At 45.3% G+C, this 57,671-nt stretch carries 48 protein-coding genes and 4 tRNA genes (2 of these 52 running past the window's edge); 24 read left to right on the top strand and 28 right to left on the bottom strand.

Features of this window, described 5'->3' with window-relative positions:
• Positions 1–379, bottom strand: partial view of a GNAT family N-acetyltransferase gene (locus Q5H80_RS13580; protein ID WP_304565642.1) — the 5' portion only. It extends 53 nt beyond the left edge of the window; the window shows 379 of its 432 coding nt (coding positions 1–379); it begins with the start codon at positions 377–379; its stop codon lies beyond the left edge, outside the window.
• Positions 380–445: 66 nt separating this feature from the next.
• Between Q5H80_RS13580 and murB the strand changes: the two genes are divergently transcribed.
• Both murB and birA read left to right on the top strand, forming a co-directional pair.
• Entirely contained in the window at positions 446–1,492 is a 1,047-nt protein-coding gene (murB, locus tag Q5H80_RS13575) for a UDP-N-acetylmuramate dehydrogenase (RefSeq protein ID WP_304565641.1), read from the top strand.
• Complete coding sequence (gene birA / locus Q5H80_RS13570) at positions 1,489–2,454, top strand: bifunctional biotin--[acetyl-CoA-carboxylase] ligase/biotin operon repressor BirA (RefSeq protein ID WP_304565639.1); 966 nt, start codon at positions 1,489–1,491, stop codon at positions 2,452–2,454. Before murB ends, birA begins: the two co-directional genes overlap by 4 nt.
• 7 nt (positions 2,455–2,461) lie before the next feature.
• Here birA and coaA read toward each other — a convergent pair whose 3' ends face one another.
• Positions 2,462–3,385, bottom strand: a complete 924-nt coding sequence (gene coaA / locus Q5H80_RS13565) for a type I pantothenate kinase (RefSeq protein ID WP_009844725.1) — start codon at positions 3,383–3,385, stop codon at positions 2,462–2,464.
• Positions 3,386–3,594: 209 nt separating this feature from the next.
• Here coaA and Q5H80_RS13560 point away from each other — a divergent pair.
• The 13 genes from Q5H80_RS13560 (at position 3,595) to rpoC (ending at position 17,511) form a co-directional block, all read left to right on the top strand.
• Positions 3,595–3,670, top strand: a tRNA-Thr gene (locus Q5H80_RS13560).
• Positions 3,671–3,714: 44 nt separating this feature from the next.
• Positions 3,715–3,799: transfer RNA gene (locus tag Q5H80_RS13555), tRNA-Tyr, on the top strand.
• A gap of 39 nt (positions 3,800–3,838) precedes the next feature.
• Positions 3,839–3,913 (top strand) — tRNA-Gly (locus tag Q5H80_RS13550).
• A 13-nt stretch (positions 3,914–3,926) separates the two neighbouring features.
• Positions 3,927–4,002: transfer RNA gene (locus tag Q5H80_RS13545), tRNA-Thr, on the top strand.
• Between the two features lie 95 nt (positions 4,003–4,097).
• The gene (gene tuf / locus Q5H80_RS13540; RefSeq protein ID WP_012604914.1) at positions 4,098–5,282 is read left to right on the top strand and encodes an elongation factor Tu; all 1,185 of its coding nucleotides are present in this window, start codon (positions 4,098–4,100) and stop codon (positions 5,280–5,282) included.
• 223 nt (positions 5,283–5,505) lie between these two features.
• On the top strand, positions 5,506–5,883 hold the full coding sequence (secE, locus tag Q5H80_RS13535) for a preprotein translocase subunit SecE (protein ID WP_017096511.1): 378 nt from the start codon (positions 5,506–5,508) through the stop codon (positions 5,881–5,883).
• A 13-nt stretch (positions 5,884–5,896) separates the two neighbouring features.
• Entirely contained in the window at positions 5,897–6,445 is a 549-nt protein-coding gene (nusG, locus tag Q5H80_RS13530) for a transcription termination/antitermination protein NusG (RefSeq protein ID WP_012605006.1), read from the top strand.
• A 212-nt stretch (positions 6,446–6,657) separates the two neighbouring features.
• Positions 6,658–7,086: a 50S ribosomal protein L11 gene (gene rplK / locus Q5H80_RS13525; RefSeq protein WP_010435555.1), complete on the top strand. Its 429-nt coding sequence runs from the start codon at positions 6,658–6,660 to the stop codon at positions 7,084–7,086.
• Positions 7,087–7,090: 4 nt separating this feature from the next.
• Positions 7,091–7,795, top strand: coding sequence for a 50S ribosomal protein L1 (gene rplA, locus Q5H80_RS13520; protein WP_012605004.1), 705 nt, complete (start codon positions 7,091–7,093; stop codon positions 7,793–7,795).
• A 242-nt stretch (positions 7,796–8,037) separates the two neighbouring features.
• On the top strand, positions 8,038–8,532 hold the full coding sequence (gene rplJ, locus Q5H80_RS13515) for a 50S ribosomal protein L10 (RefSeq protein ID WP_009844673.1): 495 nt from the start codon (positions 8,038–8,040) through the stop codon (positions 8,530–8,532).
• Positions 8,533–8,589: 57 nt separating this feature from the next.
• Positions 8,590–8,955 (top strand): 50S ribosomal protein L7/L12, encoded by a 366-nt coding sequence (gene rplL / locus Q5H80_RS13510; RefSeq protein ID WP_009844674.1) that lies wholly within the window; start codon positions 8,590–8,592, stop codon positions 8,953–8,955.
• A gap of 234 nt (positions 8,956–9,189) precedes the next feature.
• Positions 9,190–13,218 carry a DNA-directed RNA polymerase subunit beta gene (rpoB, locus tag Q5H80_RS13505; RefSeq protein ID WP_009844675.1) on the top strand — a complete coding sequence of 1,343 codons (4,029 nt, stop codon included), beginning with the start codon at positions 9,190–9,192 and terminating at the stop codon, positions 13,216–13,218.
• Between the two features lie 90 nt (positions 13,219–13,308).
• Positions 13,309–17,511 carry a DNA-directed RNA polymerase subunit beta' gene (gene rpoC / locus Q5H80_RS13500; RefSeq protein WP_009844676.1) on the top strand — a complete coding sequence of 1,401 codons (4,203 nt, stop codon included), beginning with the start codon at positions 13,309–13,311 and terminating at the stop codon, positions 17,509–17,511.
• 347 nt (positions 17,512–17,858) lie between these two features.
• Here rpoC and rsd read toward each other — a convergent pair whose 3' ends face one another.
• Entirely contained in the window at positions 17,859–18,356 is a 498-nt protein-coding gene (rsd, locus tag Q5H80_RS13495) for a sigma D regulator (RefSeq protein WP_086048568.1), read from the bottom strand.
• A 165-nt stretch (positions 18,357–18,521) separates the two neighbouring features.
• Between rsd and nudC the strand changes: the two genes are divergently transcribed.
• Together nudC and hemE are read left to right on the top strand one after the other, a co-directional pair.
• Positions 18,522–19,331, top strand: coding sequence for an NAD(+) diphosphatase (gene nudC / locus Q5H80_RS13490; RefSeq protein ID WP_304565610.1), 810 nt, complete (start codon positions 18,522–18,524; stop codon positions 19,329–19,331).
• Between the two features lie 299 nt (positions 19,332–19,630).
• Complete coding sequence (gene hemE / locus Q5H80_RS13485; RefSeq protein WP_265974812.1) at positions 19,631–20,698, top strand: uroporphyrinogen decarboxylase; 1,068 nt, start codon at positions 19,631–19,633, stop codon at positions 20,696–20,698.
• 108 nt (positions 20,699–20,806) lie between these two features.
• Here the strand turns inward: hemE and Q5H80_RS13480 are convergent, their stop codons facing one another.
• Together Q5H80_RS13480 and Q5H80_RS13475 are read right to left on the bottom strand one after the other, a co-directional pair.
• On the bottom strand, positions 20,807–21,400 hold the full coding sequence (locus tag Q5H80_RS13480) for a uracil-DNA glycosylase family protein (RefSeq protein WP_304565605.1): 594 nt from the start codon (positions 21,398–21,400) through the stop codon (positions 20,807–20,809).
• The gene (locus Q5H80_RS13475; RefSeq protein ID WP_304565603.1) at positions 21,400–22,326 is read right to left on the bottom strand and encodes a D-2-hydroxyacid dehydrogenase; all 927 of its coding nucleotides are present in this window, start codon (positions 22,324–22,326) and stop codon (positions 21,400–21,402) included. The genes Q5H80_RS13480 and Q5H80_RS13475 overlap by 1 nt, the downstream gene beginning before the upstream one ends.
• 71 nt (positions 22,327–22,397) lie before the next feature.
• Here Q5H80_RS13475 and Q5H80_RS13470 point away from each other — a divergent pair, with 71 nt between their 5' ends.
• Positions 22,398–22,985: a YjaG family protein gene (locus tag Q5H80_RS13470; RefSeq protein WP_017055908.1), complete on the top strand. Its 588-nt coding sequence runs from the start codon at positions 22,398–22,400 to the stop codon at positions 22,983–22,985.
• Between the two features lie 80 nt (positions 22,986–23,065).
• Here the strand turns inward: Q5H80_RS13470 and Q5H80_RS13465 are convergent, their stop codons facing one another.
• A complete protein-coding gene (locus Q5H80_RS13465; protein WP_304565597.1) occupies positions 23,066–24,217 on the bottom strand; it encodes a CNNM domain-containing protein in 1,152 nt (383 codons plus the stop codon).
• A gap of 270 nt (positions 24,218–24,487) precedes the next feature.
• Here Q5H80_RS13465 and hupA point away from each other — a divergent pair, with 270 nt between their 5' ends.
• The gene (hupA, locus tag Q5H80_RS13460) at positions 24,488–24,760 is read left to right on the top strand and encodes a nucleoid-associated protein HU-alpha (RefSeq protein WP_004729753.1); all 273 of its coding nucleotides are present in this window, start codon (positions 24,488–24,490) and stop codon (positions 24,758–24,760) included.
• A 47-nt stretch (positions 24,761–24,807) separates the two neighbouring features.
• Positions 24,808–25,506 carry a DUF1481 domain-containing protein gene (locus Q5H80_RS13455; protein WP_304565585.1) on the top strand — a complete coding sequence of 233 codons (699 nt, stop codon included), beginning with the start codon at positions 24,808–24,810 and terminating at the stop codon, positions 25,504–25,506.
• A 179-nt stretch (positions 25,507–25,685) separates the two neighbouring features.
• On the opposite strand, the gene purD is transcribed toward Q5H80_RS13455, so the two are convergent.
• Both purD and purH read right to left on the bottom strand, forming a co-directional pair.
• Positions 25,686–26,975 (bottom strand): phosphoribosylamine--glycine ligase, encoded by a 1,290-nt coding sequence (gene purD / locus Q5H80_RS13450; RefSeq protein WP_304565583.1) that lies wholly within the window; start codon positions 26,973–26,975, stop codon positions 25,686–25,688.
• Positions 26,976–27,301: 326 nt separating this feature from the next.
• Positions 27,302–28,912 carry a bifunctional phosphoribosylaminoimidazolecarboxamide formyltransferase/IMP cyclohydrolase gene (purH, locus tag Q5H80_RS13445; RefSeq protein ID WP_304565581.1) on the bottom strand — a complete coding sequence of 537 codons (1,611 nt, stop codon included), beginning with the start codon at positions 28,910–28,912 and terminating at the stop codon, positions 27,302–27,304.
• Positions 28,913–29,234: 322 nt separating this feature from the next.
• On the opposite strand from purH, the gene zntR reads away from it, so the two are divergent.
• Complete coding sequence (gene zntR / locus Q5H80_RS13440) at positions 29,235–29,675, top strand: Zn(2+)-responsive transcriptional regulator (RefSeq protein WP_304565580.1); 441 nt, start codon at positions 29,235–29,237, stop codon at positions 29,673–29,675.
• A gap of 47 nt (positions 29,676–29,722) precedes the next feature.
• On the opposite strand, the gene Q5H80_RS13435 is transcribed toward zntR, so the two are convergent.
• From Q5H80_RS13435 to Q5H80_RS13390, 10 genes are all read right to left on the bottom strand, one after another.
• The gene (locus tag Q5H80_RS13435; RefSeq protein WP_304565578.1) at positions 29,723–30,682 is read right to left on the bottom strand and encodes a GGDEF domain-containing protein; all 960 of its coding nucleotides are present in this window, start codon (positions 30,680–30,682) and stop codon (positions 29,723–29,725) included.
• A gap of 172 nt (positions 30,683–30,854) precedes the next feature.
• Complete coding sequence (fis, locus tag Q5H80_RS13430; RefSeq protein WP_004729744.1) at positions 30,855–31,151, bottom strand: DNA-binding transcriptional regulator Fis; 297 nt, start codon at positions 31,149–31,151, stop codon at positions 30,855–30,857.
• Positions 31,152–31,174: 23 nt separating this feature from the next.
• Entirely contained in the window at positions 31,175–32,143 is a 969-nt protein-coding gene (gene dusB, locus Q5H80_RS13425) for a tRNA dihydrouridine synthase DusB (RefSeq protein WP_009844689.1), read from the bottom strand.
• 140 nt (positions 32,144–32,283) lie between these two features.
• On the bottom strand, positions 32,284–33,171 hold the full coding sequence (gene prmA, locus Q5H80_RS13420; RefSeq protein ID WP_304565534.1) for a 50S ribosomal protein L11 methyltransferase: 888 nt from the start codon (positions 33,169–33,171) through the stop codon (positions 32,284–32,286).
• 188 nt (positions 33,172–33,359) lie between these two features.
• Positions 33,360–34,703 (bottom strand): acetyl-CoA carboxylase biotin carboxylase subunit, encoded by a 1,344-nt coding sequence (gene accC / locus Q5H80_RS13415; RefSeq protein ID WP_009844691.1) that lies wholly within the window; start codon positions 34,701–34,703, stop codon positions 33,360–33,362.
• A 15-nt stretch (positions 34,704–34,718) separates the two neighbouring features.
• Entirely contained in the window at positions 34,719–35,171 is a 453-nt protein-coding gene (gene accB, locus Q5H80_RS13410; RefSeq protein ID WP_004729736.1) for an acetyl-CoA carboxylase biotin carboxyl carrier protein, read from the bottom strand.
• A 73-nt stretch (positions 35,172–35,244) separates the two neighbouring features.
• Positions 35,245–35,694 carry a type II 3-dehydroquinate dehydratase gene (gene aroQ / locus Q5H80_RS13405; RefSeq protein WP_009844692.1) on the bottom strand — a complete coding sequence of 150 codons (450 nt, stop codon included), beginning with the start codon at positions 35,692–35,694 and terminating at the stop codon, positions 35,245–35,247.
• 323 nt (positions 35,695–36,017) lie between these two features.
• Complete coding sequence (acs, locus tag Q5H80_RS13400) at positions 36,018–37,967, bottom strand: acetate--CoA ligase (RefSeq protein ID WP_304565526.1); 1,950 nt, start codon at positions 37,965–37,967, stop codon at positions 36,018–36,020.
• 218 nt (positions 37,968–38,185) lie between these two features.
• Positions 38,186–38,818: a 3'-5' exonuclease gene (locus Q5H80_RS13395; RefSeq protein ID WP_304565524.1), complete on the bottom strand. Its 633-nt coding sequence runs from the start codon at positions 38,816–38,818 to the stop codon at positions 38,186–38,188.
• Positions 38,819–38,829: 11 nt separating this feature from the next.
• Positions 38,830–40,659 (bottom strand): DUF294 nucleotidyltransferase-like domain-containing protein, encoded by a 1,830-nt coding sequence (locus Q5H80_RS13390; RefSeq protein ID WP_304569421.1) that lies wholly within the window; start codon positions 40,657–40,659, stop codon positions 38,830–38,832.
• Positions 40,660–40,887: 228 nt separating this feature from the next.
• Here Q5H80_RS13390 and Q5H80_RS13385 point away from each other — a divergent pair, with 228 nt between their 5' ends.
• Positions 40,888–42,084 (top strand): 3-phenylpropionate MFS transporter, encoded by a 1,197-nt coding sequence (locus tag Q5H80_RS13385; RefSeq protein WP_304565522.1) that lies wholly within the window; start codon positions 40,888–40,890, stop codon positions 42,082–42,084.
• A 117-nt stretch (positions 42,085–42,201) separates the two neighbouring features.
• Positions 42,202–45,633, top strand: coding sequence for a PAS domain-containing hybrid sensor histidine kinase/response regulator (locus tag Q5H80_RS13380; RefSeq protein WP_304565520.1), 3,432 nt, complete (start codon positions 42,202–42,204; stop codon positions 45,631–45,633).
• 107 nt (positions 45,634–45,740) lie between these two features.
• On the opposite strand, the gene Q5H80_RS13375 is transcribed toward Q5H80_RS13380, so the two are convergent.
• The 4 genes from Q5H80_RS13375 to Q5H80_RS13360 form a co-directional block, all read right to left on the bottom strand.
• Positions 45,741–47,126 (bottom strand): lyase family protein, encoded by a 1,386-nt coding sequence (locus Q5H80_RS13375; protein WP_304565518.1) that lies wholly within the window; start codon positions 47,124–47,126, stop codon positions 45,741–45,743.
• 12 nt (positions 47,127–47,138) lie between these two features.
• Entirely contained in the window at positions 47,139–47,525 is a 387-nt protein-coding gene (locus Q5H80_RS13370; protein ID WP_304565517.1) for a hypothetical protein, read from the bottom strand.
• Positions 47,526–47,733: 208 nt separating this feature from the next.
• Entirely contained in the window at positions 47,734–49,437 is a 1,704-nt protein-coding gene (locus Q5H80_RS13365) for a sodium:solute symporter family protein (RefSeq protein ID WP_304565515.1), read from the bottom strand.
• A gap of 10 nt (positions 49,438–49,447) precedes the next feature.
• Complete coding sequence (locus Q5H80_RS13360; protein ID WP_304565514.1) at positions 49,448–49,714, bottom strand: DUF4212 domain-containing protein; 267 nt, start codon at positions 49,712–49,714, stop codon at positions 49,448–49,450.
• A 438-nt stretch (positions 49,715–50,152) separates the two neighbouring features.
• Here Q5H80_RS13360 and Q5H80_RS13355 point away from each other — a divergent pair, with 438 nt between their 5' ends.
• On the top strand, positions 50,153–51,904 hold the full coding sequence (locus tag Q5H80_RS13355; protein ID WP_304565512.1) for a potassium/proton antiporter: 1,752 nt from the start codon (positions 50,153–50,155) through the stop codon (positions 51,902–51,904).
• Here the strand turns inward: Q5H80_RS13355 and Q5H80_RS13350 are convergent.
• The 6 genes from Q5H80_RS13350 to argF all read right to left on the bottom strand — a co-directional run.
• On the bottom strand, positions 51,901–52,530 hold the full coding sequence (locus Q5H80_RS13350; protein ID WP_304565510.1) for a response regulator transcription factor: 630 nt from the start codon (positions 52,528–52,530) through the stop codon (positions 51,901–51,903). The genes Q5H80_RS13355 and Q5H80_RS13350 overlap by 4 nt on opposite strands.
• Before the next feature lie 212 nt (positions 52,531–52,742).
• Positions 52,743–54,599 carry a protein-disulfide reductase DsbD gene (locus Q5H80_RS13345; protein WP_304565508.1) on the bottom strand — a complete coding sequence of 619 codons (1,857 nt, stop codon included), beginning with the start codon at positions 54,597–54,599 and terminating at the stop codon, positions 52,743–52,745.
• Between the two features lie 175 nt (positions 54,600–54,774).
• Positions 54,775–55,263, bottom strand: a complete 489-nt coding sequence (locus Q5H80_RS13340; RefSeq protein ID WP_009844705.1) for an arginine repressor — start codon at positions 55,261–55,263, stop codon at positions 54,775–54,777.
• A 327-nt stretch (positions 55,264–55,590) separates the two neighbouring features.
• Positions 55,591–56,055, bottom strand: coding sequence for an aspartate carbamoyltransferase regulatory subunit (gene pyrI / locus Q5H80_RS13335; RefSeq protein WP_304565504.1), 465 nt, complete (start codon positions 56,053–56,055; stop codon positions 55,591–55,593).
• A 15-nt stretch (positions 56,056–56,070) separates the two neighbouring features.
• On the bottom strand, positions 56,071–57,000 hold the full coding sequence (gene pyrB, locus Q5H80_RS13330; protein WP_004729720.1) for an aspartate carbamoyltransferase: 930 nt from the start codon (positions 56,998–57,000) through the stop codon (positions 56,071–56,073).
• A gap of 491 nt (positions 57,001–57,491) precedes the next feature.
• A protein-coding gene (gene argF / locus Q5H80_RS13325) for an ornithine carbamoyltransferase (protein WP_139685897.1) crosses the window boundary here: on the bottom strand, positions 57,492–57,671 show its final stretch. The gene runs 831 nt beyond the window's last position; only the last 180 of its 1,011 coding nucleotides appear in the window; the start codon falls outside the window, past its right edge; it ends in the stop codon at positions 57,492–57,494.

Below are 57,671 nucleotides of genomic sequence, written 5' to 3'. Positions count from 1 at the left end.
AGCGCTCGTATAAAACTCTTAAACCATTTGGCAGATCTTTAGGCTCAACTTGTACGAATTTGTGTCGCGCGTAAAAATTGGTGAGATGAGCGTACGCAAAGCAGTAATCGTCTTCCGTAAGTGTATGTTGCGCACAATAATCCATAAGCTGGGAGCCTAATTGCTTGCCGCGATGTTGTTTTGATATCGCTATTCCAGTAAGTAAGCGATTATTTTCTATTGTACGAAAACGCACGACACCGCACAGCTCGTTATCCAGTAATAACGAATAGATCAGTTCACTTTTATTCACTTTTCCCGTTGGGTAATGTTCTTTATAGAAACGTTTAACTAAGGGAACTTTTACTGGGTCTAATTGGGTAATGATGACATTGTTCATTCAGTCACTGCGCCATTGGTTTATCTGCTGTAGAATGACTGCAGTGTAAGTTAATTGAATATCGCCATGCAATTCCATCTCAATGCTAGTTTAAAAAATGTTCATACTTTTTCCATCGATCAGACGTGTGATGCGTTGGTTGAAGTAACCACTATCGAAGAATTAATTTCCGTTTACAGAGACCCCAAATGGTCAGCTTTACCTAAGTTAATACTGGGTAAGGGCAGTAATATGCTTTTTACTGAGCACTTCGCTGGCCTAGTCATTGTGAATAAATTAACCGGGATTGAGTTGACCGAGACGGACAGTCATCACCTACTGCATGTTAGTGGGGGGGAAGATTGGCCAGACTTAGTTGAATGGAGTGTGGATAAAGGGCTTGGTGGTCTAGAAAACCTAGCAATGATACCCGGCTGTTCAGGTTCTGCTCCGATTCAGAATATTGGTGCGTACGGCGTTGAGCTGCAAGACGTATGCGAGTATGTCGATATTCTGTGTCTGGATAGTTATACAGTTAAGCGATTGAGCAAAGAAGAGTGTCTCTTTGGTTACCGAGATTCTATTTTCAAGCACGCTCTCTACGATAAAGCGATTGTAGTTGCGATTGGTTTAACGTTGCCGAAAGAGTGGAAGCCATGTAATCACTATGGTCCGTTAAAAAGCCTACCGGCCGATACTCTGTCTCCTCGTACTATATTTGATGAAGTATGCGCTATCCGTTCAAGTAAGTTGCCAGACCCTAGGTTCCAAGGCAATGCGGGCAGCTTCTTCAAGAATCCTGTGATCACCAAAGATCATTTTGATCGCTTGTTAGCTCTATATCCCAATATTGTCGGATATGAGAGCAATGACATGATCAAAGCCGCTGCAGGCTGGCTGATTGATCAATGCCAGTTCAAAGGCGTGACCGAAGGCGGTGCTCAAGTTCACCCAAAACAAGCATTAGTTATCATCAATTATGATGAGGCTTCTGCTGTGGATATCCTTAAGCTTGCAGAGCGAGTGCGTCAGTCTGTCTTGAATAAATTCGATATTCGATTGGAACATGAAGTGCGTTTTATGGGACGAGACTGCGAGACAAACCTAGACAAGGCTTTGGAGTCATTGGCATGAGAGAACACAGTACCAAGCTTGCACTATTGAGATGTCTTGCTGACGGTGAGTTTCATTCAGGTGAAGATCTAGGTGAAATGATTGGTGTATCACGAGCGGCTATCAGCAAGCACATTAAAGGTATTCAAGAGTGGGGTTTAGATATCTACCGAGTACAAGGCAAGGGCTATAAGCTAGCTAGCCGTTTAGATATGCTTAACGAAGACAAATTGTCTGTTGTTAGTCGTGATGCTTCTCTTGAACTCATTCCAATCATAGGTTCAACAAACCAACACCTATTAGAGCGTACTAACATCCTCGAATCGGGTTCTGTCTGTATTGCTGAATATCAAGCTGCGGGACGTGGACGCCGTGGACGAGAGTGGGTATCGCCATTCGGTGCAAACCTCTATCTTTCAATGTATTGGAGACTCGACGCAGGGATGGCTGCCGCGATGGGCTTGAGCCTTGTGGTTGGTGTTGCTGTTGTTGAAGCTTTGGAAGAGATGGGCGTAGAAGGTATAAAGCTCAAATGGCCGAACGACCTTTACCACAATGACAAGAAGCTTGCAGGTATCTTGGTAGAGCTGTCAGGACAGTCCGGTGGCGCTGCTCATATTGTGATTGGTTTAGGGCTAAACTTATCCATGGATCCAGCAACATCAGGTATTGGCCAACCGTGGACTTCTCTTAAAGAAGTGTGTGGTGGGAAGGTGCCCGATCGTAACCAGTTAGCACAGGCTCTGATCAATGCCTGGGACAAGTCTCTTGTTGATTATGAGTTGAAAGGGATGTCGAATTTTGTAGAGCGTTGGAATCGCTTAGATAACTTCTTAGGTCGCAATGTTAGGTTGATCATTGGACCTAGAGAAATTGAAGGTGTTGTTCAAGGCATCGATGAACAAGGTGCTGTATTACTCAAAACTGAGAATGGTATCGAGAGCTATATCGGCGGAGAGATCTCGCTAAGAAAAAGTGATTAAAGTGTTACTATTTTCTTAGTAACACTTCTTCAACCATATGATCTGCGCCTTTACGTAGAATCAAGTGAGCCCTTTCTCGTGTAGGAAGGATATTTTGTTCTAGGTTCAAGCCATTAATTGAACTCCAGATACCTTCCGCTTTATCCAATGCCGCTTGGTTCGATAATTTCGTGTAATGACTAAAGTAAGAGCCTGGTTTGGTAAACGCGCCATCGCGGAATTTCATAAAGCGATTGACGTACCACTCTTTGATTTGTTGGCTATCAGCGTCAACATAGAGTGAGAAATCAAGGAAGTCTGAAATAAACACGCGATGTGGCTCGTGTGGATCGTTCATGCCTGTTTGTAATACATTAAGTCCTTCAATAATAAGCACATCTGGTAGGTCGACGCACTTAACGTCATCAGTAATGTTGTACGTAAGATGCGAGTACACGGGTGCTGTGACATTTCTCTTGCATGCTTTTACATCCGAAACAAAGTTCACTAAACGCTTAATATCGTAAGACTCCGGAAAGCCCTTTTTACTCATCAATCCTTTCTCTTCTAACACCTCATTTGGGTATAAGAAGCCATCGGTTGTCACTAGCTCAACTTTTGGGTGGTTCTCCCAGCGAGAAAGTAGGGCTTTAAGCAGTCGTGCAGTTGTACTTTTGCCCACAGCGACACTTCCAGCAATACCGATGATAAAAGGTGGTGCTTTCTCGTTTTTATCCAGGAATTGATGGAGTACTGAGTTTCTATTCTGTCTGGCTGCCACATAGAGATTTAATAGGCGAGAGAGCGGCAGGTAGATCTCAACGGCTTCCTCCATTGTGAGCTTTTCATTGATGCCTTGAAGCTCTTTTAAGTCGCTCTCAGAAAGTGTCATCGGAACTAAATTCCTTAGCTCAGACCAACGTTCGCGGTCAAATGACATAAATGGGCTCATATAAACTCTATAGTGGATAACAAAACAAGTGCATGGAAAATACATCAAGCGATAGATAAATAAAATATCTTCCTGTACTAGATGTGGGCTAAAGGCAGAAACCTTGAGCTAAATAGCTGTATATAGGAATTTGATAGGAGAATTTTTCACTTTTTTTCAATTTACTATTGCAAGGTGGAAAATCATTCAATAAAATGCGCCCCACTTGTGCCGACTTAGCTCAGTAGGTAGAGCAACTGACTTGTAATCAGTAGGTCACCAGTTCGATTCCGGTAGTCGGCACCACTTTCTCCCTTTCTTTAAGGTAAGCGAGAGAAAGCTCAAAATTTGGAGGGGTTCCCGAGTGGCCAAAGGGAGCAGACTGTAAATCTGCCGGCACTGCCTTCGATGGTTCGAATCCGTCTCCCTCCACCATATTCTAAAGGTTAAATAGCTCAAACAGAGTTACGTGTTGCGTGCATCGTATAATGGCTATTACCTCAGCCTTCCAAGCTGATGATGCGGGTTCGATTCCCGCTGCACGCTCCAACTCATTTTGTGTGCTGATATAGCTCAGTCGGTAGAGCGCACCCTTGGTAAGGGTGAGGTCCCCAGTTCGACTCTGGGTATTAGCACCAGTCAAAAGCTTCTTCTCCTTTAATAAAGAAAAACATTTTTTTTGGTTGCGTGGTCTTATTTTAAGCCACCTAATCCGTACCTAGAGGGGCACCCCATGTCTAAAGAAAAATTTGAACGTACGAAACCGCACGTAAACGTTGGTACTATCGGCCACGTTGACCACGGTAAAACAACTCTAACTGCTGCTATCTGTACTACACTTGCAAAAGTGTACGGTGGTGTTGCTAAAGATTTCGCATCTATCGATAACGCTCCAGAAGAGCGCGAGCGCGGTATCACAATCGCAACTTCTCACGTTGAGTACGATACTCCTGAACGTCACTACGCACACGTAGACTGTCCTGGACACGCCGATTATGTTAAAAACATGATCACTGGTGCTGCTCAAATGGACGGCGGTATCCTAGTTGTTGCTGCTACAGATGGCCCTATGCCACAAACTCGTGAGCACATTCTACTTGGTCGTCAAGTTGGTATCCCTTACATCATCGTATTCATGAACAAATGTGACATGGTTGATGACGAAGAGCTACTTGAGCTAGTAGAAATGGAAGTTCGTGAACTTCTTTCTGAGTACGAGTACCCAGGAGACGACCTTCCAGTAATTCAAGGTTCTGCACTTGGCGCTCTAAACGGCGAAAAGCAGTGGGAAGACAAGATCGTTGAGCTTGCAGAAGCACTAGATTCTTACATTCCACTTCCAGAGCGTGCTGTTGATCTACCGTTCCTACTTCCTATTGAAGATGTATTCTCAATCCAAGGTCGTGGTACTGTAGTTACTGGTCGTATCGAGCGCGGTATCCTACGTGTAGGTGACGAAGTAGAAATCGTTGGTATCAAAGAGACTACTCTTACTACTTGTACTGGTGTTGAAATGTTCCGTAAACTGCTTGACGAAGGTCGTGCAGGTGAGAACGTTGGTGCACTTCTACGTGGTACTAAGCGTGATGACGTTGAACGTGGCCAAGTACTTTCTGCTAAAGGTTCAATCAACCCACACACTAAGTTTGAGTCTGAAGTATACGTACTTTCTAAAGACGAAGGCGGCCGTCACACTCCTTTCTTCAAGGGTTACCGTCCACAGTTCTACTTCCGTACAACTGACGTAACAGGCGATATCACTCTACCTGAAGGCGTAGAAATGGTAATGCCAGGTGACAACGTTCAAATGACTGTTGAGCTAATCGCTCCAATCGCAATGGACGAAGGTCTACGTTTCGCAATCCGCGAAGGTGGCCGTACAGTTGGTGCTGGTGTTGTAGCTAAAATCTTTGCATAAGATTTGACGAACCACTAGTAAAAAGGGCATCATTTGATGCCCTTTTTCTGCGCTGAAAAAAGAGTTGGGTGTTTTGACATCAATTTTAACTCTTAGCAAAGAATTAAACGGTCTTTTTAACTAAAATGACTGTTAGATGTGTTGTTTTGCAACGCAAAGGAATGTGCCCTGCAACAGCGGGGTTATTGTCGTCTATATTTAAGACTTATCACAGGTTGGTTTTATGAAAGCAAACGCTGAAACTCCTGATAGCTCAGGTGCAGCAGATACAATGAAGTGGGTAGTCGCTTTTGTACTGTTGGCTGCTGCTGTTGTGGGTAATTACCTGTATGGTGAATTGTCTGTTGTAATTCGCGCTGCAGGTGTAGTTGTGCTGATTGCTGCCGCACTAGGCGTTGCAGCAACAACAACTAAAGGTAAAGCTGCGATCGATTTTGCAAAAGAATCTCGTATGGAGATTCGTAAAGTTGTTTGGCCTACTCGCCAAGAAACTATGCAAACTACATTGATCGTTTTAGCTGTATGTATTGTTATGTCTCTAGTGCTTTGGGGAATTGACGGCATTATGGTCCGTTTAGTTTCTCTAGCAACTGGAGTGTAGAGGGTTCTGATTCATGAGTGAAGCTCCAAAAAAACGTTGGTATGTAGTTCAAGCCTTTTCTGGCTATGAAGGCCGTGTATCTCAATCGTTACGCGAACATATTAAAATGCACGACATGGAAGAATTCTTTGGTGACGTTTTAGTACCTACTGAAGAAGTAGTGGAAATGCGTGCAGGTCAACGCCGTAAAAGCGAACGTAAGTTCTTCCCTGGCTACGTATTAGTGCAAATGATCATGAATGATGAATCATGGCACTTAGTACGCAGCATTCCTCGTGTTATGGGCTTCATTGGTGGTACCTCTGATCGTCCTGCACCAATCACTGACAAAGAAGCTGATGCTATCTTGAACCGTCTAGAGAAAGCGAGCGAGTCTCCACGTCCTAAGACAATGTTCGAAGCGGGTGAAGTGGTTCGTGTGAATGATGGTCCGTTTGCTGATTTCAACGGTACAGTTGAAGAAGTAGATTACGAGAAAAGCCGCATTAAGGTATCTGTATCGATCTTTGGTCGTGCAACACCGGTTGAGCTTGAATTTGGTCAAGTTGAAAAGCTGGACTAAAACTCTAACTTTTGAACAAGCTGTGGATAAATACTTCATAAGTTGTTCAAAATAAAAGAGTATAAAAAACCACCTTTTTAGGGTTGTTAAAGGCGCGAATTATGATTATAATTTCGCGCCTTTTTACTTCTATCGAAGTAAGAAAGAGTTAATTGAAATTAAGGGGAGCTTGCCTTACGGCTAGCGCATGTACCCAAAAATTAGGAAATATCATGGCTAAGAAAGTTGAAGCTTATATCAAACTGCAAGTTGCAGCTGGTATGGCAAACCCAAGTCCACCGGTTGGTCCTGCTCTAGGTCAACACGGCGTGAACATCATGGAATTCTGTAAAGCGTTCAACGCAAAAACAGAATCTGTTGAGAAAGGTCTACCTACTCCAGTAGTAATTACTGTTTACAACGACCGTTCTTTCACGTTCGTAACTAAGACTCCACCTGCTGCTGTTCTTCTTAAGAAAGCTGCTGGCGTTAAGTCTGGTTCAGGTCGTCCAAACACTGAGAAAGTTGGTACTGTAACTGACGCTCAAGTTCAGGAAATCGCAGAAACTAAAGCTGCTGATATGACTGGTGCTGACATCGAAGCAATGAAGCGTTCTATTGCTGGTACTGCTCGTTCAATGGGCCTAGTGGTAGAGGGATAAGATCATGGCAAAACTTACTAAGCGTATGCGCGTAATCCGCGACAAAGTTGAAGTAACTAAAGAATACGAAATCAACGAAGCTGTTGCTCTTCTTAAAGAACTAGCTACAGCTAAATTCGTTGAGTCTGTAGATGTTGCTGTTAACCTAGGCATCGATGCTCGTAAATCTGACCAAAACGTACGTGGCGCAACTGTGCTACCTCACGGTACTGGCCGTGACATCCGCGTTGCTGTGTTCACTCAAGGTGCAAACGCAGAAGCAGCTAAAGCAGCTGGCGCAGATATCGTTGGTATGGAAGATCTTGCTGAGCAAGTGAAAAAAGGCGAAATGAACTTCGACGTTGTTGTTGCTTCTCCTGATGCAATGCGTGTTGTTGGTCAACTAGGTACAATCCTAGGTCCACGCGGCCTTATGCCAAACCCTAAAGTTGGTACTGTAACTCCTAACGTTGCTGAAGCGGTTAAGAACGCTAAAGCTGGTCAGGTTCGTTACCGTAACGACAAGAACGGTATCATCCACACTACTATCGGCAAAGCATCTTTCGAAGCTAACCAGCTTCAAGAGAACCTAGAAGCACTTCTAGTTGCTCTTAAGAAAGCTAAGCCTTCTTCAGCGAAAGGTACTTTCCTGAAGAAAGTAAGCATCTCTACTACGATGGGTGCTGGTGTTACTGTTGATCAAGCTAGTCTTGACACTCAAGCAAACTAATTTGCTTCGGCGCAGATTTAGTGTATACTTCTGCGCCTAATATTTGTGGTTGGGTGATTTTTGAAGCAATTCAGGTCATCCGTCCCAAGACCGTAGGCGCTGTACTCTTCGGAGATATGGCTTAATAAAACCTACGTAGGCGATGTTGTGGTTTGAAGTGAATTTATTCATTTTTAAATAACATCGTAAACGCTCATTACATTTTGTATGAGTGCTGTAATCACAACCAGAGGTTAATCCAAATGGCTTTAAATCTTCAAGACAAAAAAGCAATTGTTGCTGAAGTCAACGAAGCTGCCAGTGGTGCACTTTCTGCAGTTGTAGCTGATTCTCGTGGCGTTACTGTTGGCGCAATGACTTCTCTACGTAAACAAGCTCGCGAAGCGGGTGTTTACATGAGAGTTGTTCGTAACACACTAGCACGCCGTGCGATTCAGGGTACAGACTACGAGTGTCTAACTGACACTTTCACTGGTCCAACTCTGATCGCATTCTCTAATGAGCACCCAGGTGCTGCAGCGCGTCTTTTCAAAGACTTCGCTAAAGAGAATAAAGATTTCGAGATCAAAGCTGCTGCATTTGAAGGCGCAGTTACTGATGCTGAAGTACTAGCGACACTACCAACTTACGACGAAGCTATCGCACGCCTAATGATGTGCATGAAAGAAGCTTCTGCTGGCAAGCTGGTTCGTACTATCGCTGCTGTTCGCGACCAAAAAGAAGAAGCTGCGGCTTAAGCCTTGCTTTTCACTGGTTGCTATTTAAACTTATTGTTGACTTAAAAGAGAATTGTTATGTCTATTACTAACGAGCAAATCCTAGACGCAGTTGCAGAAATGTCTGTAATGCAAGTTGTTGAGCTTATCGAAGCTATGGAAGAGAAATTCGGTGTTACTGCTGCTGCTGCAGTTGTAGCTGGTGGTGCTTCTGCTGAAGCTGCTGCTGAGCAAACTGAATTCGACGTAATCCTAACTGCTGCTGGCGCTAACAAAGTACAAGTTATCAAAGCTGTACGTGGCGCAACTGGCCTAGGTCTTAAAGAAGCTAAAGGTCTTGTAGACTCAGCTCCTGCAGCGCTTAAAGAAGGCGTTGACAAAGCTGAAGCTGAAGCTCTTAAAGCACAGCTAGAAGAAGCTGGCGCTTCTGTTGAAGTTAAGTAATTATTACTTAATTTCTTAGCCGCAAGGCTAATGGCTGGTGGTTTATTAACCACCGGCCTTTTTGCGCTGTAGGGCTATGACGAAATTTCCGCTGTTTAACCGTCATAATCCAAGCAAAAAAACAGTCATTTTTTCGAAATGATTGTTCACTACAGTAAACAGCTGTTTGTCACCGCCCCCTCTGAAGAGTGTTTTGGGTGGTTTGGGTCACTTATCAGCGAGCTGAGGAACCCCATGGTTTACTCTTATACCGAGAAAAAGCGCATCCGTAAGGATTTTGGTACTCGTCCACAAGTTTTGGACATTCCATACCTGTTATCGATCCAGCTTGATTCTTTCGACAAATTCATCGAACAGGATCCTGAAGGTCAATACGGTCTTGAAGCTGCTTTCCGTTCTGTATTTCCAATTCAGAGCTACAACGGCAATTCTGAGCTGCAATACGTTAGCTACCGTCTTGGTGAGCCAGTTTTTGACGTTAAAGAATGTCAAATCCGCGGTGTTACTTACTCAAAGCCACTACGCGTAAAACTACGTCTAGTTATCTTTGATCGAGATGCACCAGCAGGTACTGTAAAAGACATTAAAGAACAAGAAGTCTACATGGGCGAAATTCCGCTTATGACAGACAATGGTACTTTCGTAATTAATGGTACCGAGAGGGTTATCGTATCCCAGCTGCACCGAAGCCCAGGCGTGTTCTTCGACAGTGATAAGGGTAAGACCCACTCATCAGGTAAAGTTCTTTATAACGCACGTGTAATTCCTTACCGTGGCTCATGGTTAGACTTTGAGTTCGATCCTAAGGATAACTTATTCGTACGTATCGACCGTCGTCGTAAGCTACCAGCATCGATTATCCTTCGTGCACTTGGTAAATCGACTGAAGAGATCCTAGATCTGTTCTTCGACAAAGTGAACTTCGAAGTGAAAGACCAAACTCTACTTATGGAGTTGGTTCCTGATCGTCTACGTGGTGAAACTGCGTCATTCGACATCGAAGCAAACGGCAAAACTTACGTTGAGACTGGTCGTCGTGTAACTGCTCGCCATATCCGTCAACTTGAAAAAGATGGCGTTGAGCACATCGAAGTACCAGTAGAGTACATCGTTGAAAAGATTGCTGCGAAAGATTACATCAACGAAGCAACTGGCGAGATCATCGTTGGCGCAAACCAAGAGATTAGCCTAGAAGCACTTGCTAACCTGTCTCAAGCAGGTCACAAGACTCTAGAAGTGCTGTTCACGAATGACCTAGACCATGGTCCATTCATGTCAGACACTCTACGTGCGGATAGCACAGTAGATCGCATCTCTGCATTGGTAGAAATCTACCGCATGATGCGTCCTGGCGAGCCACCAACGAAAGAAGCTGCAGAATCATTGTTCGAAAGCCTATTCTTCTCTGAAGATCGTTACGACCTATCAACTGTAGGCCGTATGAAATTCAACAGCTCTATCGAGCGTGAAGAAGAAGAAGAGCGCGGTACTCTGGATGAATCAGACATCATCGAAGTGATGAAGAAACTGATTGGTATCCGTAACGGCATTGGTGAAGTGGACGATATCGACCACCTTGGCAACCGTCGTATCCGTTCTGTAGGTGAAATGGCAGAAAACCAATTCCGTGTTGGTCTAGTTCGTGTAGAACGTGCCGTTAAAGAACGTCTAAGCCTTGGTGACCTTGATGCAATCATGCCTCAAGACCTTATCAACGCTAAGCCGATCTCTGCTGCAGTTAAAGAATTCTTTGGTTCTTCACAGCTTTCACAGTTTATGGACCAAAACAACCCATTGTCAGAAGTTACGCACAAGCGTCGTATCTCTGCTTTAGGTCCTGGTGGTCTTACTCGTGAGCGCGCAGGCTTCGAAGTACGTGACGTTCACGTAACTCACTACGGTCGTCTATGTCCGATCGAAACGCCTGAAGGTCCAAACATCGGTCTAATTAACTCGCTATCTGCATTTGCACGTTGTAACGATTACGGTTTCCTAGAAACTCCGTACCGTCGTGTAGTAGATGGTGTAGTAACAGAAGAAGTTGATTACCTGTCTGCAATCCAGGAAGGTCAATTCGTAATTGCGCAAGCAAACACCATTCTTACTGAAGAAGGTACGTTTGCAGATGAGCTAATCACAGCTCGTCAAAAAGGTGAATCTGGTCTTCACCCACGCGATCACGTTGACTACATGGACGTTGCGACAAACCAAGTAGTATCTATCGCTGCTTCGCTTATCCCGTTCCTAGAACACGATGATGCGAACCGTGCATTGATGGGTGCCAACATGCAACGTCAAGCTGTACCAACACTGAGAGCTGATAAGCCTCTAGTAGGTACGGGTATCGAACGTAACATTGCAGTTGACTCTGGTGTTACAGCGGTTGCTAAACGTGGTGGTCAAGTTCAGTCTGTTGACGCTTCTCGTATCGTAGTTAAGGTTAACGAAGATGAATTGGTACCTGGCGAAGCTGGTATTGATATCTACAACCTGACTAAGTACACGCGTTCGAACCAAAACACATGTATTAACCAACGTCCAACTGTACTTCCTGGTGAACCAGTTGCACGCGGCGATGTTCTTGCTGACGGTCCTTCAACAGACCTTGGTGAACTTGCTCTTGGCCAAAACATGCGTATCGCATTCATGCCTTGGAACGGTTACAACTTCGAAGACTCGATCTTAGTATCTGAGCGCGTAGTTCAAGAAGACCGTTTCACGACAATCCACATTCAAGAACTATCTTGTGTGGCTCGTGATACTAAGCTGGGTTCTGAAGAGATCACAGCTGATATTCCAAACGTAGGTGAGTCTGCTCTGTCTAAACTAGACGAGTCAGGTATCGTTTACATTGGTGCTGAAGTTAAGGGTGGCGACATCCTAGTTGGTAAAGTAACCCCTAAAGGTGAAACTCAACTGACTCCTGAAGAGAAGCTACTACGTGCTATCTTCGGTGAGAAAGCATCTGATGTTAAAGATACTTCTCTACGTGTACCAAACTCTGTTTCGGGTACTATCATCGATGTACAAGTCTTCACTCGCGATGGCGTAGAGAAAGACAAACGTGCACTTGAAATCGAACAGATGCAGCTTAAAGAAGCTAAGAAAGATCTAACTGAAGAGTTCCAAATTCTTGAGGGTGGCCTTCTTAACCGTGTTAAAGCTGTACTTCTGTCTGGTGGTTACTCTGAAGCTAAGCTTGATACTATCGGTCGTAAGCAATGGCTAGAGCAAGTTCTAGAAGACGATGCGCTACAAACACAGCTTGAGCAACTTGCTGAGCAGTGGGATGAGCTAAAAGCAGACTTCGATAAGAAGTTTGAAACTAAGCGTCGTAAAATCACTCAAGGTGATGATCTAGCGCCTGGCGTTCTTAAGATTGTTAAAGTTTACCTAGCGGTTAAACGTCGTATCCAGCCAGGTGATAAGATGGCCGGTCGTCACGGTAACAAAGGTGTAATCTCTAAGATTAACCCTGTTGAAGACATGCCATACGATGAGAAAGGTCAGCCTGTAGACATCGTACTTAACCCGCTGGGTGTACCATCGCGTATGAACATCGGTCAGATCCTAGAAGTTCACTTAGGTTTGGCTGCGAAAGGTATCGGTGACAAGATCAACCAAATGGTTAAGGAACAACAAGAACTGCATAAGTTCCGTGAGTTCCTACAGAAGGTTTACGATCTTGGTGATACTCGTCAGAAAGTTGATATTGCTGAACTGTCTGATGATCAAGTTCGTACACTGATCAAGAACCTACGTGGCGGTCTACCGATTGCTACACCTGTGTTCGACGGTGCTTCTGAGTCTCTAATCAAAGAACTACTTAAACTGGGTGATCTGCCAGAATCTGGTCAGCTTAAACTGTTTGATGGTCGTACTGGTGATTCGTTTGAGCGTCCTGTAACTGTTGGTTACATGTACATGCTGAAACTGAACCACTTGGTTGATGACAAGATGCATGCTCGTTCAACTGGTTCTTACAGCCTAGTAACTCAGCAACCACTTGGTGGTAAAGCTCAGTTCGGTGGTCAGCGTTTCGGTGAGATGGAAGTATGGGCACTAGAAGCATACGGTGCTGCATATACTCTACAAGAAATGCTAACAGTTAAGTCGGATGACGTTAACGGCCGTACTAAGATGTACAAGAACATCGTAGATGGTAACCATAGCATGGAACCTGGCATGCCAGAGTCGTTCAACGTACTGTTGAAAGAGATTCGCTCGTTAGGTATCAACATCGAGCTAGAAGACGAAGAGTAATCCCTCTTTTTTATAGAGAAGATTGGATTACTTGGTAAAGGGGGCTCACTTTAGTCGGTGAGCTCCTTTAACTCCTTACAGGAGCTGAACGTGAAAGACTTATTAAACTTTCTAAAAGCACAGCATAAGACCGAAGAATTTGATGCAATCAAAATCGGTCTATCTTCACCAGACACGATCCGTTCGTGGTCTTTTGGTGAAGTTAAAAAGCCAGAAACAATTAACTATCGTACGTTCAAACCTGAACGTGATGGTCTGTTCTGTGCACGTATTTTTGGTCCAGTTAAAGACTACGAATGTCTTTGTGGCAAATACAAGCGCCTGAAGCACCGTGGTGTTATCTGTGAGAAGTGTGGCGTTGAAGTTACACAAACTAAAGTTCGTCGTGACCGTATGGGCCACATCGAGCTTGCTTCACCAGTTGCTCACATCTGGTTCCTAAAATCACTACCGTCTCGTATCGGTCTACTAATGGATATCCCTCTGCGTGATATCGAACGTGTTCTTTACTTCGAAATGTACGTAGTAACTGAACCGGGTATGACTGATCTAGAAAAATCTCAGATGCTTACTGAAGAAGAGTATCTGGATCGTCTAGAAGAGTGGGGTGACGAATTCACTGCTAAGATGGGTGCTGAAGCGATCAAAGATCTGCTTTCAACAATGGACCTTCATCAAGAAGTGGAAGAAATGCGCGAAGAGTTGGAAACAACTAACTCTGAAACTAAGCGTAAGAAAGTTACTAAGCGTTTGAAGCTAGTTGAAGCGTTCATTTCGTCAGGCAACAAGCCTGAGTGGATGATCCTAACTGTACTTCCAGTGCTACCGCCAGATCTTCGTCCTCTAGTACCACTAGATGGCGGTCGTTTTGCGACATCTGATCTGAACGACCTTTACCGTCGTGTGATCAACCGTAACAACCGTTTGAAGCGTCTTCTAGAGCTAGCGGCTCCAGACATCATCGTACGTAACGAAAAACGTATGCTGCAAGAGTCTGTTGATGCCCTTCTAGATAACGGTCGTCGCGGTCGTGCGATCACGGGTTCTAACAAACGTCCTCTGAAATCTCTTGCTGATATGATCAAGGGTAAACAAGGTCGTTTCCGTCAGAACCTTCTAGGTAAACGTGTAGACTACTCTGGCCGTTCTGTAATCACAGTTGGTCCATACCTTCGTCTACATCAGTGTGGTCTTCCTAAGAAGATGGCACTTGAGCTATTTAAGCCGTTCATCTACAGCAAGCTAGAAACTCGTGGCATGGCTACGACAATCAAAGCTGCTAAGAAAATGGTAGAGCGCGAAGAAGCGATCGTTTGGGATATCCTAGACGAAGTGATCCGCGAACACCCAGTACTGCTTAACCGTGCACCTACACTTCACCGTCTAGGTATCCAAGCGTTTGAACCAGTACTAATCGAAGGTAAAGCGATTCAGCTTCACCCACTAGTGTGTGCGGCATACAACGCCGACTTCGATGGTGACCAAATGGCGGTACACGTGCCTCTAACTCTAGAAGCACAGCTTGAAGCTCGTACCCTAATGATGTCGACGAATAACATTCTGTCGCCAGCATCCGGTGATCCAATCATCGTACCTTCTCAGGACGTTGTATTGGGTCTTTACTACATGACACGTGACAAGATCAACGTGAAAGGTGAAGGTATGTACCTTGCTGGCCCTGCTGAGGCTGAAAAGGCATACCGTACTAAGACCGCTGAGCTACACGCTCGCGTTAAAGTACGTATCACTGAAACAGTAGTAGACGAAGACGGCAATAGCACAACGAATACTGGCCTAGTAGATACGACTGTAGGTCGTGCAATGCTATGGCAGATCGTTCCAGCTGGACTTCCGTACAGCATCGTTAACCAAAAGTTAGGTAAGAAGCAGATCTCTACTCTTCTTAACGAGTGTTACCGTAAGCTTGGTCTAAAAGATACAGTAGTATTTGCTGACCAAATCATGTACGCAGGTTTCGCATACGCGGCACTTTCTGGTGTTTCTGTAGGTATCAACGATATGGTTGTTCCTCAAGCGAAATACGATGAAATTGAATCTGCTGAAGAAGAAGTTCGTGAAATCCAAGAGCAATTCCAATCAGGTCTTGTTACTGCGGGTGAGCGTTACAACAAAGTTATCGATATCTGGGCATCTACGAATGACCGCGTTGCGAAAGCAATGATGGATAACCTATCTTCTGAAACAGTTATCAACCGTGACGGCGAAGAAGAACAGCAAGAATCGTTCAACAGCATCTACATGATGGCCGACTCGGGCGCACGTGGTTCTGCAGCTCAGATTCGTCAGCTAGCAGGTATGCGTGGTCTGATGGCGCGTCCAGATGGTTCAATCATCGAAACGCCGATCACTGCGAACTTTAAAGAAGGTCTAAACGTCCTTCAGTACTTTATCTCAACGCACGGTGCTCGTAAGGGTCTTGCGGATACAGCACTGAAAACAGCTAACTCGGGTTACCTAACTCGTCGTTTAGTAGACGTTGCTCAAGACGTTGTAGTACACGAACATGACTGTGGCACGCACGAAGGTATCGACATGATGCCTCACATCGAAGGTGGTGACGTTAAAGTTGCACTTTCTGAGCTTGCTCTAGGTCGTGTAGTAGCTGAAGACGTTCTTAAGCCTGGTACTGAAGATGTACTGATTCCACGTAATACTCTGATTGATGAGAAGTGGTGTCAAATCATGGAAGACAACTCAGTAGATAGCATGAAAGTGCGCTCTGTTGTTACCTGTGATGCAGACTTCGGTTGTTGTGCACAGTGTTACGGTCGTGACCTAGCACGTGGTCACCTAGTGAACCAAGGTGAAGCAGTTGGTGTTATTGCTGCACAATCTATCGGTGAACCGGGTACACAGCTAACGATGCGTACGTTCCACATCGGTGGTGCGGCATCTACTGCAGCAGCAGAGAACAGCATCCAAGCTAAGACAACTGGTACTGTGAAACTTCACAATGCTAAGTTCGTAGTTAACAAAGACAAGAAACTGGTTATCACTTCTCGTGCATCTGAGATGACGATTATTGATGAATTCGGCCGTACTAAAGAGAAGCACAAACTTCCTTACGGTTCGATGCTAACCAAAGGCGACAACGCAGCAGTTACTGCTGGTGAAGTTGTAGCTAACTGGGAAGCGCATACCATGCCAATCATCACTGAAGTGGCAGGTCGTATCCAATTCGTAGATATGATCGATGGTATTACAGTTTCACGTCAAACTGACGATCTAACGGGTCTTTCTTCAAGTGAAGTAACAGACGCAGCAGCTCGCCCAGCAGCAGGTAAAGATATGCGTCCAGCTATCAAACTTGTTGATGAGCAAGGTAACGACGTAATGATTCCTGGTACTGATATGCCAGCTCACTACTTCCTACCTGGCAAAGCGATTGTAAACATCGAAGATGGCGCTGAAGTTGGCATTGGTGACACACTATCTCGTATCCCTCAAAAATCGAGCGGAAACAAAGATATCACCGGTGGTCTACCACGCGTAGCTGACCTATTCGAAGCTCGTAAGCCTAAAGAGCCTGCGATCCTTGCTGAGCACACAGGTACTGTGTCGTTTGGTAAAGAAACGAAAGGTAAGCGTCGTCTAGTAATCACTCGTGAAGGCGGTGACGCTTACGAAGAGATGATTCCTAAGCATCGTCAATTGAACGTGTTCGAAGGTGAGAAGATTGAACGTGGTGATGTAATCGCCGACGGTCCTGAAACTCCACACGATATCCTGCGTCTACGTGGTATCCACGCTGTGACTCAGTACATCGCGAACGAAGTTCAAGAAGTTTACCGCTTACAAGGCGTAAAGATTAACGATAAGCACATCGAGACTATCGTTCGTCAAATGCTACGTAAGTGTACAATCACTCATTCTGGTGACTCTCCGTTCCTACCTGGCGAACAAGTTGAGTACCACAATGTTAAGATTGCTAACCGTAAGCTAGAAGCTGAAGGTAAAGAACTAGTACGTTTCGAACGTGACCTACTAGGTATTACTAAAGCATCTCTTGCAACTGAGTCATTCATCTCAGCTGCATCGTTCCAAGAAACGACTCGCGTACTAACAGAAGCTGCGGTTTCTGGTAAGCGTGATGACCTTCGCGGTCTGAAAGAGAACGTTATTGTTGGTCGTCTGATCCCAGCTGGTACTGGTTTCGCATACCACCAAGAGCGTCAAAAGCAACGTGAAGAAGAGCAAGAAGGTCCTTCAGCTGAACAAGCTACTGACAATCTAGCAGCACTTCTAAACGCTGGTTTCTCTTCAGAAGAGTAAGCTCTACGAGTAGTCTCTAAGAGATAAGAAAAAGGCACCTTCGGGTGCCTTTTTTGTATCTGGCGTATTGATGTATTGGTGTTTAACGAGAGATTTATAGCTTAGAAGTTGATAGGTATGATTGCTTGGCTGGTGGACTTGGTCGCGAGTACTTTCTCGTCGGCCGTTTTGGGTGTTTGCAGGGAGAGCTTGAGGGTGAAACTGGTGACAAGCATTACGTCTAGTTATCACAACACATCAGAGTAGGGACGAACCAATAGCTCTGGTAAAAGAGTTGGATGTTTTAGGTAACGCTACAGACAAAACAAAAAGCTTGCACAGAGGCAAGCTTAGAAGGTGTTAAGCCATTACGCTCCTGGTGGAACCGCTAGGCTGTCGGCAATTTGTTGTATTAACTGATCTTCAACCGCAAACCTAGCCTCAAGAATCTCACCAACGAGTGATAGCTCACTATCAAAGCTTTCTAATGTATCGCTTGCTTTAATGGCAGCATATTTATCGGTGAAGTTGAGTAGTGGGTCTGTGGTAAGAACGATATGACCATAAGATTGGTTGATTTCGTCTGTTGCTTTGAAGCCAGTAGACTGCCATTTGTCCATCACCATGTCATAGATTTTGAAATGACCTTCGGAGATGTAATCAACAAGATGTTGGCTGAATTTTTGGAGCTCTTCTGGAGAAGGCAGTTCGGTGATTGCCGTTGCTTTCGACGATGAAGGCTGTAGAGCGGCAAGCTTACAATACTCAACGATTAGAGACTGTCGAGTTTCGAGCCAATGATCGATGACCTCATTAGAGCCACCCCATTGTTCTTGTATTTGTTTGAATTTATTTAGCATGACCATGTCCTCATGATCTGATCACAACCTTGTGATCAAGTAATTGCCTAAGCAGGGTCCGTTTTATTGGTAGCTACTAAAAGTAATAGCTTGAAATATTCTCTGCTACAACTCTAGTATGAAATTAGATTGCCAGTAAAATGAACGAACTGCAAGCAATGAGGCATAGGGATGTTAAAAAAAAGTGATAACAAAATGACAGTTCAAGCTTATTGGTGCGTCGTTTCTGGTAGTGATATTTGGGTTAATGATGATCAGTTTCCTTTTGGCTCTGCTGAAGAACTTGGGCTGAGTGTTGAGCATGCAATCTGTATTGGTCAGCATCAAGGTCGTAAGGTGTATTGGCTCAACGATTGCGATGTGGAGATTGAACTGAGCATGGTCAGCCTAAGAGATTTGCTTCACTGGCCTGAATCGAGTTTTCTGATCGCAAGCAAAGCTATCCAGTATGGGCATATGACGCAAAGTATGCGTTTTTGTCCTCAGTGCGGCGGTCGTAATCACCTGAATCATAATCAGGTAGCGATGCAATGTGGAGACTGCCGAACGCTTCATTACCCTCGTATCTTCCCGTGCATCATTGTTGCTGTACGAAACGACAACAAGATATTACTTGCGCAGCACCCAAGGCATAAAACGGGTATGTACACCGTAATAGCAGGCTTCCTAGAGGTTGGAGAGACCCTAGAGCAGTGTGTGGCGCGCGAAGTCAAAGAAGAAACGGGGATCGATGTGAGTAATATTCGTTACTTTGGTAGCCAGCCATGGGCGTTTCCATCGAGTATGATGATGGCCTTTCTTGCTGACTATGCTGGTGGAACGCTCAAACCTGATTACAGTGAACTGTCGGATGCCCAATGGTTTGACGTAACAAGCCTGCCTGATGTTGCTCCTGTTGGAACGATTGCAAGACAATTGATTGAGAATACAGTCGATGACGTAAGGAAAGACGGCGTCGCGGAGCAAGAACTAGAACATTAAATTACCTGTGATAGTATTTGGCCTATGGGTGGTCAAACACTAAAAAAAACCCTCCACAAGTGGAGGGGGTAAGTAAGATGTCGTTATGAGATGCTGAGTAGTGACTACTCAGTTGTTATAATTGTAATTTTCGCTAGCGAACAAATTTTTAACATGCTCCTGTAATTGGGTGCAAATTAAGCATGGATTTAAAAGTTAATAACTTGATCTAGGTTGCAAAGCACACAGCTTTTACCCTTCAATCAGTGTTAGAATACTTGCCATCAAAACTAGACAAGATTGAATTGGAATTTAACGGAATGACCGAATTAAAAAACGATCGCTATTTACGCGCACTTTTAAAACAGCCTGTTGATTACACACCGGTATGGATGATGCGCCAAGCTGGCCGCTATCTTCCTGAGTACAAAGCAACGCGCGCTGAAGCGGGCGATTTCATGTCTTTGTGCAAAAACGCTGAACTAGCATCAGAAGTAACACTTCAACCTTTACGTCGTTTCCCGCTTGATGCGGCAATCTTGTTCTCTGACATCCTAACTATCCCAGATGCGATGGGGTTAGGTTTGTACTTCGAAACAGGTGAAGGCCCTAAGTTTGAGCGCCCTATCACATGTAAAGCTGACGTAGAAAAGATTGGTTTACCAGATCCTGAAGGTGAACTTCAATACGTAATGAATGCCGTTCGTCAGATCCGTAAAGACCTGAAAGGCGAAGTGCCACTGATTGGTTTCTCTGGTAGCCCTTGGACATTGGCAACTTACATGGTTGAAGGCAGCAGCTCGAAGGCGTTCACTAAGATCAAGAAGATGATGTACGCAGAGCCACAAACGCTGCATTTACTTCTAGATAAGCTGGCTGACACTGTTATTGAATACCTGAACGCGCAAATTAAAGCGGGTGCACAATCGGTAATGGTATTCGACACATGGGGTGGTGTACTTACTCCGCGTGACTACAACCTGTTCTCACTGCAGTACATGCACAAAATTGTCGATGGCCTAATCCGTGAAAACGAAGGTCGCCGTGTACCAGTTACTCTGTTCACTAAGAATGGTGGTATGTGGCTAGAATCTATCGCAGCGACTGGTTGTGATGCAGTTGGCCTAGACTGGACAATCAATATTGCGGATGCAAAAGCGCGTATTGGCGATAAAGTGGCTCTACAAGGCAACATGGACCCATCAGTGCTTTACGCACAACCTGAGCGTATTCGTGAAGAAGTCGGCACTATCCTTGAAGGTTTTGGTGACGGCGGTACTGGTCACGTATTTAACCTTGGCCATGGTATTCACCTAGATGTGCCACCAGAAAATGCTGGTGTATTTGTGGACGCAGTTCACGAATTGTCTAAGCCATACCACAAGTAATTCAGTATGTGTTTTTAGAAAAAGCGCTGTCGAGAAATCGGCAGCGCTTTTTTATTACTTTTTTATCCGCATCCAATATCGGCTTAATCATCGTTGATGTGCAGCTAATTAGGCATTTGGATCATAGTAGGCCAAATGCTCTGATACATGCTTCCTAATGTAGGGAATGACTTCACTTTCAAACCAAGGGTTCTTCTTGAGCCAGATATTATTACGTGGTGAAGGGTGGGGAAGCGGCAAAAATTCTGGAGCCCAAACTTGCCAGTTACGTACTGTTTCAGTGAGCGTGCTAGTGGTTTTATTTGTCAGGTAATGGTTTTGTGCGTACTGGCCAATCAGCAGTGTCATTTGGATGTTGGGTAGCGATTGCAGCACTTTGTTATGCCAAAGCTCCGCACACTCTTTACGTGGTGGGAGATCGCCACTCTTTCCCTTTCCCGGATAACAAAACCCCATAGGAACAATCGCGACTTTTTGTTCGTCATAAAACGTATTGCTATCCATTCCTAGCCATTCTCTCAATCGCTCGCCACTGGCGTCGTTCCAAGGGATAGATGATTTATGAACCTTGATACCGGGCGCTTGGCCTATGATCAGCAAGCGTGCGTTTGGGTGTGCCTGAATCACTGGATTTGCACCGTGTGATAAATGAGGCTCACAAGCGGTGCATTGTCGTATCTCGGTGAGCAGTGATGAGAACATCAGTAGCCTTTATCAAAATCAATGGTGTTATTCAGTGTAAAACCATCTCGCCATTGTTGGTAATTATTGGCGAAGATCTCCACGACCTGTCTTGGCTCACTTAGAGCCGCAATGTGTGGTGTGATGGTTACTTGAGGCAATTTCCAAAACGGGTGTTCTTGTGTGAGAGGTTCGCATTCAAAGACATCTAAGAAAGCGTGTTCAACCCATTTATTCTTAATCGCAAGCAGTAACGCTTTATTGTCTATGCTTTCCCCGCGACCCACATTAAACAGCAATACGTTAGAGCAGTAGCTTAAGGTGGTTTGATTCAGTAGTTGGTAGGTCTCATCCGTTGATGGCAGTGTGTTCACTACAATATCCGCTTGCTTGAGGGCGGCTTCTAATTCATTAATGTGGAAAGTGTCTTTGAAGGTTTCTTGCTTTGATGGGATACCTGTCCGGTTGACACCTATGGTGTGAATACCAAAAGCAGCAGCGGTTTTAGCTAAATGACTGCCAATTGACCCCGTTCCTAAAATCACCATGGTTTTGTCAGTTAGGCTAGTATAAAGCTGTGGCTGCCAGATTCGTTGTACTTGTTGCTGGTGGTAGTGAGGAAAGTGTCTACAGTGGCTGATCGTGTAACCCAACACGTATTCAGCAATCGCAGGGCCGAAGATCCCTTTGACGTTGGTCAGCGTATAATCTTGACGCAGATCCGGCTGAGTGAGTTTATTGATTCCTGCATAGGTACTTTGCACCCAGTCTAGCTTTTTAAACTCATTAAGTCGCTCCGCTATTAAAGGAGGAGCAGCCAGTACGATCTCAGCTAATTCGGGGTTTTGAGTGATTTCGAGGTCAGGTAACCCTTGGTTTAGAATCAGTTGCGTATAGGTATCGTCATGCTCGGTAAGAATATAGAGCTTATTCGTAAAATTGTTCATCGGCTTACCTTTTCCCCCCAGGGTTTATCAAGTACACTTTCGCTGTCTTTTTCTGCAATTATTGAGTGACTATGCTTCAGAATCCACTTCAGGTTCGTCTTGAAAAGTTAGAACCTTGGCAACAAATTACTTTTATGGCGTGTCTATGTGAGCGTATGTATCCTAACTATGCCATGTTTTGTGAGAATACAGAATTTGCGGAAGCTCGAATCTATCGTGATGTTTTGGATAGCATTTGGGAAATCCTAACCGTTAAAACGGCAAAGGTTAACTTTGAGCGTCAACTTGAGAAAGTAGAAGAGCTATTCCCTAGCGCAGATGATTTTGATTTCTATGGTGTTTACCCTGCAATGGACGCATGCCAAGGCTTAGCAACATTAATCCATGGCCTACTTGATCGTGAGCATATGTTGGAAGCGGTAATTAAAGTGAGTCAACAATCGGTGAAGACGGTTGCTGAGCTTGAGTTTGCTCAAGGCGCTGAAGAAGTGACGAACGAAAACCAGAAAGAAAACGAAGCAGTATGTGAAGAGTGGGACGTTCAGTGGGCCATTTTCCGACCTCTACGTGAAACGACTGAGCGTGACTTAGAGCTGATCAAAGACCTACGCCACGAACTGCGTGAAGACCCTGTAAGTAATATTGGTGTGGCGTTATAATTCGCTATCGCATCAAAGTCCGAATAAAAACAAAGGCTCCTTAGGGAGCCTTTGTTGTATCTGACGCTATCAAACTGAGGTTAAGCGTCTTTCTTGTCTTCTTTTTGAATCTTGCTTTCATCCGCTGATTTTGAGTCTGAGGTGTCGTTGTCTGCTAGAGTTTTTTCCTCTAGCTCGTCCTCTTCATCGCGGTTTTCGATAACACCGTGTGTCTCTTTCCACGTTTCCCAACGTTGGAACGCCAGTTCTTGCATGTCTGTGGTTTTATCTGCTTCGTCGACAATCTCTTCACCAACTAAGTGCTCAAAGATGTCTTCAAGGGTGATGATGCCCTGAATTGTGCCGTACTCGTCCACAACCAAAGAGAGTTGCAGGCGGTTTGCCATCATTTGGTCAAAGGCCTTAGCTAAACCCATGTTGTTTAGCAAGACGTGGATAGGGCGCATCACTTCACCCAGAGCCTTCTCACCACAACCCGCTTGCTGCAATCTAAACAGCTCTAAGCGGTGGACAAAACCGATGATATTGTCAGTTTGCTCGCTGTAAACCAGTGGGCGTGAGAATGGCGTGTCTTTGTGTTGTTCTAGGAACGTATTGACACTCATTTCTGCATCGACGCGGAATACAACAGGGCGTGGTGTCATGACTTGAGTCACGGGCACATCTTGAATTCCTAACAGATTGCTCAGAATTTTTGATTCACCTTCAGCAAACTCGCCACTCTCTTTTGCCAAAATAGCCATTGCAGATAGCTCATCACGCATTTTTGGTGCCTGGTGGCCGCGAGCTAAACGTTTGGTAATTTGCTCTGAGAACCACACAAATGGTGTTAGGAAAAAGACCATCCAGCGAAGCACATTTGATGATGCTGGAGCAAGTTGACGCCAGTAGGTCGCGCCAATGGTTTTTGGAACAATTTCAGACAGAACTAAAATACCCAGAGTTAATACGGCAGAGAATACGCCTAACCATTGGCTACCAAAAACGACTGCTGCTTGTGCACCCGCTGTCGCAGCACCGATGGTGTGCGCGATGGTGTTGAGCGTTAAAATTGACGCAAGCGGGCGGTCAATATCGGTTTTCAGTTTGTCTAATGACTCTGCTGCAGGGTGCCCATTTTGTTTTAGTTGAGCAATGTAGCTCGGACTAATACTCAAAAGTACAGCTTCCAAAACAGAACAAATGAAAGAAACTCCAATAGCAATGGATACGTAAATAGTTAGCAGCAGCATGTTTGCCCTTAAATTAAATTGTACGCTTTAGCAGCGATTCAGCGTGGATTATAGAGAATAAGTAGTGGCTAGGTCATCATTAATTTTGCTCTCAGCCCCTTTTAAACAAGGGCTTGCTCAGTAAATTCAGTAACAAATTGTGAGTTATTACTCATATTATGGCTAAAACTACGGCATTAGAGCTAAAGATCGACGACAAACCTTTGCCAGATGGGGCATTTATGTTTTAGAGTGAATCGAATTCAAAAATACAAAGAAGGGAAACCTAAAATGAACAAGACTCAATTAATCGACTTTATTGCTGAAAAAGCGGACCTTTCTAAAGCACAAGCTAAAGCTGCTCTAGAAGCGACTCTTGGCGGTGTTACAGATGCTCTTAAAGATGGCGATCAAGTTCAGCTAATTGGTTTTGGTACTTTTAAAGTAAACCACCGTGCAGCTCGCACTGGTCGTAACCCAAAAACTGGTGACGAGATCCAAATCGCTGCTGCAAATGTTCCAGCATTTGTTGCAGGTAAAGCGCTGAAAGATTCAGTGAAATAATCTAAACTGTACCGAGGTAGTCGTATTCCACCTCGGTACAGGTTTTTATGAAAAAAGCACTTCTTCTCGTTTCACTATTATCTACATTTCTCATTGGCTGTTCATCAACCAGCCCTCGCAAAAACCTAGAGCAATTTGAAACTCACACCGGCGGCCAAGTCATGGGCGACGCGACAAGTTTCTACTGGGTTACAAACAAGCTAACACAACCTCATACTTCAGCTGACTACGTCACTGTAGGCGATTACGGCTGGTACCAAACGGACTATGCTTGGTCGGAAGGTATACTTCGTGAATTCATTCGTGAAGGTGAGCAACGTAATTCTTCTAATGAGCTGGTTCCGTATAGTATCCATGTGCGTTTTAATAAGTCAGGCGAAGCGGTATATCAGCAGTATCGTATTGATCGCAAAATTTTACCTATCCAAGTTAAGCAACTCGAAAGCTACCAGAAAGAAGCCAAGTCGGTTTTAGATACTACGATGAAGCTGCATGACGAAGGGCTAAGACTGGTTCAGGGTTACTGGAATGGTCGTTCTTTTGAAACGTGTGCTGGTGGTGAGTTTGATCGCTTTGAATTTAATCAGACCTTGCCAAGCTTCGTGATCGACCGATTGGCGTCTGTGGAAAGCTATGCGGCGTTTCTTGGCAGTGATTCACTAGGTAAGATGAGCGTAGAAGAGTTACTGATGCTGGCTGAAGACAGCCATGATTGTGTCGTTAGGCCGTCATTGTTGAAAGAATAGCGATCAACTAAAGGATTGAGGGTATTTGGCTTGCTGTAGGCCAAGCACTGATTTGTCTGTACAGGTACAGATTCCTAGAGATTGAGTGATAAAAAAGGCGCCTATCGAGGCGCCTTTTCTGTTATTCGCTTACTGTCATTTGTTACTGTTATTGAAAAGTAAGCGAGTAACAAGATTGATTACTGTTCTTGCTCGCGCGTAATCGCACGGTAACCGATGTCATTGCGGTGGAACATACCATTCCAGCTAACTTGCTTCGTCAACGCGTAAGCGCGCTCCTGAGCTTCAGAAACCGTATTACCCAATGCCGTTGCACAAAGTACACGGCCACCGTTTGTCACAACGTCGCCAGCTTCGTTATTTGTCGTACCCGCGTGGAAAACCTTTTGGCCTTCAACTTCGCTAGTTGGCAGTGAAATAACGTCACCTTTTGCGTAGTCAGCAGGGTAACCGCCAGCAGCAAGAACAACACCGATAGAAGCGCGTGGATCCCATTTTGATTCTGCTTCGTCTAGCTTCTCATCGATAGCCATTAGGCAAAGTTCAACAAGGTCTGACTCCATACGCATCATGATAGGTTGCGTTTCAGGGTCGCCAAAGCGGCAGTTGTATTCGATAACCTTTGGTGTGCCGTCAGCATCGATCATTAGGCCAGCGTATAGGAAACCGGTGTAAGGCGCGCCTTCTGCATCCATACCACGTACCGTTGGGTAGATAACTTCCTCAAGGATACGGTTATGGATTTCTGGAGTCACAACTGGCGCTGGAGAGTAAGCACCCATGCCGCCCGTGTTAGGGCCTGTATCTTTGTCGCCAACACGTTTGTGGTCTTGGCTGGTGGCCATAGGAAGTACGCTAGAACCGTCAACCATTACAATGAAGCTTGCTTCTTCACCTTCAAGGAACTCTTCGATCACTACGCGGCTGCCTGCTTCGCCAAATGCGTTGCCTGCTAGCATGTCTTTGATTGCGTCTTCTGCTTCTTCAAGGGTCATCGCAACGATAACGCCTTTACCTGCAGCAAGGCCGTCAGCTTTTACTACGATTGGAGCACCTTGCTCGCGAACGTAAGCGATAGCTGGCTCAATCTCAGTGAAGTTTGAGTAGTAACCTGTTGGGATCTCATGACGAGCTAGGAAGTCTTTGGTGAATGCTTTAGAGCCTTCAAGCTGTGCTGCCGCTTGAGTTGGGCCAAAGATTGGTAGGCCAACTTCGCGGAATGCATCAACTACACCAATAACCAATGGCGCTTCAGGACCAACGATAGTCAGTTCGATTTTTTTATCTTGAGCAAACGCCACTAAACCTGCGATGTCTTCAACACCGATGTTTACGTTCTCAAGTTTCGGCTCAAGTGCAGTCCCTGCGTTACCTGGAGCGATGAATACCGTTTCAACGTTTGGGTTTTGTGCTGCCTTCCAACCCAAAGCGTGTTCTCTGCCGCCAGCACCAATAATTAGTACATTCATGTTTTAAAATCCTTATAGCTGCTTCAGAGCCTTTATTTCTGTGTCAAACATGCTCACTTATAGTCATAAGCTCCGCGTGTTTTCCTTGAACTAAAGTCACTGACTTGCTCTACGTATTTCAAATATCGGAATATTTAAAAAACAAAATTATAAGTTTTGCTCAAAGTAGTTGCTGCTTACGTCATTCAACTATTTGAGATCTCTTTAAACCAGTGGGAGCGCTAACAAGGCGACAAGCGAGCTTATCCCTATGAGCATAGCTCGCTATGTGATTAGGGTAAGCGAGCGTAGTCAACGCAGTTACCGCCCCAATGATGACAAGAGAATTAGTGGCGGAAGTGACGCATGCCTGTGAAAATCATCGCCATGCCGTGTTCGTCTGCTGCTGCGATAACTTCTTCATCACGCATAGAGCCGCCCGGTTGGATAACACACTTGATGCCCGCTTCTGCAGCCGCGTCGATACCGTCACGGAAAGGGAAGAATGCATCTGATGCCATCACACAACCTTCAACCTGTAGACCTTCGTCTGCCGCTTTGATGCCTGCGATTTTCGCAGAGTAAACGCGGCTCATTTGGCCTGCGCCTACACCAATCGTCATGTCGCCTTTCGAGTAAACGATAGCGTTAGATTTAACGTATTTCGCTACTTTCCAGCAGAATAGGGCATCTTTTAGTTCTTCAGCTGTTGGTTGACGCTTAGACACTACTTTTAGGTCGTCTTCAGAAACCATGCCTTGGTCGCGGTCTTGAACTAGCAGGCCACCGTTTACGCGTTTCACATCAAAGCCAGTCGTCTTAGTTGTCCACTCACCACACTCAAGTAGGCGAAGGTTTTTCTTAGCAGCAACGATTGCTACTGCTTCAGAAGAAACGGATGGTGCAATGATAACTTCAACGAATTGGCGCTCTGTGATAGCCGTTGCTGTTGCAGCGTCTAGTTCACGGTTGAAAGCGATGATGCCGCCAAATGCAGACGTTGGGTCTGTTTTGAATGCACGGTCGTAAGCTTCTAGGATGTCTTCACCTAGTGCAACACCACATGGGTTAGCGTGCTTAACAATCACACATGCTGGCTCGTTGAACTCTTTCACACATTCAAGAGCTGCGTCAGTGTCAGCGATGTTGTTGTAAGAAAGTGCTTTACCTTGAATTTGGCGAGCAGTCGATACTGATGCTTCTTCTGGGTTCGCTTCAACGTAGAATGCTGCTGCTTGGTGGCTGTTCTCACCGTAGCGCATATCTTGCTTCTTCTCGAACTGTTGGTTGAACGTGCGAGGGAATTTGCTTTCTTCGTCAGCCTTTTTACCTTCTTCATCAAGTAAAGAGGCGCCGTAGCTAGGAACCATAGTGCCGAAGTAGTTAGCAATCATGCCGTCGTAAGAAGCCGTGTGTTCGAATGCTGCGATAGCGAGGTCGAAGCGAGTCTCTAGTGTTAGAGATTGCTCGTTCGCGTCCATTTCAGCCACAACACGCTCGTAGTCGTGTGCGTTAACAACGATAGTGACGTCTTTGTGGTTTTTCGCTGCAGAGCGAACCATTGTTGGACCGCCGATGTCGATGTTCTCAACAGCGTCAGCAAGGGTACAACCTTCTTTAGCAACGGTTTCTGCGAATGGGTATAGGTTTACAACAACCATATCGATAGGGTTGATACCGTGAGTTTCCATCACGTCATCATCTTGGCCGCGACGGCCTAGAACACCACCATGAACTTTTGGATGCAGAGTCTTCACACGGCCATCCATCATTTCTGGGAAGCCAGTGTAGTCAGATACTTCTGTTACAGAGATGCCTTTTTCAGCAAGCAGGCGAGCAGTGCCACCAGTAGATAAGATATCTACACCTCGGTTAGCAAGAGCTTGTGCAAATTCAACGATACCAGTTTTGTCTGATACGCTGATGAGAGCGCGGCGAATTGGACGAGCGTTATTCATGCTTCCATTTCCTCAAATTCATGGGGTTAAAATAAAGATATTTGCCAAAAAAGAACTTGTTTCTATCTTCTCAGTGTGGAGTATCTTAGATACCAGTAAGAGATAAAATATTGGCCAGTTTTGGTAAAGACCTTTTGGGTGTTCTTATAATCAAGCTATAAGATAACCAACTCCAAATTTGATGGCGCCGATTCTAACTAATTTATTACAAAAAAGCTCGCGCAATCGTTTGGCATCTCAAAATTAATTATGAAAAGTGCCATTTCAGCTTGAAAAGTAACAAAAAGGTTAATTGTGGAATGGACGAAAGAGTAGGAAAAATATGTTTCAGATCGGTGAATTAGCAAAACGATGTGGTGTGACAGCTGATACCTTGCGATTTTATGAGAAAAGTAACCTGATTGCTCCTGCCAGTCGCAGTGACTCCGGCTATCGCTTATATGATGAAAACAATCAGAAACAGGTGACTTTTATTCTTAAATCTAAAGCGTTAGGGCTGAGTTTAGATGAAATTAAGGAATTGCTCGAGATTCGCTTGGAAGCAACGCAGCACAGTTGCTCGGAAGTGAAGGCCATCACAACGGCAAAGCTAACACTTATTGATGAAAAAATCAGTGAACTTGGCAGAATACGCACGGCATTAAAGAAGATTAATGATGCTTGCTGCGGTCATGTAGATGACGATGCGAGCCATTGTTCTATCTTAGGTGCTTTGGCGAGCGAAGATAAACAAAACTCATGCTGTGCTGCTGATGGTAAATAGATGAAGAGCTCCCCGTTAGGGAGAGAGGTTTACTACGGTTGATAACCCTAGGAAGCTTGCAGTATTTTGGCTCTTAGTTGAGCGTCAATTTTTAAAGTGGGTAGGTTATTATGGTAAAGCGTGACTTGGTTGCGGCCAGTCTGCTTTGAAGAGTACATGGCTCTATCAGCTTGAGCCAATAGTTCTTTTATGGTTTTAAGGTGTGGTGTGTATTCAGCAACGCCGATGCTGACTGTTGGGTAAATGATGTGGCCGTCTACGGTGCATGGTGTTGATTCAATCACTTTACGAATCGTCTCTGCAACGTAGTAAGCTTCAATAGCACTGGTGTGCGTGAGAATGACACCAAATTCTTCGCCACCTAAGCGACCTATATAACCATTGCTGCCTATGGACTGTTGGCACAAACTCGCTACTTGAACGATTACCTCATCACCAGAAAGGTGGCCGACTTGGTCATTGATCTCTTTGAAATGGTCTATGTCTATCATTAAGCACGTTAAGCTTTGCTTAGGCGATTGACTGAACTCTTTTTCCAACCCAAGTAAAAAAGCGCGTCTGTTTAAAATACCGGTTAACTCATCGATTTCAGCGAGTCTTTTCAGCTCAGATTCACGTTGATGTGTTTTAGTTATATCTCGCTCTTGCCACAGTATATATTGCTTTTCAGGTGAGATGTACAATGGCTTTAATGTGGATTCAAAATATCGATAGTCTGAATCTACATTACCTTCACCTTGAGCGAAAAGTTGTTCAATAGAAAGCTGAAGTTGCTGACAGGGCGCAAGGGAGTAGTGAATGTATTGAGTTTCGCGATTTGAATGAGCTTTCTTTACCGCTTCTAACAGCTGTTTTTCAACTGCTGGAGGCAATAATTCTGCAACGGTGTGGTGAATTGGATTATCAAAGTTTTCAACAATGCGTCCGGTTGTATCTAACAGAAGATGACGATCAGGCAATTCACGGATCAGTGTGCTAAGCCATTCTTCCCTTTTCATATCAAGCATGTAGCTTCCAGACGATTAGATTAATGGGTCATTATATCGGTAGTGATTACGTTATCAATCGTTACATCCAATTAATTGATTGATTATTGTTCGCTTGTGGCTATATAAATAAAAAAAAAGCCGAGTTCAATAAAGAGCTCGGCTTCTAATTCAATCAATTACGAAAGAACGATTAGTTCATGCCGTATTTTTTAAGTTTCTTGCGAAGAGTACCGCGGTTAATACCCATCATGGTTGCTGCGCGAGTTTGGTTACCGCGAGTGTATTGCATGATAGTGTCTAGTAGTGGCTGTTCAACTTCAGCTAATACTAATTCGTATAACTCGCTGACTTCTTGACCGTTTAATTGAGCAAGGTAATTTTTCAATGATGCTTTAACTGAGTCACGTAGTGGCTTCTGCGTGATTTGGTCTTGTGATGTAACTGTAGTTACTGTCAATGCTTCTGAAGTCAGATTTTGTTCGAACATATTCGGTCTAGCTCTTCTCGTAATTATGGTGCAACGTTATCAAAAAAACCTTCTAGCGCTTCAAGCTGCAGATCACCTGCTTCGAATGCGTTGAAGGTACGGCGAAACTCACTCGCTTGCTCATGCTCTTTTAGATACCAACCCACATGCTTACGAGCGATGCGAGGGCCTAAAAACTCTCCATAAAATTCATGTAGAGCGAGCACATGACCAAGCATGATATCTTTCACTTCCGAAATCGGGAGTGGGTCCATCGTGGTGCCGTTTTCCAAATAGTGTAGGATTTCGTTAAAAATCCAAGGACGTCCTTGGGCAGGTCGACCTATCATTAAAGCATCAGCGCCGGTGTACTCCAGCACAAACTTCGCTTTTTCCGGACTATCGATATCACCGTTAGCGATAACCGGAATAGATACTGCTTGTTTCGCTGCTTTAATGTGTTTGTATTCTGCCTCACCTTTGTACATACAAGCGCGAGTTCTCCCGTGAAGGGCAAGAGCTTGTATGCCGCAGTCTTCGGCTATTTTCGCGATTTGGACACAGTTTCTATTGTCTGTATCCCAGCCTGTGCGCGTTTTCAACGTTACTGGAACGTCGACAGCATTTACCACAGCCTTCAGAATATCTTCAATGAGTTCTGGATGCTGAAGTAGGGCTGAGCCCGCAAGCTTCTTATTCACTTTTTTGGCTGGGCAACCCATATTGATATCGATGATTTGCGCACCGTTAGCAACATTGAATTGAGCAGCCTCGGCCATAAGCTGTGGATCTGCACCAGCGATTTGTACTGAACGAATGCCCGATTCGCCTTCATGTACCATACGCTGCTGAGATTTTGACGTTTTCCAAACTTTCGGATTGGAGGACATCATTTCACTGACTGCCATCCCCGCACCGTAACGAAGACACAACTCACGGAATGGTCTATCCGTTACGCCAGCCATAGGAGCGACGATTAGATTGTTCTTAAGTTGATAATTTCCGATTTTCAAAAATGTCATCACAGTTCTGTACCAGCAAGGGCGCGCATTTTACGCATTTTTTCGCTGCGTGAAAAGACTAATATTTGAGCATTTACAATTTGTTTTTGTAATTTGTTTAAATTTCAGTCAATTAGCGCCCAAAGTCTTACCTAGCCTTGCTTGCGACCAGAGATTCGACACCATTCTTGTTGTTCAATGACCGGTTCAATGTGAAGCTCATCACGATAATAAGTTGCAACATCTTCCGCTTGTGTATCTAAAACACCCGACATTGCTAGTACACCATTTGGCTTTACTAGGCCTTTAATGATGCCAGAAAGGTCGCGTAATGGACCGGCAAGAATGTTGGCAACAACGACGTCAGCCAGCAAACCTTCTGGTTGATCTTGTGGCAAGAACACCTCTAGTTGCTCAGCAACACCATTGCGTTGTGCGTTGTCTTTTGATGCAAGCAGGGCTTGAGGATCAATGTCGATCCCGATAACTTTTGCCGCGCCAAGTTTGATCGCTGCGATCGCTAGGATGCCGGAACCACAACCGAAATCGATCACGGTTTTGCCTGTAAGGTCTAAGCCTTCAAGCCACTCAAGACACAATGCCGTTGTCGGGTGAGTACCTGTACCAAATGCAAGACCGGGATCCAACATTACGTTTACAGCGTCAGGTTCAGGGATATCGCGCCAGCTAGGGCAGATCCATAAACGCTCACCAAACTTCATTGGGTGGAAGTTGTCCATCCATTCACGTTCCCAATCCTTGTCTTCAATTTGCTCTACTTTGTGAGCAAAGTCTGCAGGGAACATGTTGCTTGCTTTAATCTGCGCTATAACGACACCAGTATCAGTCTCAGCGTCGTAAAGCGCGAGAATGTCAGTATCACCCCAAAGGCGAGTTTCGCCTGGCAGAGGCTCAAATACAGGGGTATCTTGTGCATCCAGGAAAGTTACAGAAAGAGCACCAGTCTCTTCCATTAACATGTCGCCGATTTGTTCGGCATTTTCATTGGTAGCATTAAGCTTGATTTGAATCCAAGGCATGGCTGCATCTTCTATATGAGAAAAATTGGATGGCGAGTCTAGCAGAAAATATGAGCAAATTCACCAAAACCCCACGGAATATAATGGGGATTATGAATTGATTATTGCGAATATTTATAAACAAAAATGCCCACCGAAGTGAGCATTTATTACTGTTCTACAGAGAACAAATTACGGAAGGCTAGCTTCTATTGTAGACCAAGCTTCTTCTCAAGGTAGTGGATGTTTGCCCCACCGTGTTGGAAGTTTTCGTCGTTCATAATAGACAGCTGAAGCTCAGTATTAACGTTAATACCTTCAACAATCATTTCACCCAATGCGTTCTTCATACGAGCGATAGCAACATCACGGTTCTCACCGTAAGTGATTAGCTTACCAATCATTGAATCGTAGTGTGGTGGCACTGTGTAACCCGTGTAGATGTGAGACTCCCAACGTACGCCCATACCACCTGGAGCATGGAAGCGCGTGATCTTACCCGGAGACGGTAGGAAACGAACGGGATCTTCTGCATTAATACGACATTCGATTGAGTGGCCGCGCAGCTTAATATCATCCTGTGTGAATGATAGAGGCTGACCAGCAGCAATGCGAAGTTGCTCTTTCACTAGATCGATACCCGTTACCATTTCAGTAATCGTGTGCTCAACCTGGATACGAGTGTTCATTTCGATGAAGTAGAACTCACCGTTCTCGTATAGGAACTCAAATGTACCTGCGCCGCGGTAACCAATCTCAAGACATGCACGAGTACAACGATCGCCGATGTATTTACGCATTTCTTCAGTGATACCTGGTGCTGGCGCTTCTTCCACAACTTTCTGGTGACGACGCTGCATTGAACAGTCACGCTCACCTAGGTGGATAGCATTACCTTGACCATCTGCAAGCACTTGTACTTCAATGTGACGTGGGTTTTCTAGGAATTTTTCCATGTAAACCATGTCGTTATTGAAACATGCTTTTGCTTCAGCACGAGTCATTGCGATAGCTTCTGTTAGTTCTTTTTCAGTACGAACAACACGCATACCACGACCGCCGCCGCCGCCAGAAGCCTTGATGATTACAGGGAAACCAATGCGCTTAGCGTGCGCTTTGTTTTTCGCTTCGTCGTCGTCAAGAGGGCCGTCAGAACCTGGTACACAAGGTACGCCAGCTTTTTTCATTGACGTGATAGCTGACACTTTGTCACCCATCATGCGAATGGTTTCAGCTTTAGGGCCAACGAAGATAAAACCACTGCGCTCTACCTGTTCTGCAAAATCTGCATTTTCAGATAGGAAGCCGTAGCCTGGGTGGATAGCAACTGCACCCGTTACTTCAGCAGCGCTGATGATACGAGGGATGTTCAGGTAGCTATCGATACCACGAGCTGGACCAATACAAATGGTTTCGTCAGCAAGCAGTACGTGCTTAAGATCGCGGTCAGCGGTTGAGTGAACTGCTACCGTTTTGATGCCAAGCTCTTTACATGCTCGCAGAATACGCAGTGCAATTTCACCACGGTTCGCGATTACTAATTTATCTAACATAATGAGTGCTCTCTATTATTCGATAATTACTAGAGCTTGGTCGAATTCTACTGGTTGACCGTCTTCAACTAGGATTGCCGTTACAACACCAGATTTATCAGCTTCGATTTGGTTCATCATTTTCATTGCTTCAACGATACATAGTGTTTCGCCAGCAGTTACAGATTGACCAACTTTAACGAACGGTTTTGCATCTGGGCTTGGAGCGCCGTAGAAAGTACCAACCATTGGAGAAAGAACTTGGTGACCAGCAGGAACCGCAGGAGCTGCCGCTTCTGCCGCTACAGGTGCCGCTGCAGGTGCTGCTGCCGCTACAGGTGCTGGAGCTGCTGCATATTGAATAGGTGCTGCAGATACAGGGCTGTTACGACTGATTCGTACTGACTCTTCACCTTCAGAGATCTCTAGCTCAGAAATACCAGACTCTTCAACCAATTCGATTAGCTTCTTGATTTTGCGAATATCCATTGTTTCTTTCTCTTTATCTGTTGATTGAACTTACTCTTTGACTGAGTAGGTTAGTAATAGTTCGTTGTTTTATTTACTTTGCGTTGAGCTTGTTGAGCGCAGCCGTCAAAGCAAATTGATAACCTTGGGCACCTAAGCCACAAATCACACCTTCTGCTTTATCAGATAGGTAAGAGTGGTGACGGAATGGTTCACGTGCGTGAACATTCGATAGGTGAACCTCAATAAATGGGATAGCAACACCAAGTAGTGCATCACGCAACGCCACACTGGTATGTGTAAAGGCCGCTGGGTTGATGATAATGAAATCAACATTTTGATAAGCACTATGGATAGCTTCAATCAGCTCATACTCACGATTTGACTGTAAGTGAGATAGCTCAACATCGTGTGTTTTCGCTTGCTCGGTCAATGAGCTAATAATCTGGTCAAGTGTTTGAGAACCGTAGTGTGCAGGTTCTCTAAGGCCTAACAGATTAAGGTTTGGTCCATTTAAAACTAGAATGCGAAACTTTGTAGACATTGTGGGGCTATCTTCCTTTATCGTGTTTACGAACGTGAATGTTGCCATTTTATTGAAAATTTGGGAATAATTTCCAGTAAGAAAAACCCAAATTTAAAAATTAGAACCAGATTATAGCTAATTCAGCGCAAATCGCAGCAATTTACTGGTCTAATCTCCTATTGATAGAGTGTGAGATTGTTACCAACTTAACAAAAAAGCGTCTTAGCCTTAATTTTGTCGAGGATATTTGAGATCAAGATCAGCCATAAAAAAACCGCCACATAGGTGACGGTTTATTTATGGTCTGTTTTAAACAGTGATGAGCTAATGTGACGGGTTGCTTATGCCAGTTCAGCTTTCTCTGCAATCAGCTTATCAACCACACTTGGGTCGGCCAGTGTCGAGGTGTCACCTAGATTACCCGTGTCGCCGGTGGCAATCTTACGCAGAATACGACGCATAATTTTACCAGAACGTGTTTTTGGTAATGAGTCGGTCCAATGCAGTACATCGGGCGTTGCGATTGGGCCTATCTCTTTACGTACCCAGTCTTTCACTTCTTTATGAAGCTCTGCAGTCGGGAATTCACCATCATTCAACGTGATGTAAGCGTAAATGGCTTGGCCTTTAATATCATGAGGGATACCGACAATCGCAGCCTCTGCAATCTTATCAAATGCGACTAGAGCCGATTCAATCTCAGCAGTACCCATACGGTGACCTGATACGTTAAGTACATCATCGACACGACCGGTAATCCAGTAGTAACCGTCTTCATCACGACGAGCACCGTCACTGGTGAAGTACATGCCTTTAAAGGTAGAGAAGTAAGTCTGTTCGAAACGGTCATGATCGCCATGAACGGTACGCATCTGGCCTGGCCAAGAGTCAAGAATCACTAGGTTGCCATCTGTTGCGCCCTCAATGATGTTACCCATGTTATCAACCAGCGCTGGTTGTACACCGAAGAATGGACGCGTCGCTGAACCCGGTTTTAGATCGGTTGCGCCCGGTAGTGGTGCGATTAAGATGCCGCCCGTTTCTGTTTGCCACCATGTATCGACAATTGGAGACTGCTCATTACCGATTGTTTTGTAGTACCACTCCCACGCTTCAGGGTTGATAGGTTCACCCACTGAGCCCATAATTCTTAGGCTGTCACGAGAAGTGCCTTCAACCGCTTCATTGCCTTTCGCCATTAATGCACGAATCGCAGTTGGAGCCGTATAAAGAATGTTAACTTGGTGCTTATCGACCACTTCACTCATGCGGCTTGTGTTCGGGTAGTTCGGCACACCTTCAAACAGAATGGTTTTTGCACCATTGGCAAGCGGTCCGTAAACAAGGTAAGTGTGACCGGTAATCCAACCTACATCGGCTGTACACCAGAAAGTTTCGCCTTCTTGGTAATCGAATACGTATTTGAAGGTCATTGCGGCATAAACAAGGTAACCACCTGTGGTGTGCATAACACCTTTAGGTTTGCCTGTTGAGCCTGACGTATAAAGGATGAATAGTGGATCTTCTGCGTTCATCTCTTCTGGTGGGCAATCTGCAGATACATTAGCAATAGCATCGTGCCACCACACATCGCGGTGTTCGTGCCATGCCACATCACCGCCAGTGCGTTTGAATACCACAACCTTCTCGATGTTCTTAACTTCAGGGTTCGTCAGAGCTTCATCGACGTTTTTCTTCAGTGGAACCGCACGGCCGCCACGTACGCCTTCATCGGCAGTGATAACGACTTTAGAATTTGAATCGATAATACGACCAGACAGTGCTTCTGGTGAGAAACCACCAAATACTACTGTGTGAACCGCACCGATACGGGTACACGCCAGCATGGCAACAGCAGCTTCAGGAACCATTGGCATGTATAAACAAACCACATCGCCTTTGCGCACGCCTTGCTCTTTCAGAGCATTCGAAAACAGGCACACTTCTTTGTGTAGTTCATTAAAAGTTAGAGTTTTGTCATCCGCCGGGTCATCGCCTTCCCAGATGATAGCGACTTCATCGCCGCGTTCAGCAAGGTGGCGGTCGATACAGTTAGCCGAAACGTTAAGCGTGCCATCTTCAAACCAGCGAATATCAATGTGGCCAGGGTCGAAAGAGGTATTTTTTACCTGTGTGAAAGGTTTAATCCAATCAACGATTTTTCCGTGTTCCCCCCAAAAGCCTTCAGGGTCAGAAACAGATTGCTGGTACATGGCTAGGTAAGTGTCATTATCCGCGTGTGTGGTTGATTTAATATTTTCTTTTACCGGATAAACGTGGGTTTCACTCATTGCATCTCTCCTTGTGCCTACATTCCTAATGAACTGGCAACTTCCTTTGTGTTCAGTTTCTAGGTCTATTACAGAACCGTCGTTGTGCTATCACTCTCGACTAGGACGGCGATTTCCACAATTAGACTTTAGGATGAGACGTTGCTTTTCACTTACAAAATAGCGAGTTAAGTTCATTTTTGAGATGTTGCTCTCTATGTGAAGCGCCAGTGGTTGAATTAAGAATAAGAAGAGTTGAAACGGGGCAGGTCACCATGTTTTAGGCGAACAAAGATCAGGGCGGCGGAGATAGCGTCTTGTAATGCATCATGTTTATTGACCGGGATAGGTAAATCGAGCTGGCAACAGATAGCATCCATGCTGAGATCAAAATAGGCATTGGGCAGCTGCCTTTCGAGCTTGTCTTGATAGAGTTGGCTTACTTCGACCAATCGGTTAGGCAGTGGAAATCCAAGCTGTTTTAAACAGGCGCGGTCGAGGATTTTTTTATCATAGCGGATGTGATAGCCGACTAAAGGACGATTTCCAATGAAGTTCAGTAGCTCGATTAAAGCCTGTTTTTCTTCGATGCCGTGTTTTAGATCTTGATGGCGAATACGGTGGATTTTTATTGAATTGCAATCGAGCGATTGAGGGGCGCGCAATCGGACTTCAAAAGGTTGGCTGGTAATGATTCGGTTGCCGATGATCTTTGTCGCGGCAATGGTGACTAATTCTGCCTGATTGGGGTCGAGGCTGGTGGTTTCACAGTCGAGCGATACATATTCATTATGCGCAGATGCAGCAAACAGAGGCTGATAGGGAGAGCCTTTGAGTTTGTGATGCCAGTAATAACGAACCAATCTATTCATCGTTCAACCGCCTAATCCCGTATCTGATAGTGGTAACCAAGCCATTGCTTGAATTTCTTCACCACATGCAGGCTATGACGAAGCAGATCTCTGTCAGCTCGCTCCATCAGCTTGACGTTAATTTTGTTACTGCTGTGCTGCTGCGAAAGCCTTTGGGTTAAGCGCCACTTAAAGAATTGTTTGAGCGCTTCACTAAGGTTATCGGCGGTACTTTGCTCAAGCACTTTCTTACAGACCAACTGTTCAATGCGTTCGAAGGTGTTGTTTACCGTGACACCATGCTCAAGACAGAGTGCCCTCACACCATGCACGATAGGGAAAATACCACCTTGTTTGATATCGAGCCCTGACTTGGATTGTTTAACATTGCCAAATAGAGTGAGGGGGACTGAGAAGTTCAGCGCCGGTCGGCAGAATTCAGTCAGAATCAATTCTTGTCCGAGCATCAAATCATTGAGGTGCTGCTTTACGGGTTTTAATAACTCTCTATTACCTGCAACGGCGTGTGCATCCGCCATGATCGCGATATCCATCACGGTATCTGGCGTGGCTTTTTTTACCCAACGGGTGAGGGTTTGTTTCCACTCTTGTTCTGAATGCACCCATTTGGGGTTGTTGACCATCACGTTGCCCGGACATAGTGGATAGCCCAATTGCTGCAATGTATGCGTCAGGTCGTTCATGGCGCTCTGGCATTGGTGCCACTCCAAGCCATCTTGAATTATTAGCGCGTTGTCTTGATCGGTTTTGAGAATTTGTTCTCCACGGCCTTCGGAACCCAACACGATGAGACAGCAATGATTATGCAGTGCGGGTGGAATGATGAGCTCAAAAGCCTTCTCTATGATCTGTTCGTTGACCGCAGAAATCAATTCCATGATAAAGCGCGTGCGAATGCCGTTACTGAGTAAGCTCTCGACCAATTGACGCTGTTTGTTGGAGGCCATTGCCAGCTCTTCAATGCTGCTGGATCGCGCAATACGCAAAGTGAGCACGTGAGAGTGGGTGGAGAATGCACTGAGGATCTGTGTCATATCTACCATGCCAACAGCATTTCGACCATCACAAACCATCAACCTTTTTACCCGGTTTCTGGTCATGGTAATCATGGCATTAAATAAGAAATCACCTTGGTTTACGTGCATCACCGGAAATGTTGCAATCTTGCCGACGGGCGCGTCCTGTGGGAAGTTATCGAGCATTACAGCGTGCAATAAATTGGTTCTCGTGACGATCCCATACGGTAAGGTACATGATCCAAAAGCTTTTAGGCCCTCATTTTCCAAATGAACCAGCGCCGAGTCTAAGCCTTGCTCTTTTAGGATTTGAGTCACTTGGTTGATGGGTTGCCCCGGTTCAAGAATCAGTGGTGGGTGATAGATAGAGTCATCCACTTTAGTCAATATGAACTCGGCCAAATTTTGCTGTTGCTGGGCGGCTTCAATCAGTGCTTTTCGTGTTGATAGGTTGCTATCAAAGTAGGCGGCGAATTGGCCGTTGGCGTGGTAAAGCTCGAGAAAGGTATCGGTTGGCAGCAGATAACTTAATGTATCTTCCAACGCGATATATTGATGTTTGGTGTGAGGTTCAAACTGGCTGCGCACATCAAAAATATCGTCATTGGCGTAATGTGCGTAAATCTCACCATCACTGCTCGCGCGCTCTTCAACGGCTCCTTTGATCAGGATGTGCAGGTGTCTGCTCGGCCTATTTGATTCCAGTATCACCTCCTGAGAACGGTAATACACCACGTCTAATGAAGAGCGAAGCTTCAATTGTTCTGTATCGGACAGGCTATCGAAGGGTGGGTGCTGCATATTAAATTTATCAGGCATAAGCATCACAAGAAGTGGGAGTCTTTAATCAGTCTGACAAAATACCAGCGAAGCTCCAGACGACTTTAGTCTAAATGCAGGTTGGATATCGATGAAGGTGATATAGCTTAGTGCTATGTGATATCCAGACTAATTGAATATAGGAATGCTATATCAGTAAGAATTTCCTTTTTCATCCCATTCTAGATAGGCATAATTGGTGCCGCCTTTTTCTGCACACTTTATAGGTTATTTATGTTTAGTCCTTCTCCTTATGGATGGATCTCTCAGTATTTTCTTGGTTTCTTTTTTGCTTATGGCGTGTACTTGCCATTTTGGGCGTTGTGGTTTGAAGAGCAGGGCGCCTCTGCAGGAGACATCGGTGTATTGATCGGTATCGGTTTTGCAACTCGCTGTGTTGCGAACCTTGTGATTACGCCGCGCATTCATAGAGTTGAACACTTAATGCCAGCTCTGCGCTGGATGAGCTTCGCATCATTGCTGTTTGTTGGTTTCCACTTTTTCACCGGAGGCAGTTTTATACTAATGTTGCTGGCAACTGTGCTGTTCAACCTGTGTAGTGGACCGATCATTCCTCTTTCTGATGCAATGGCTAACCATTACAGCCGTCTTAAGATGCTTGACTATGGACGCACTCGCTTATGGGGCTCGATTGCCTTTATTGCGGGCTCAACCGTGGTTGGTTATTTAGTCGCACAGTTCGGCACTGATATGATTTTGTATACAGCGCTTGTTGGTGTGCTGTTGTCGTTAGTGTTGGCGATGAGAAACCCTAACGTGATGCCAGTAACGCGATCTGAGAAACAAGCAGTGCGACCAAAATTAGGTGAGTTACTGCGTGAGTCGTCTGTGGTTAAATTTTTGGCCTTGATGGCGTTGCTGCAAGGTAGCCATGCGGCTTACTACAGCTTTAGTGCGATTTACTGGAAAGAAGCGGGTCATTCAGAAGCGATTATTGGCTATTTATGGAGCCTAGGTGTTGTCGCTGAGGTGGCCGTATTTGCGTTAAGTAAGCGCTTATTCTCTGGCTGGTCAATGCGTACTCTGTTTGTGGTAGCTGCAATCGGTGTGATGGCTCGTTGGGGTATTACGGCATCAACAACGGCGATTTTCGCCTTAGTTATGGTGCAACTGCTTCATGGCGTGACGTTTGCTATGGCGCACATCGCAGCCATTCAATACATTCAATCAGAAGAACAGAATAAAATGGTCGCGCTTCAAGCGCTGTATAACGCGATCCCATTAGGGGCTGTTATCGCACTAATGACGACATTAAGTGGCTGGGGCTATGAGCTTTGGGGGGCAAACATCTTTTGGGGTATGGCCGCGATGGGGGCTCTTGCTCTGTTCATTAAGTTGGACGAGAGAAGTTCAGTGGTTGAGGTTAATCAATCAGGTTCGGAACAATTAGAATCTAACAGCAAATGCTGATAATTAGAGTCTGAAGCACAGAATTTAAGCGATTCGATTGAGTTAATGACTCATCCTTAGTTAAATGAAACCTCTCCCTTATGGAGAGGTTTTTTTATGGATGAAAAAGGGTTTTTAATGCAAGGATGGATAGTAATTCCAGTCTCTTTAGCCTATTTGGGTGTGTTATTTCTGATCGCTTGGTATGGAGACAGGCAGGTTCGTTGGCTATCGCGTTGGCGGCCATGGATCTATAGCCTTTCGATTGCAGTGTATTGTACCTCTTGGACTTTCTATGGAACGGTCGGACAGGCGAGCAATAACCCATGGTCCTTTTTACCTATCTATCTCGCCCCCATTCTGGTCTTTACGCTCGGGTGGCGGATCTTGGCGCGGTTGATCCTGATTGCAAAGCGTGAACACATCACTTCAATTGCCGATTTTATTGCGGCTCGTTATGGCAAATCTCAAGGCTTAGCGGTAGCGGTGACCGTGATCGCTGTGGTCGGTATTCTTCCTTATATCGCGCTGCAACTCCGTGGTATCACCATGGGACTAGATATTGTTGCGCCAAACCTAGCGGCTGATTTCGGCTATCAGGATTATCACGTGTCTTGGTTTGTGGTCGGTGCTTTGGCCATTTTTACTATGCTGTTTGGTACACGTCATATCGATAACACAGAGCATCACCGTGGCATGATGATGGCTGTAGCGTTTGAATCTATCGTTAAGCTTGCAGCATTCCTGATTGTTGGCCTGTTTATTATCTACCTGGCGATGAGCAGTGACAAAATTGACTTGTTTGATGTGGCGGCGTCCACCTACGAATCGCCTAATATTCCGACCTTAATTATTCATACCGTGTTGACCATGTTGGCGATTGTCTGTCTGCCGCGCCAATTCCACACCATGGTGGTTGAGAACGAACGTCCTCAAGATTTGCATACCGCTCGCTGGTTGTTTCCACTTTATTTGATTCTAATGGGCCTATTTGTGCTGCCAATTGCTTGGGCAGGACAAGGGCTGCTCACCGACATGCCGGCTGATACTTACGTGATCAGCGTGCCAATGGCTGAAGGTGCTAATCACATAGCTTTGTTGGCTTTCCTCGGAGGTACTTCGGCGGCGAGTGGAATGGTGATTGTCTCGACCATCGCATTAGCGATTATGGTATCAAATGATTTAGTGATGCCACTGTTATTGCGCCGTATGCGCCTAACTCAAAGAACCCATCGACATTTTTCAGGTCTGTTATTGGTGATTCGACGCGGGTTGATTTTACTGCTGTTACTTGGTGCTTGGTTGTTCTATCAAGCGCTCGATACCATTCACTCACTGTCGGCGATTGGCTTTCTTTCTTTTGCGGCGATTGCTCAATTCGCGCCAGCACTTATTGGTGGTTTGTACTGGCGTCCGGGTAACCGGAAGGGGGTTTATGTCGGCTTAATGGTGGGCTCGTTGATTTGGCTGATCACCCTGATGAGCCAAACCAGTATGCTGGCAGGCGACAGTGAAAGTAACCTTTTACTGTGGATTATCACGCCACCAGAGTTGCTCAACAGTTGGGAGATCAGCCGTTCAAACTGGGGGATTGTGCTGAGTATTTTGCTGAATACTTTGTGTTATGCCGTGGTTTCGATGGTGACTAGACCAAGCTTAAGTGAGCGTTTACAATCGGCTGCTTTTATTGGCACACCATTACCAGAAAATGAGAACATCAGCCTCTATCAGAGCCGTGTGACGGTTGCTGAATTAGAGATGCTGGCGTCTCGTTTTGTGGGGCGTAAGCGTGCGAAAAGTGCCTTGCAGAGTTATTGGCAACAGCACGGGCAGCCGCTACTTCCTAACCAACAAGCGCCCGCAAGCCTGATTCGACATGCAGAACGTGTGCTCGCTGGTGTATTCGGTGCATCTTCAGCTAAGTTAGTACTTACTTCGGCCTTGCAGGGCAGAAATATGCAGCTTGAGGAAGTTGCGACCATCGTTGATGAGGCCTCTGAACTGTACGATTTCAGCCGTGGTTTACTGCAAGGTGCGATTGAACATATTGGTCAAGGCATTGCAGTAATAGACAAACAAATGAGGCTGGTGGCGTGGAATCAACGTTATCTTGAGCTGTTTGAATTCCCTATTGGCTTGATTCAGGTGGGTCGACCCATTTCAGATGTAATTCGTCACAATGCTGAGCAAGGTTTGTGTGGTCCTGGTGACCCAGAAGATCACGTTCGACGTCGTGTCTATCACCTTGAGCAAGGCACACGACACACCTCTTCTCGTATTCGTCCTGATGGTAGAGTGATTGAGGTGCAAGGTAACCCAATGCCAAGTGGTGGGTTTGTCATGAGCTTTACCGACATCACGGTATTCAGACAAGCAGAGCAAGCGCTGAAAGATGCTAATGAAAGCTTGGAATCGAGAGTCCATGAACGAACTCAAGAGCTCGAGAAGCTTAACCATCGCTTGGTAAAGGCGACGCAAATCTCTGACCAAGAATCACAATCCAAGAGTCGTTTTCTTGCTGCGGTAAGCCACGATTTAATGCAGCCGCTCAATGCCGCACGTCTATTTGCGTCGTCACTTTCTGAGGTCGCAAAAGAACAAGAGGTGAAGCAGCTTTCTTCTCATATCGAAAGTGCGTTGGGTGCGGCTGAAGATCTGATTGGTGACTTACTGGATATTTCGCGATTGGAATCAGGCAAGTTGGAAACCAACATTCACGCGATTGCGGTACACGATGTGTTAACCAATTTGAATGCGGAATTTAGCGCTTTAGCGACACAGCAAAAAATACAGTTTCAGATGATTCCATCGTCACTGTTTATTCATTCTGACCCTAAGTTATTAAGACGAGTGATTCAGAACTTTTTAACCAATGCTTTTCGCTATAACCCAGAAGGGAAAGTGGTACTTGGTGCGAGACGAGTGAATGGTCAGGTACGAATCGATGTATGGGATAACGGAACCGGTATCGATGAAGACAAACAACAAGAGATCTTCGAAGAGTTTACTCGCGGTAGCCAAGTTCGTGCCGATCAAGGGTTAGGGCTAGGATTAGCCATCTCCAAAGGCATTGCTCATGTGCTTGGTCATCAAATCTCTATGCGTTCATGGCCGGGAGAAGGCAGCGTCTTTTCCATCACCTTAGCGAGAGCAGAGCAAGTGGCTCCGGTTGTGCAAGCTTCGACGCCAATGGCGACCAGTGATATCGAGCACTTGAAGATATTGTGTGTCGATAATGAGCGAGAAATTTTGGTCGGTATGGAGAACTTGATAGGGCGATGGGGATGTGAAGTTAAGACCGCTGTCGACTTAGTCGAAAGTTTGAAGTGTCTCGATGATGATTGGCAGCCGGATGTGATTTTCTCTGATTATCGTTTAGATAATGGCAGAACGGGGCTCGAAGTATTGCAGCAGTGTCGTTTGCGCCTTGGTGACTCTTTTGAAGGGGTCATTATCAGTGCAGATAGAACCGATGACATGTTGGCAGCGATAAAGGCCAACAGCTTTAGCTTTATTGCTAAGCCTGTGAAGCCACTAAAACTCAGAGCGGTTCTAAATCGGGTGAGCTAGTTAAGAGTAATCAGCTTAAATTCCTAATTAATGTACGGATGTAAAAGGCCTCGGATGAGGCCCTTTTGTGTTTCTATAGTTCTATTCTGGCTTAGCGTAGTCTCTGGCTAACCCGCAATACCACCTTGAGTTAGAGCGGTTGGGTTAAGCAACTTGCTGAGTTCTTCTCGGCTTAGGTCGGTTTCTCTCTCGGCAACATCCAGAATTGGTAAGCCTTCTTTATAAGCTTTCTTGGCAATATCCGCCGCTTTTAGGTAACCAATCACAGGGTTGAGTGCGGTCACCAGAATCGGATTCTTTGAAAGCGCTAAATCGAGATTGTCTTGGCGCACTGTGAAGGTCGCAACGGCTTTATCTGCTAAGGCGACTGAGCTGTTAGCTAAAAGATCTATACTTTCTAATACGTTATGAGCAATCACTGGCAGCATCACATTTAGTTGGAAGTTACCAGATTGGCCTGCGACAGTAATGGTGGTGTCGTTACCAATCACTTGCGCTGCCGCCATGGCTGCAGCTTCTGGAATTACAGGGTTTACCTTGCCAGGCATTATCGACGAGCCCGGTTGCAGAGCCTGCAACTCAATTTCCCCTAAGCCAGCCAGTGGGCCTGAGTTCATCCAGCGAAGATCGTTTGAGATCTTCATGATCGCAACCGCTGCCGTTTTGAGCTGGCCAGAAAATGCAACGATCGCGTCTTGGCTGCTGAGGTTAAAAAAGAAGTTTTCACTCGAGGTAAAACTGATCTTTGTCGATTGAGACAGGTTACTTGCAAACTTATCGGCAAAGCGTGGGTCGGCATTGATCCCCGTACCAACCGCAGTGCCACCTTGAGCAAGCGCCTTGACTGCTGGCAAGCTGCTTTCTATCGCTTGCTTGGCATGTTCAATCTGAAATTTCCAACCACCAAGCTCTTGATCAAAGGTAATCGGCATTGCATCCATTAGATGGGTACGGCCAGTTTTGACTACCTCAGCAAGTTCACGCTGTTTTACGGTAAGCGCCGCAGAAAGGTGGGTAAGTGCAGGCAGCAGCTTATTTTCTGCCATCAAAGCGACACTGATTTGAATCGCGGTTGGCACTACATCGTTACTGCTTTGCCCCATGTTTACGTGATCGTTCGGGTTCACGTCTCCTTGCAGGCTTCTTGAAGCGAGCGTCGCAATCACTTCGTTGGCATTCATGTTAGAGCTTGTACCAGAACCGGTTTGGTAAACATCAATAGGGAATTGCTCGAGGTGTTTACCCTCAATGATCTCTTGGCTAGCTTCGGCTATCGCGTTGGCAATATCACCTTCTAATAAACCTAACTGAGCGTTGGTATCGGCGGCGGCCTGCTTAATCAGCGCCAGTGCTTGAATGAAACTGGCTGGCATCTTGTGCGAACTAAACGCGAAGTTATCCACGGCACGTTGAGTTTGTGCTTGGAATAATGCATCGGCGGGGACTTTAACTTCGCCCATGCTGTCTTTCTCAATTCGATATTGTAGGGTCATCTTCTATCCTTGTTAGCCAAGTGGGGCTTGGACTTGTTGTAGTGTTTGGCTGATATTCAAAAAACGCGCTTGGCCTTGTGGTTGCTGGCAGTAGTGTCGTTTCAAATAAAACAGTGGCGAGTAAATAGAGTCTAGGCAGATATGACGAAAGGTGAAACTGCGGTCAGGAGACTCAATCGCTTCAATCAAATGGAAGAAGACTTGGCGCAGGTACAGCTCGCACAACAAGATGTTTTCTTGGGCGGCATGCTTTTCATAGTAAGCTGAAAGCGTGAGTGCACATTCGATATAATCTCGAATCACAAACGGCTCATGGCCTTGAACTTGTTCTAGTGAAGTAAAGCGATCCTGTGCTTTGTAAAATTTCGAATAGAGAACCTGCTGTTCTTTCATCATCATCTGCATCTCTTTATTTGGATGTTAATGATAATTATTATCAAATGATGTTTTAAAAACAACCCTTTGTTTCTCTTTTTATAAAATGAGCAGGAAAAGAAAAAGCCGATACATAAGTATCGGCTTTCTGGAATCAGTACCTAATCCCTACAATGTAAGTACTGATTCTTTTTCTAAGTGCTTACTACCTAGTCACTAAGTAGCGAGCTTCTTAATGGTCGTGAGCTTCACCTGCACCTTTCGGGTAACGGATATTCTCAACCATCTCTTGTACATCTTCAGGAACTTCAGCTGTCACTTTGTTCACTGCAATTGATACTACAAAGTTTAGACACATACCTAGCGTACCGATGCCTTCTGGGCTGATACCAAACCACCAGTTTTCCGGTGTGCTTGCTGCTGGGTTAATGAACTTGAAGTAGATGATGTAGCTTGCTGTGAAGGCAATACCTGACAACATACCTGCAATTGCGCCTTCCTTGTTCATCTTCTTGTAGAAGATACCTAGGATGATCGCTGGGAAGAAGGATGCTGCGGCTAAGCCGAAGGCAAACGCTACTACCTGTGCTACAAAGCCTGGTGGATTAATACCTAAGTAACCAGCACCGACAATCGCGATCATGGCAGCTAAACGAGCGGCTAACAGCTCCTGCTTGTCGGTCATGTTTGGTCTAAAGCCTTTCTTCAACAAGTCATGTGAAATCGACGTTGAGATTACCAATAGCAGGCCCGCGGCTGTTGATAGTGCTGCGGCTAAGCCACCGGCTGCAAGTAGTGCGACAACCCAGTTTGGTAGTTTTGCTAGTTCTGGAGAAGCCAGTACGATGATGTCACGGTTAATCTTCATCTCGTTACGTTCATCGCCCGAGTAGAACATTTTGCCATCGCCGTTCTTATCTTCCCAACCAACTAGGCCAGTGCTTTCCCAGTTTTTGTACCAGCTTGGTGCGTCTGCTGCTGCGACACCCTGCATGTCTGGACCGTTAATCGTTTCGATCATGTTTACACGAGCGAATGCTGCAACGCCAGGTGCTGTTGTGTATAGCAATGAGATGAACAGTAGAGCCCAACCCGCAGAGATACGAGCATCACGTACTTTTGGTACTGTGAAGAAACGAATGATTACGTGTGGAAGACCGGCAGTACCTACCATTAGAGCTGCACAGATGAAGAATACATCTACCATGCTCTTGTTACCTTCGGTATAGGCGGTAAATCCGAGTTCTTCTGTTAGTCCATCCAGTTTATCAAGTAGGTATACATCTGTACCTGATAGCGTTGAGCCCATACCAACTTGTGGAAGTGGGTTACCCGTCATCATGATTGAGGTAAAGATTGCTGGAACAAGGAAGGCGAAAATGAGGACACAGAATTGAGCTACCTGCGTATAAGTGATGCCTTTCATACCACCGAGTACTGCGTAGAAGAACACAATACCCATACCAATGATGATGCCTAGGTTAATATCAACTTCTAGGAAACGAGAGAATACAACGCCAACACCACGCATCTGGCCTGCAACGTACGTGAACGATACGAAGATTGCACAGAATACCGCTACCATACGTGCTGTTTTCGAGTAGTAACGTTCACCGATGAAATCAGGAACCGTAAACTGACCGAACTTACGTAGGTAAGGTGCTAAACATAGCGCAAGTAGTACATAACCACCTGTCCAACCCATTAGGTAAACCGCACCGTCGTAACCAACGAATGAGATGATACCTGCCATTGAGATGAAGGATGCTGCCGACATCCAGTCAGCGGCTGTTGCCATGCCGTTTGCTACTGGGTGTACGCCGCCGCCAGCAACGTAGAATTCACTAGTTGTTCCAGCGCGAGCCCAGATTGCGATGCCGATATATACTGCGAAAGTAATACCGACGAGAATAAACGTCCAAGTTTGAATATCCATGTTCTAGCCTCTAGTCTTCCTGTACGTTGTATTTTTTGTCGAGCGCATTCATGCGAACAACGTAAATAAATATCAGCGCCACGAAGGTGTATATCGAACCTTGTTGAGCGAACCAAAAACCTAGCTTAAATCCGCCAAATTGAATGGTATTTAGGACATCCACAAATAAGATGCCAGCGCCATAAGACACCACAAACCATACAGCGAGCAGTGTTCCCATTATTCCCAAGTTTTCCTTCCAGTAGGCTTGAGCATGTTCTGTTGATTCGAACGCCATTGCCTTCTCCTTTATTCCATTTCAGTAGAAACCGTTTCTGTAGAAAATTACAGTGTTAACGTAATGTTACGATTTAGAATGTAGCAAGGATAAGTCAAGGGATCTGTGCAACTTTAGTCGGGATGATATTGACGCTAATGTACTGAAATATGGTCGCTATGAGGCATAACCATAGAAAAGTGTGATGTTGCAATGTTGTTAAATTAGCCAAAGGTCTAACAAAAAGAGATGAATTAGACTGCGAGTCATAAAATTTAACAACTAAATGACCGAGAAACGGTATTTAGTCCTGCTTATGACACGAAGCGAAACATAAGTTTGTTATAGTAACTACGGCACTTTCACCGACCGTGCCTTGCTAAACGGCAGAAGATCAACAAGCTAGTGGCAAAAGAACAACAGGCTTAAAGCTCGAATTTTATTCTTTGGGGGAACGAATTGGACGCAATAACCATTAACCACTTATTTTTGACTGGTGCCGTACTCATCGCCCTCAGTGTACTTTTCTCACAAGTGTCCTCTCGATTGGGCGTTCCGATTCTTTTAATCTTTTTGTTCGTTGGTATGTTGGCGGGCGAAGATGGCCCCGGTGGCATTAATTTCAATGATTACTCGCTGACTTATTTGGTGAGTAACCTTGCGCTTGCCGTGATCCTGCTTGATGGTGGTATGCGAACTAAGGTCGCGAGCTTCAAGGTCGCTTTTTGGCCGTCGCTCTCACTAGCCACAATAGGCGTGGCCTGTACTGCAACCCTAACCGGCTTAATGGCGGCATGGCTGTTCGACCTGTCATTGATGCAGGGGATCTTGGTTGGTGCGATTGTCGGTTCGACCGATGCAGCCGCGGTATTTTCTTTGTTGAAAGGGCAGAGCCTCAATGAACGTGTTGGCTCAACTCTAGAGATCGAATCCGGTACCAATGACCCAATGGCTGTTTTCCTTACGGTGACTTTAATTGCGCTACTGGGCACCCCTGATGCCGAGATGGGAATGAACTTTCTACTCAAAAGCTTCGCGATGCAGTTTGGTATCGGCACCCTTGTTGGTATTGGTGGCGGTTGGCTTCTATGGAGTCTAATTAACCGAGTGCAGCTGGCCGATGGCCTTTACTCAATTCTCGTGCTTAGCGGTGGTGTGGCTCTGTTTGCGTTCTCTAACATGCTTGGTGGTAGTGGCATCTTATCGATTTACCTAGTCGGTCTGTTCATTGGTAATCGTCCAACTCGCTCTCGGCACTCTATCCTTAATGTTCTTGATGGCATGACCTGGCTAAGCCAGATCGTGATGTTCTTGGTACTGGGGCTATTGGTTACGCCATCGACATTGATGGACATTGCACTTCCTGCGTTAGCATTGGCTTTCGGTATGATTTTGTTTGCTCGTCCAGTGTCGGTTTGGTTGGGTTTACTGCCGTTCAGAAGCTTTACCACCAAAGAACGTTGGTTTGTTTCTTGGGTAGGTTTACGTGGTGCTGTGCCGATCATTTTGGCAGTGTTCCCGATGATGGCTGGCCTGCCCAATGCTCAGCTTTACTTCAATATCGCCTTCTTCGTGGTTATGGTTTCGCTGATTGTTCAGGGCGGTAGTTTGATGAAAGTTGCGAGGTTGGCTCAGGTGACCTTACCACCGACACCAACACCGATTTCTCGTACCGGCATTGAGATTTATCCGACCAGTGAGTGGGAGATGTTTGTCTACAAGCTGAAAGAGGAAAAGTGGTGTGTTGGTGAACCGCTTAAGCGTTTGTCTATGCCTGAAGGGACACGAATTACTGCACTGTTTAGAAAAGATGCTTTGCTTCACCCATCGGGTAGCACCGTGTTAGAGGCGAACGATATTCTCTGTGTACTTGGCCAAGATAAAGACCTAGAGAGCTTAAGTGCGCTATTCAGTGAGGCTCCTCTAGCTGAAGAGGCCGCTCGATTCTTTGGTGATTTCTTCCTTGAGGTTGGATTATCAATTGCAGCCGTTAGTGACTGCTATGGTATTGAATTGGGCTCGGAAGAAGAGCGAGACATGACCCTAAAAGAATTGGCTGAACGAGAGTTAGGCGCGCATCCAGTACTGGGCGATAGTTTTGTGTGGCATGACATTACTTGGGTAGTTGCAGAGATAGATGATCATAAAGTCGTCAAGCTGGGTTTATGTTTGCCTAAGACGACTTTAGAAGAGGATATCAGTGAAGCTTAGTTGTGGACTTCTTGTAGCAAGATAACTGCCTGAGTTCGGTTTTTCACATCCAGTTTACGGAAGATGGCTGTCATATGTGCCTTGATGGTCGCTTCCGAAACATTCAATTCATACGCGATTTGCTTGTTCAGCAGGCCGTCTGAAAGCATCCCTAAAACCTTGTATTGCTGAGGCGTCAGTGTGGAAAGCTTTTCCGCAAGGTCGCTACAGGCTGCATTGTTGGTGATAAGCCCTTCAGGGAAGAACGGGTCGCCATTCAGCACTTGATTCAGTGCGCTCACCAATTCACGCATATCGCTCGATTTAGGAATAAAGCCAAAGGCACCGTGGCTTTTCACTTGAGTTACAACGCTGGCATCCTCGCTGGCTGAGATCACCACAATCGGTAAATCTGGATATTCAGCACGCAGTTGAATTAAGCCTGACATCCCGTTTGCTCCCGGCATTTTAAGGTCGAGAAGCAACAGGTCAGGTTCCTCTTCTTTTTTCAGCAGAGTCAGTAAGGCATCGAGAGAATCGGCCTCAAGCAGGTTCGCACCGCTGATCGCCATATGAACTGACTGAAACAGGGCGTTGCGAAAGAGAGGGTGGTCATCAGCAATGATGATGGTATAGGTCGAGTCCATGACGTTCATACTTTTAACAATTTAGTTAATATTTATTATCATCCTGATTGAGTATGTGGACAATATTTATGCATTAAAAGTCTGAACCATATCGACTTTTATCCCCAGAATAAGAAAGCGTTACTCTGAATAGCAAAAAAGCCGCACTGCCATCTCGTTACGGAGGGGCGGTGCGGCTTTCGTTTAGGCGGATATTCCCGTGAATATTGCCGTTATAGCTGGTGGTTTTGCATATGTTTCAAGAATACATCGGCAGGCATAAAACCGGTGACACGAGCATTTGGAACATGGTTACCCTTGCTGTCCCAGAACTCAATTGTTGGCAAACCGAGTACCTGTAATTGTTTAAGCAGTTCAATGTCTTGAGGCATGTTTTTCGTTACGTCAGCCTGAAGTAGTACAAAGTTAGAAAGCTTGTTCTCAACATCAGCTTGGTGGAAGGTGTACTTCTCAAACTCTTTACATGCCACACACCAATCGGCGTAGAAATCGAGCATCACTGGCTTGCCGAGTTTCTTGGCTTCAATCAGCTGTATCTCTAACTCTTCAACCGTGTTAACGCGTGCAAATTGGATTTGTTGCTCAACCACAACGCTCTTTTCTGCGAACCAGTAATTCAATGCAGGTTGCGCTGAAGCGAATAGTCCGAGCATCGCGATGATACCCACAGCGCTTTGCTTCCAGCCGCCAAATGGCAGTGCATTCTTGCTGTGGTAAAGCCAACCAAAGGCGATGAAGCCTAGTCCGGACCAAAGTACCGTTGCCCACAATTCAGGAATAATTCGCTCTAGCAGGAAGATAGGCGCTGCCAGTAAGATAAAGCCGAATACGATCTTCACCTTGTCCATCCAACTGCCTGCTTTTGGCAGCAGCTTATTACCAAATACCGCAACCAAGATCAGCGGGATACCCATACCCATCGCTAACGCATAAAGAGCGATCGCTCCGGTTAATAGGTCACTACTTTGAGCGACATACAGTAATGCGCCTGACAGTGGCGCTGTGGTACAAGGTGAACACACCAAGCCAGAGATAGCGCCCATTGCGAACACGCCCAAGGTATTGCCACCTTGTTGCTTGTTACTTTGGTTGTTAAGCCAAGTTTGGATACTGCTTGGTAGTTGTAGGTTATAAACGCCGAACATCGACATCGCCAACGTCACGAACAGAACACTCAGCGCGATTAATACGTAAGGATGTTGCATCGCAGCTTGGAACTGCATGCCTGCTGAAGCAACCACTAAACCCAATAAGGTGTAGGTCAGCGCCATGCCTTGTACGTAGATGAAGGACAGCATCAGCGCACGGCCTTGGCTGAGCTTGCCGCCACCCAATACGATACCTGTCAGAATTGGGTACATAGGCAGAACACACGGCGTAAAGGCTAAGCCAACACCGAGTGCAAGGAATAATAATGGAGTCCACCAACTGTCACCGAGCTTATCGGCTAAGCCTGCTTCTTTTGATACGGGCGTATTGGTTTGTTGAGTAGTATTGCTTGCTGCGTCAGCTGTAGGAGAGGAGGGTTGCACTGATTTGTCAGCTTCACCAGATGAATCTTGTGAGACACCGCTGCTTTGCTCATCACTACTTTTCATATCCCCAGAGCTCGTCGCAGTAAACGGTTCAATGTCGATTACTCGAATCTCTGGTGGGTAACAGAAACCAGCATCTGCACAGCCTTGATATTTTACGATCAGCTGTGAGCCATCTTGGTAACTCTGTAGAGGAACTTGCACGAATAACGGCTGAGTATAAATGCTCACCTCACCGAAGAATTCATCTTGGTGTGGTTGGCCATTTTTCATTTCAACATTGCCGATAGTAAGATTTTGGCCAGTGAACGAGAGGCTATGTTGATAGAGGTAGTAGCCCTCTTTTACTTGCCAGTCGAGAAGGACCTTACCGTCTTGCTGGTAGTAATTGAAAGGGAAAGCCTGGTCTACAGGGACAAAACCGTTGTTATTGCCTCCGAAGCTTGGCTCGGCGTTGTCGTTTCCAAAAAGCGCCCACGCAGGCTGGGTGAACAGGGAAACACAAACAAAAAGTAATGTGGCAAGTCGTCGCATACTATTTAGTCATCAAAATGGAGTTGAAGGTATCTTAACTCAATCAGACCGTAATAGTTTGTGATTAGTTTCATCGGTAAACAAATATCCCCTAAGGCGGGTGGGCTATTTTTTTAGGCAGTCGAGAGAGTGTCAGTCGCTCAACATGAGTTGTCAGCTTTTGCCAATAAGACATTTAGGCAACACCCAAGCGTGCTCTTACTACTTGTTCGCAAGCATCTATATTCGTGGTGTCTTTCGGAATAATTAACACCGTGTCGTTACCACCAACAGTTCCGATAATTTCTGTATGTGGGTCGATATCAACCAATCTTGCGACCAACTGTGCGCAACCAGGGTTTGTTTTTACGATCACCATTGCTTGGTTGTGAGTAATTAATTCGATTTGTGATGAGATTGACGCATCGACACGTACCGGTGCGCTTTCTACGGTGATGCAGTAAACCTTTTTACCACAGGCGTTCTGGATTTTGACAACACCGAGTTGTGACAAAATACGAGACACAGTCGACTGGCTAATACCTGTATAACCAATGTCGACGAGTTTCTCTCGCAGCTGGTTCTGGGTCGAGAAGCTTTGCTGTTGTAGTAAGCGTTTGCACGCTGCAGTCAGTGTTTTATCTTCAGCTGAATACAAGCAACCGTGCTCAGTGATTTGGTTCATGAACAACTCCTTAAAGCCAACGTGTGGGTATCGCTTGTCCATAGCGCAGAACGCACTCCCAAAGCCGTAGAGTACGATTGTTAATTAGGGCTTACCGATGAATCCCGAAATAAATAGGAAGGGTATGCGTGATGTATGATCTTCTATTCATTCAGTCTACCACTAAAGAATAGTTATCTTTTTGAAGGTGATCACCAAACAAAATTCTGGTCATTTGCTTTTTTTGTGGAATTTTATTCTTTGGGTAAGTGGATATTTATTCCGGGTTGGGAATAAATATCCATGTAATTTGAGCTGTTTCCTTTACGGAGGTAAGAGCGCTAAGGGCTAGCGGATTTCACTCATGATCTCGCGAGAGAATACTTTTTCACAATAGTGACATTTTAGTTGTACTTTTTCCTGTTTTAGCTGCACTTTAAAGCTACTTTCAACGGGTTCACCGTGCGAGATACAGTTGCTATTAGGGCAAGAGTACACACTGTTGATTTGGTCTGGCAGTGCTAATGTTAGCTTATTAACCACCTTGTACTCTTCAATCTGATTTACCGTCGCTTGCGGCGCATACAGAGCCAATTGGTTGGCTTGTTCCTTGGTCAGAAAGATGTTCTCAATCTTGATTAGATCTTTATGACCAAGCGCAGATGATGGCAGATTCAATCCCATGGTGATGCGTTGTTCTGTTTTGTGTAGCTTAAACAGTTTTAGGATTTTGATACCAAGATGAGCAGGGATGTGGTCAATCACGCTGCCGTTACGGATCGCTTCTACTTGTAGCTGAGTTTGTTTAACCATGACTGTATCTCCTGCTTATAAAGTGTCGTTTAGAACTAGGGCCAATAGGGCTTCGCGAGCGTATACACCGTTTTCAGCTTGTTCAAAGTAGTAAGCGTGTGGCGTTTTATCTACGTCGGTTGTGATTTCATCGACGCGTGGTAATGGGTGAAGCACCTTCATGTTCTGGCGTGCATCTTTCAAGGTATCGGCAGTTAGAATGTAAGCCGACTTCATGTGCGCGTATTCTGACGCATCAAAGCGCTCTTTCTGTACGCGAGTCATGTACAGGACATCCAGTTCAGGCACCACTTCTTCAATGCTGCTGTGGGTGCTGTATTGGATGCCCATCTCTTCCAATTCTTCACAGATGTAATCAGGCATCGCTAACACTTCTGGCGCGATAAAGAAGAAACGCACGTTATTGAATTTTGATAGTGCTTGCGTCAATGAGTGTACGGTACGGCCATATTTTAGGTCGCCGACGAAAGCCACATTGAGGTTATCGAGCGTGCCTTGCGTTTCGTAAATCGAGAACAGATCCAATAAGGTTTGCGTTGGGTGTTGGTTTGCACCGTCGCCACCATTCACAATTGGCACACCGTTAGAAAATTCAGACGCTAAGCGTGCTGCACCTTCTTGTGGATGACGCATTACAAAGGCATCCACGTAAGATGAAATAACTTGAACGGAATCAGCAAGTGTTTCGCCTTTTTTTGCCAGGGATGTGTTGCCGCCATTATCAAAGCCGATGACTGTGCCACCAAGGCGTTGAACTGCGGTTTCAAATGAAAGGCGAGTTCGAGTTGAAGGCTCAAAGAAGCAGCTCGCAACGACTTTATTTTTCAGCAGCTCAGGGTTTGGCTCTGCTTTGAGTCTTGCTGCAGTATCGACGATAAGCTCCAGTTCATCACGAGATAGCTCTGGAATGGAGATGATGTGCTTGTTAAATAACGAATGCGCCATAACGGGTCTTCCTTTTTCTATGCATACAGTCAAATTGCGGACAAAAAAAAGCCCCCTAAAAATAGGAGGCTTCGAAACGATCAATAGAGCAAAATAAAAATGACACCAACGCCGTTCTAAGGCGTATTGGCTGACAATCATGTGCGAAAAAATTGCGGTTCATTTTTTGCTCTCTTAAGACAAATTGCGGAGGATTATACTCAGATAAAAAGGCCATGCAATACTTTCTGTAAAGTATTCATTTAATGGATTTTTATGCGAGATTACGTCCATTTTAAACTCCCATTTAAGTCTTTGTTGGGGCTGAGACTTACAGGGTTTTCCAGGAAGTTATCTCTTCAACCGCATGAAAAAAAATGCGAGTTTTATTCAAGGTCAAAACCCCAAGAACGCCACCCGCATTTCCCTGTCATTGCACTTAACTCATCAATGTATTTCGAACAAGTGAGTGCTTAGCTTCTTAATTTTTTACTTCTTAACTGCTTAATTTCTTAGCTGCCTAATGTCGCAACCATTACTGCTTTGATCGTGTGCATGCGGTTTTCTGCTTCATCGAACACGATAGAGTATTCAGACTCAACCACTTCATCTGTTACTTCAACACCGTCTTTTAGCTGTGGATATTCAGCAGCAAGTTGTTTACCTACTGTTGTATCTTCACCGTGGAAAGC

The sequence above is a fragment of the Vibrio sp. SNU_ST1 genome (assembly GCF_030563405.1).
In the GTDB taxonomy this organism is placed as follows: Bacteria; Pseudomonadota; Gammaproteobacteria; order Enterobacterales; family Vibrionaceae; genus Vibrio.
The sequence above is the reverse complement of the archived record's forward strand: the minus strand, read 5'-3'. Positions and strand labels throughout refer to the sequence as shown.

Coding starts and splice junctions, on each gene's coding strand:
- murB (WP_304565641.1), top strand. CDS start 446: ATGCAATTCCATCTCAATGCTAGTTTAAAAAATGTTCATACTTTTTCC.
- birA (WP_304565639.1), top strand. CDS start 1,489: ATGAGAGAACACAGTACCAAGCTTGCACTATTGAGATGTCTTGCTGAC.
- coaA (WP_009844725.1), bottom strand. CDS start 3,385: ATGAGCCCATTTATGTCATTTGACCGCGAACGTTGGTCTGAGCTAAGG.
- tuf (WP_012604914.1), top strand. CDS start 4,098: ATGTCTAAAGAAAAATTTGAACGTACGAAACCGCACGTAAACGTTGGT.
- secE (WP_017096511.1), top strand. CDS start 5,506: ATGAAAGCAAACGCTGAAACTCCTGATAGCTCAGGTGCAGCAGATACA.
- nusG (WP_012605006.1), top strand. CDS start 5,897: ATGAGTGAAGCTCCAAAAAAACGTTGGTATGTAGTTCAAGCCTTTTCT.
- rplK (WP_010435555.1), top strand. CDS start 6,658: ATGGCTAAGAAAGTTGAAGCTTATATCAAACTGCAAGTTGCAGCTGGT.
- rplA (WP_012605004.1), top strand. CDS start 7,091: ATGGCAAAACTTACTAAGCGTATGCGCGTAATCCGCGACAAAGTTGAA.
- rplJ (WP_009844673.1), top strand. CDS start 8,038: ATGGCTTTAAATCTTCAAGACAAAAAAGCAATTGTTGCTGAAGTCAAC.
- rplL (WP_009844674.1), top strand. CDS start 8,590: ATGTCTATTACTAACGAGCAAATCCTAGACGCAGTTGCAGAAATGTCT.
- rpoB (WP_009844675.1), top strand. CDS start 9,190: ATGGTTTACTCTTATACCGAGAAAAAGCGCATCCGTAAGGATTTTGGT.
- rsd (WP_086048568.1), bottom strand. CDS start 18,356: ATGGTCATGCTAAATAAATTCAAACAAATACAAGAACAATGGGGTGGC.
- nudC (WP_304565610.1), top strand. CDS start 18,522: ATGTTAAAAAAAAGTGATAACAAAATGACAGTTCAAGCTTATTGGTGC.
- hemE (WP_265974812.1), top strand. CDS start 19,631: ATGACCGAATTAAAAAACGATCGCTATTTACGCGCACTTTTAAAACAG.
- Q5H80_RS13480 (WP_304565605.1), bottom strand. CDS start 21,400: ATGTTCTCATCACTGCTCACCGAGATACGACAATGCACCGCTTGTGAG.
- Q5H80_RS13475 (WP_304565603.1), bottom strand. CDS start 22,326: ATGAACAATTTTACGAATAAGCTCTATATTCTTACCGAGCATGACGAT.
- Q5H80_RS13470 (WP_017055908.1), top strand. CDS start 22,398: ATGCTTCAGAATCCACTTCAGGTTCGTCTTGAAAAGTTAGAACCTTGG.
- Q5H80_RS13465 (WP_304565597.1), bottom strand. CDS start 24,217: ATGCTGCTGCTAACTATTTACGTATCCATTGCTATTGGAGTTTCTTTC.
- hupA (WP_004729753.1), top strand. CDS start 24,488: ATGAACAAGACTCAATTAATCGACTTTATTGCTGAAAAAGCGGACCTT.
- Q5H80_RS13455 (WP_304565585.1), top strand. CDS start 24,808: ATGAAAAAAGCACTTCTTCTCGTTTCACTATTATCTACATTTCTCATT.
- purD (WP_304565583.1), bottom strand. CDS start 26,975: ATGAATGTACTAATTATTGGTGCTGGCGGCAGAGAACACGCTTTGGGT.
- purH (WP_304565581.1), bottom strand. CDS start 28,912: ATGAATAACGCTCGTCCAATTCGCCGCGCTCTCATCAGCGTATCAGAC.
- zntR (WP_304565580.1), top strand. CDS start 29,235: ATGTTTCAGATCGGTGAATTAGCAAAACGATGTGGTGTGACAGCTGAT.
- Q5H80_RS13435 (WP_304565578.1), bottom strand. CDS start 30,682: ATGCTTGATATGAAAAGGGAAGAATGGCTTAGCACACTGATCCGTGAA.
- fis (WP_004729744.1), bottom strand. CDS start 31,151: ATGTTCGAACAAAATCTGACTTCAGAAGCATTGACAGTAACTACAGTT.
- prmA (WP_304565534.1), bottom strand. CDS start 33,171: ATGCCTTGGATTCAAATCAAGCTTAATGCTACCAATGAAAATGCCGAA.
- accC (WP_009844691.1), bottom strand. CDS start 34,703: ATGTTAGATAAATTAGTAATCGCGAACCGTGGTGAAATTGCACTGCGT.
- accB (WP_004729736.1), bottom strand. CDS start 35,171: ATGGATATTCGCAAAATCAAGAAGCTAATCGAATTGGTTGAAGAGTCT.
- aroQ (WP_009844692.1), bottom strand. CDS start 35,694: ATGTCTACAAAGTTTCGCATTCTAGTTTTAAATGGACCAAACCTTAAT.
- acs (WP_304565526.1), bottom strand. CDS start 37,967: ATGAGTGAAACCCACGTTTATCCGGTAAAAGAAAATATTAAATCAACC.
- Q5H80_RS13395 (WP_304565524.1), bottom strand. CDS start 38,818: ATGAATAGATTGGTTCGTTATTACTGGCATCACAAACTCAAAGGCTCT.
- Q5H80_RS13390 (WP_304569421.1), bottom strand. CDS start 40,659: ATGCTTATGCCTGATAAATTTAATATGCAGCACCCACCCTTCGATAGC.
- Q5H80_RS13385 (WP_304565522.1), top strand. CDS start 40,888: ATGTTTAGTCCTTCTCCTTATGGATGGATCTCTCAGTATTTTCTTGGT.
- Q5H80_RS13380 (WP_304565520.1), top strand. CDS start 42,202: ATGCAAGGATGGATAGTAATTCCAGTCTCTTTAGCCTATTTGGGTGTG.
- Q5H80_RS13375 (WP_304565518.1), bottom strand. CDS start 47,126: ATGACCCTACAATATCGAATTGAGAAAGACAGCATGGGCGAAGTTAAA.
- Q5H80_RS13370 (WP_304565517.1), bottom strand. CDS start 47,525: ATGATGATGAAAGAACAGCAGGTTCTCTATTCGAAATTTTACAAAGCA.
- Q5H80_RS13365 (WP_304565515.1), bottom strand. CDS start 49,437: ATGGATATTCAAACTTGGACGTTTATTCTCGTCGGTATTACTTTCGCA.
- Q5H80_RS13360 (WP_304565514.1), bottom strand. CDS start 49,714: ATGGCGTTCGAATCAACAGAACATGCTCAAGCCTACTGGAAGGAAAAC.
- Q5H80_RS13350 (WP_304565510.1), bottom strand. CDS start 52,530: ATGGACTCGACCTATACCATCATCATTGCTGATGACCACCCTCTCTTT.
- Q5H80_RS13345 (WP_304565508.1), bottom strand. CDS start 54,599: ATGCGACGACTTGCCACATTACTTTTTGTTTGTGTTTCCCTGTTCACC.
- Q5H80_RS13340 (WP_009844705.1), bottom strand. CDS start 55,263: ATGAACCAAATCACTGAGCACGGTTGCTTGTATTCAGCTGAAGATAAA.
- pyrI (WP_304565504.1), bottom strand. CDS start 56,055: ATGGTTAAACAAACTCAGCTACAAGTAGAAGCGATCCGTAACGGCAGC.
- pyrB (WP_004729720.1), bottom strand. CDS start 57,000: ATGGCGCATTCGTTATTTAACAAGCACATCATCTCCATTCCAGAGCTA.